Origin of the sequence: Oceanobacillus sp. FSL K6-2867 (genome assembly GCF_037963145.1) — a bacterium.
GTDB lineage: Bacteria > Bacillota > Bacilli > Bacillales > Amphibacillaceae > Oceanobacillus.
In genome coordinates this window covers 3,747,491-3,805,161 of record NZ_CP150144.1, presented here as the reverse complement: position 1 = coordinate 3,805,161, position 57,671 = coordinate 3,747,491, and the positions used below count along the sequence as shown (strand labels likewise).

Sequence of the window (57,671 nt, the reverse complement as noted above, 5' to 3'; positions counted from 1 at the left end):
TTATTTGTTCTTACCCAGTACATGCTATGTATTTAAAATAAGTTATATTCATATCAAAATAATGCTGCACACAAAAAAAGAAAAGACCCTAATTGTCTTTTCTTTTAAATATCAATAAAGCTTGCCCTGCCTATACAGTATCGTCGATAATTTCATCACAGCATGACGATAGCAATGTTGCCTTAAAGTAAACTGATCCGAAAAATAGTTCGGATAAACGACTTGAAAGGTCACTGTCATTTTTTCATATAACTTAGTGTAAACCTCTTTCTCCGAATAAAATTGGGTTTCTCGGCCTTGCAGCCATTCAAAATAGGATACAATGGCCCCGCCTGCATTTGCTAAAATATCTGGTATAATAATAACTCCCTTGTTGTTCAGATAGCCGTCTGCTGCATTGTTGATTGGTGCATTTGCGGCCTCAACGATTATTTTAGCTTGTATCTGCTCCATATTTCCTTCGTGAATCTGGTCTGCTAAAGCCGCCAGAAAAAGCACATCTACGTCTAGTGTTAATAATTCATCACGGGAAAGAATATTAGCATTTATGCCTGCTGATTCTAATTCAGCAGTTGTTTTCGGCAAGTCTCCTTGGTTCTTCGTCGTGTATTTAATAAGTGTTGGAATATCAAGACCATCATTATTGAAGAGTGCCACATTGTGATCGCTTACAGATATGACTTTATTATTCAATAATTTGCATTGATGGGCTTCCAGTGCTGCAACAGATCCTACATTACCAAAACCTTGGATTGCTGCTCGCAATCGTTTATCTTTATGAAGCAGTAGATTCTTAGCAGCTGTGTTTTCCCGTTCTGTCAGCCATGCCTCCTTTTCTTCTAAGAAATCATGCAATAAATAACGGAATGAGTAGTAGACACCTTTTCCTGTTGCCTCTTTGCGTCCTAACGATCCACCATTGACAACACTTTTCCCCGTAAAACTGCCACGATAGCTTCCTCCAGGATGGATACTTTTGTATTCTCCCATCATCCAATCCATTTCACGTTCACTTGTCCCTACGTCCGGTGCCGGTATGTCTTTGTCTGGTCCTATAATATCGCTGAAATACTGAACGTATTTTCGTGATATTAGATTTAGCTCTCTTGGATGGTATTTTCTAGGATCAATTACGACACCACCTTTTCCTCCACCAAAAGGCACTTCATGCAGCGCATTCTTGAGTGTCATTAAAGTAGCAAGATTAACCACTTCATCCTCATGAACCGATTCATGAAATCGAATTCCGCCTTTATATGGTCCGAGAATATTATTATGCTGTACCCGAAAAGCAGGGATTCGAACTACCTCTTCATTTTCAAGTGTAACCCGAAGAAAGGATTTTGCAATATGGTTCGGAGTCGATAAAATTGATTTTAGCGCTCGGAAAACCTTTTCCCTGTCCTGATCTTGAATATCATTTAGAAACTCGGTTTCATCAGACAAGATATCCAAAGAGTTCCCAATCATTTCAACTGTATTAATTGGCATGACGATACCTCCTTCCTTTTTGTTTAATTTCCCCAATTTTTCTCTAGTGTAACAAATGATTGCTTCCTCCTCTACCAATAATATCCTTTTAAATTAAAATCACCTACAGCAAAAAAATTGCAAAAACGGTAGCGATCATTAAACCGCAGATTACGGGAATAAAGTTTTTCCTTACAAGTTCCATCACAGATACGCCGCAAAATCCCGCAATTGCAATTAAAGAAGACCATGCAACAATTGTTCCGCCCCCAGTCCAAATAGCCCCCATTTGACCGATTGCTGCAAGAGTCGATGCATCGATTGCATTGTTTTGTAAAGAAGCTGCCAATGCCCCAGTTAGTGGTAAACCAGAGAACCCTGAACCATCAAGACCTGTAATAATACCAATTATTAAAAGACTGAAAGCTGCAAGAAACGCACTTTGCGGGAGGTAATCTTGTACAGACTGGACAAGGTCAAATAATAGTGCTGGCGCATTCTCTTCAACTCCCAGGATACTTCCTGAGAATTCTGGGCTTCCCAGAAAGAAAAAGCCTGCAATTGGAATGACTGGACCCATTGCTTTAAACGCAAATACAAATCCATCTGTAATATGGTTACTGATGTAATCCAGTGCATGTTGTCTCCCATACGCAAATGTAATAGCCAACAATAAAACTGCAGCTACTCCCCCTATAAATGCAGCACCATCGCCACCTTCTAAACCACTCATTCTTCCAGAAAGAAGCTTTTCGTAAATCATGAAGCCTACAACACCTAATAATGTCAGCGGGACAATTACAGCAAAAGTTTTACTCCAAAATGTAACGTGTTTTGTTTTTGCCTTGTGATTAGACGTGGCAGTAGACTGTAATCCTTTTAAGTCTTTTTCAATTCGCGCATCGCCTTTTTTTCGGATACCTCTTCTTAACAATATATATGCAAGCAGAATGGCTACACTACCAGAAACAAGCGATAGAATCATCGCTTTATCAGCAACTTCATTAATATCGACACCAGCGGATGCTGCAGATAATCCCGGTGCTACTTGCACAATATAATCCGAGGAGAGTGCCATTCCTTGACCTGCAAGAGCTATCGCAACGGCGGATGTCATCGCCGGCAAGCCAGAACGAACAGCTGCTGGAACTAGCAATGCACAGATCAATGGAACTGCAGGGGTCGGCCAAAAGAACAACGAAATAACATAAGTGACACCTACGAGAACAAAAAAAGAAACATGACCATTTACCATCATTTTCTCAAACGGTTCAACCATCCTTCTGTCAGCTTCTAAATCTCGAAGTGCATGCAATAACGCAAGCATAAAGGTAATAATCAGAAAGATATTGAATAGTTCTTGTGCGGCTACTAAATTAGCTCTGAAAATTGTCGTCAGCCCATCCACAACACTGCCCGTGTAAAAACAGCCAATAATAAAGGTTCCTAATAGCGTAGGAAATACAACACCTTTTCTAAAAACCATTGTTAAAATAACAATGAGTGTAAATAAGCCATAAAGCAAATGGGAAAATGTTAAAACCATACGTATTCCTCCCTTTTGGATGTGCTATAGCCTATGCGTAAAAATTTCTGTATGCGACAATTTCGAGCACTGGATGTTTTATTATTTAAAGAACGGGAACATAAATAATAACTTTTTAAGGAGGTATGCAAACATGAAACCATATGTAAGAGAATATGTAGATGAAACCCAAATTAAACTTGATATTAACAAATTAAAGGCAAGAGGTATAACGAAAGAGGATATTTATATCCTTACACACGACGATGAAAGAACTGGTCGAATAGCTGACGGAGCTGACGCAAATACCATTGGAATGAAAGAAATGGATTTTTCAAGTGCTGTTGGAAATATGTTTAACAGTCAAGGTGATGAATTACGAAACAAGCTAAAAGAAATTGGTGTTTCTTCTGTAGAGGCAGAAAATTATGAAGAGGACTTAGATGACGGCAAAATTCTTCTTATCGTTACTAACCATGATTTGGTTGATCAAATGCTCGCTTAAAAAAGCCGAAACCTAATCTCCCTTAAAGACTTAGGCAAGAACTCCGGGCGGGATTATACCGCCCTTTCTTCTTTAGCCTGAAAGGGAGGTCTTTTAATGAAAAGGATGCTTATTATTTACAACTCCTTCTTATCTAATTTAGCAGCACAAGGATTACAAAATAGTTTTCCCCCTTTGTGTACACCATCAAAGAATCCATCTTTACAATAGACTTCCTCTTTGCATTTCACACATGTACCGATTAATTCACGCATTTCATCACCTCCTATATAAAAAATAACCCCTTCTAGAGGTTATTCTTCTGTGAGCGAATGTATAATATTTTATGCAGCGTTCATTAATGTTCGTGGCTGCTTATGGAACAAGAAAAATACAATTACAGAACTGAGAATAAATGAAGGAACCATGTATGATGCATTATAAATTAATGAATACAGCCAAGCTGGCTGGCCTTCAACTGCTGAGCCGAAGAAAACAATTCCCGCCACATAATGAGCTATGAAACGCAAGCCAGAGCCAACGAAAACACCAAAGGTGATATAGCTCAAATATGTTTTCGTTTCACCAGATTTAACCGCTCCCTGAATTTTCTTAGCAAAAACACCAGCAAAGCCGAGTACTGTAAATGCAATTGCATAATCAATAAATCCTTGCAGCGGTACTAAAACATAAGCCGTTCCAGTTGCCACTTGCAAAACTCCCCAAAGAAACCCAGAAAGCAGACCACCTTTAATCCCCCAGCGGAAGGCAACAATAAAAATGGGAATCATTGCAAATGAAACCGATCCGCCTTGCGCCCAAATTTTAAAAGATATTGGAAGAATGTCTAAAAGAAGTGCTAATGCAGTAAAAATCGCTACCTCTACTAAAAATAACGTACGTTTTGTATTCAATGTTAAAAACTCTCCCTTACTTTTTTAGACGCAAAAAAGTAATGCCAAGGGAAGCTTTCTGATGGTGACTGCAATAAGCAGTCTGCTTCGCTCACATTACTTTCTTTATTCCATCAAAAAGACTACCATCCCTACGTTAGAATTAACTAACAGGTTCAAAGGGTCTGAACTTAATTGTTCACTCTCAGCCAAAACGACTCCCCCTGTAGGCTTTTTCTATTTACTTTTTTGTCATCTGTATTGTACCTTATTTATTAGAATTTAACAAATAAATTATAGTATATTATAAGCTGAGAAATTCTTCTACATCTTCTACACATAATCCAATTGCATTCTCCCAAAAATCCGGCTTAGTCAAGTCAACATTCAGGTGTTTCTGTGCAAGCTCTTCTACTGTCATTCTGCCGGTATCTCTTAATAATGCAATATAATCTTCCTCAAAGCTGCCGCCCTTTTCCTTTGCATATGCATAAATACCCAGGCTGAATAAATAGCCGAATGTATATGGAAAATTATAGAACGGAACACCAGTTATATGAAAATGCAGCTTAGAGGACCAAAAGCTTGGATCATATTCTTCTAAACTATTACAATAAGCTTCCTTCTGTGCTTCAATCATTAATTCATTTAAGTGATGTGCGGACACCATTCCTTGTTTACGCGCTTCATAAAATCGTGTTTCAAATAAAAACCGAGCGTGTATATTCATAAAAAAGGCAACGCTACGCTGAATTTTATCCTCCAGCAGAGAGCGCTTTTCCTCCTTGCTTTGTGCACTTTTTACAGATGCATCTGCTACAATCATCTCCGCAAAGGTCGAAGCGGTCTCTGCCACGTTCATTGCGTAGCGTTGGTTTAAGCCGTTGACATCGTTCATCACATGCTGATGATAGGCGTGACCTAATTCATGGGCTAGTGTAGAAATATTTGAAGATGTACCAGAATATGTCATAAAAATACGTGTCTGCTCACTATCTGGGAAGCTCGTGCAAAATCCTCCAGGACGCTTACCCTGCCGATCTTCAGCTTCTATCCATCGTTTTTCAAATGCCATTTTTGCAAAATCTGCCATCTTTGGGCTGAACTTTTGAAATTGATCGACAATATAATTTGCACCTTCTGTATAGCTTGATGTTTTTACAGTTTTACTTAGCGGAGCACTAATATCGTAAATGCTTAATTTCTCTAAGCCAAGCAAATCTGCTTTTTTATTTAAATACGTTACAAAATGCTTTTTATTATTAATAATAGCAGTCCACATTGCATCCAGTGTTTCTTTTTTCATCCGGTTTATTGCTAATGGTTCCTTTAAAACATGTCTCCATCCACGGTGTTTATAAGTTTCCAAGCGGAAGCCGGCTAAATGATTTAAAGTTTGGCTAAATAAAGCTGCTTGTTCTTCCCAGGCATCACCCAGCCGCTTAAAAACATGTTTTCGCATTTCGCGGTCAGGATTCGTAAGTAAATTGGAAGCTTGACCCACAGAGTAATGTTTGTGTTCCCCATTCTCTTCAATCTTCACTGTCATATTACCTACGACCGCTCCGTACATTTGATTCCAGGCATGATAGCCATCTACTGCTAAATCGTTAATCAGTACCTCTTGCTCCTCAGACAGGTTTTCTTTTGCTGCTGCTCTATTTTCATTTAAGACGAAAGCAATATCCACCAATTCAGGCAACTGCAATAATGTTTTCCAATCTGAATCTGGAATAGCAATTAATTTTTGATCAAATTTCGTTGTAATAATTCCCATTTTTGCAGAAAGAGCACTTCGCTGGCCGACTAATATGTCCGCTTTTTCATCTTTTACGTTTTGTGCACTGAGACAGCTTACAAAAGCAGAAGCCTCACGCAGTTTTTTGCTTGTCTTTTCTAATTTATGTACGATTTGCAGGAATTCGGATATATATCCTGATTCTTGTGGAATAAATTGTTCCACTCTTTCTGAAAGATCTGCCAATGCTTCCTTTATATGATTAACATAAGCTTGAAATTGCTCTGATTCGCTTCCTCCCGGAAATAGCGTATCCAAATCCCATCTTGGATTTAAAGTCAATTGCATAATATCTCCCCTTGTTTGATAAATTATCTTTTACCTATCTTCCTATTATAACGAAATTTCTGATGATAATCACGAAATTGGGTAATTTTAGATGCACGTATTGAAACAAAGATATGAAACGATCCTTTAAATGCGTTTCAGCAGCTTCACATCCGGGAAGATTATTTATAGGAAATGTAAATTTAGTTTTAATTAATTTATTTTTAATTAAATGCAGTTGACAATAGCTTATTATGATTATATACTAAGTAACAGAAAGTAATTATAATAAATGGAGGTAATCAGACATGACAAAAACAGTTTGGACGGTTGACCAAGTCCACAGTGAAATTGGTTTTTCTGTAAAGCATATGATGATTTCTAAAGCGAAAGGAACATTTGATAAATTTGATGCAGTAATTGAAGCTGATGTTGAGGACTTGACAGATGCAAAGATTGAAATGACAATTGATGTAAATAGTATCAATACACGAAATGAAGACCGTGATAATCATTTACGTTCAGCAGACTTCTTTGATGCTGAGAATCATCCCAATATGACTTTTGTTGCGACAGATATTAAGAAGACTTCCTCTAATCAATATGATGTAGTTGGTGATCTAACAATTCGCGGAACGACAAAACCTGCTACACTTGACGTAACATTTGAAGGACAAAGTAAAGACCCAATGGGTGGAGCAACTGTAGCTGGATTCAGTGGCACAACAACAATTAACCGAAAAGAATTCGGTCTTACTTGGAATGCAGCAGTTGAAACTGGTGGCGTACTAGTTGGGGAAGATGTTAAAATTAACTTCGAGCTTGAACTTCACAAACAAGGTTAATTTAAAAGCACAAGTAACGTATTCGTTATTTGTGCTTTTTTCAATTTATTGCTTAATAATACCCTCTAACGGTAAAATGTATTATTCTGCATCTCCATTAAAATATTCCACCGTATCCGAAGAATAAATAGAGACAATCATTTTTCCATTACGTGAACTGGCCCGTATTAAAATTGGTTCATTGTATAGATTTTTAAACACGAAATCCGGACCCCACCAGCTAACAGTTGCATCTCTTCCCAGTGGTACATATGGAACCCGCCGGCTATGTGCATACCTTTCCATGATTTGAATTCCTTTAAGATCAACCGCATTAAAGAGCGTTGACGATACTTGACAAATTCCGCCGCCAATATCCTCTGCTAGCTCCCCTTTTACAATCACCGGTGCCTTTTTATAGCCCCTTTCAACTGTTCTTTCTCCAACTACTTGATTAAACGAGAAAGTTTCTCTTGGAAAGACGACTGTATTATTAATTGCTTCAGCCGCAAGAGCAATATTATCGGAACGCTCGGCATTGCGCTGATTATAATACGTCGAATAACTTCCAAGTGCTTTTGTGCTAATTTCTTTGAGTAAACCTGTATCTACCTTAGGATAAGTTCGATATACGGGTACAAGAAGTTTTCCATCTTTCTCACTATAATATAATTCCCTAAATAAATATTCGAATTTATTCCTGTCTAAAGTGGCTCCAGGATTTTCTGCAATGATTCTTCCGTCCTTTCCAAAAAAGGCATTCTGGGGCTCTTGATATACTTCCACTTCCAAACTGTCCATAAGCTTGTTCAATTTAGTATCGTCGATAAAAGAAGCATCAATAATATCTAAACCATACTGTTCGATTTCAACTTTTTTCAAGGTGATCTCCTTGTTCTTAATCTGAATTGGGCTGGCTTGGACATGAAGTGGAGCTCCAATCAGTAGCAAAACAAATAAGAAAACGCGCAATACAACACCTCCCACTATTAGTATGAATCAAACAAATGAATTCATTCTTGCGGGGATATTGAATTTTCGCGATGAAAAATTCATAAATCATCATAATTGAAAGAAACTCCGAACCAGTGTCAATTATGGATTAAGCGTATACCCGCTCCGGAAATACACTTCGCGTACCTTAGGAGGGCTGGTGAACCTCCTTGTGCTAGCGCACTGCGTAGTCTCACCGATGCCCTTCCTCCCGCAGGAGTCTACGTATATTTCCTGCGCTAGTATTGGTTCACTATAAATAACATGGTTTAAAAAATAGAAACAGTACTGTATTCTAACCAGTCCGGGTGAGCGTAGGGCGGTAACTCCTCGAAAATAAAAGCCAATTTTCTTCGTGCGATGTAAATGCTGACGAAGCATTCCTTGTCCTGTGGGAACAGCACGTGTCTGAAGACTCACAGGAAGTGGTTTTCTTCCGGAGAGGCTGAAGCCAGCATCCGCCCGAAGCGATCCCGGACGGCGGGGCTTACTCAAACCTTGGCAGTTAGTTTGAAGTTTATATATATTGTATAGTTTCAAAACATATAAAAAAGACCATCCAAAAAATGTTTGAATGGTCTTTTTAGCTTATCTAAAGTCTCGATTATCTTCTAAATAATCACTCGCAATTCGATATCCGACAATGGATAGCAATACAAGCAATAACCCGCATAATGGCTTTTTCATTGAAACTACCTCCCAGATATAGTGCTTATTTTGATAAAATTGCTTAGAATAGACGGAATTTACCTTTTTTAAGTACTGTCTTAGCTCCACCCACCATGAATAGTGAACGATCATCAACAACCTTTTTCATTGCTGCTGCTGCTTTACCTCTTAACTTCGTACCATCAAGAACATTTCCTATTCCATCACTTAGACCTAATGATGCAACCGTACCTTTATTAGAGAATACGAAATCTTTTAAAGGCTCATTGCGTAATAATGCAATAATATTATCAGCAGCTGCTGCCCCTTCTTGTGTAGCTAATTGACCTGTTGGCGGGTATGGTCTGCCAGATTCCTTATCCATTGTCCATGAGCAGTCACCAAGAATAAAGATATCCTCAACACCCGGAACTCTTAAATCAGCATCTACGTTTACTTTACCTTTAAACACTTCAAAGCCTGATTTTGCGAGTACAGGGTTTCCAGTAACTCCTCCTGTCCACACAACAGTACCAGCTTTAATTAATTCTTTATCATCACCAACGATGAATCCTTCTTCTGTACATTCTTTAATTGGAGCACCAATTCTAAATTCTACGCCACGATCTTCAAGCGACTTTTTCGCATATGTAACAAGATCTTCGTCAAATACAGGAAGAATAGATGGAGCAGCCTCCACATTGATAATGCGAGCTTTACTGCGATCAATATCGTATTTTTTGCATAGCTGTGGTACTTTTTCAGCTAATTCACCAACGAATTCAATTCCAGTGAAGCCACCACCGCCAACTAGGATTGTCAGGCTATCCTCGCTAGCATTTTCTTCTGTTGCATATTTAGCAAATTGATATTCAATATGCTCTGCAATTAAACGACTTGAATCAATATCTTCAATTGCAAATGCATGTTCTTCCATTCCTGGAATACCAAATGTATTTGAAACAAATCCTAATGCTACAATCAGGTAGTCATAGGATACTTCACTGTTTTCCAATACTACACGCTTTTCGTCTTTCTTTACTTCCTGTACAGTATCGTAAATTAAACGAACCTTTTTCGGGTTTACAACATCAGTCAGCATAAAGCGTGCTTGGTTTGGATTGATTGTTCCAGCAGCAACTTCATGAAGCCATGTACTTTCATAATGGTAATTATGTTTGTTAATTAATACAATCTCCGCTTCTTCTGCGGCTAGTTTTTGGGATAGACGTCTTGTTGCAACGAGGCCTGCGTATCCAGCTCCAAGTACAACTATTTTTGGTTTACTCATTCATCTTTTCCACCCTTCTACTTTCCTTAAAATTATTCATAAAACACAAGCGGCACAAGCGCTTCCAATCATTTAACATTAATAAATTTCCCGACGCTTAAAGCCATGCATAACTTGTCTCATACATTGCTATAATACCAAATTTCTTTTAAATAGGCTAATATTCCTTAACTTTTTCTTAAAAATTCTCTTTTTATCCTTAATTACACCGGCCTAACCGTTATTTCATTTACATTTACATAATCTGGTTGTGTTAAGGCATAGCTAACTGCCCTTGCTATATCTTCTGTCTGGAGTGGCTTTCGATCATTTGGCAGGCGTTCATGATTTCTTTCCGTAACAACCATACCCGGTGAAATATTTGTTACTCGAACTCCTGTCCTTGCTAATTCTTTTTCTAATCCCACTGAAATTGCACGAACAGCAAATTTAGTAGCACTATAAACTGTAGTTGATTTTGTTACCTCTTGACCAGAAACAGAAGAAATATTAATGATATGGCCCGAAGACCTTTCAAGCATCCCTGGCAAAACAGCATGAATCCCATATAGCACACCTTTAATGTTAGCATCAATCATCTGATCCCATGCTTGAACATTTTCATTTCTTACTATCCCGTCTCCAACCAAGCCGGCATTATTTACATATACATCAATATTCCCGAAAGCCTCCGTTGCTTGATTTACCATAGAGTTGACACTTTCCTGCTGTGAAACATCTGTGGGGATAGCTAATGCTTGGCCATTCCCCAAACTGTTTATCTCTTTTACGACTTCCTCGAGCTTGTCCTTTCTCCTTGCTGCTAGAACAACATTTACACCATCCTTAGCTAACTGCTTTGCAATGGCAACTCCAATTCCACTGCTCGCACCTGTTACAACCGCTGTTTTCCCTTCTAAATTCCGCATTTAATATTCCTCCTTGTAAAAGGTTATTTTATTCTTTTAATACCTCTTTAATTTCTTTTGTTGAATCTGGCGTTGGTTCCGGTTCCTTAACTGGCTGATTTGCATCTTCTTCTGGGACTATCGGTTCTTTTTCCTTTGAAGTATCTACTTCCTTTTCATCGTCGGATTCTGCCCGGGGACTTTCCGGCTGTTCCTCTTTTTCAGGTGGATTGACTGGCTGTTCTGCTCCATCTTTTATTTCTTTGTCATCATCCTCTTCTTTCTTATTTTCATGATTCCCCTTAGCATTATTAACTGTTTTCCCGTTATCTGACTTTTGAATCGGTTCTTCATTTGTTTTCTTTTCTACTTTATATTTTTTTTCAGCTGTTTGATCTGTCGTGCCATTATTTGTATAAGAAGCTGATGGGCTTGACCGATCTATTATTATCGACGTTTCTTCTTCCTCTTCCTCTAGCAGATCTTCTTCAATTTTTTCTGTATCAGCTGCTTCAGCCATTTGCTGCTTATTTTTCATCGTTAATGCAATTTTTTCAAGGGATTGTGAACCAGCATTATTTTTTATAAATACTGCGGCTGTGTGGACACTAACTTTTGCGTCTGGCTCAACAAGCTTTATCGTTTCCTTTTCCGCAATCACGTCTGTTTGTTCGACACCTTTCTCCTCTGCTTTCCCATATTCATCCTTTGTAGCTTCGATTCGGTTAATTCCGATTATAACTACAAAAATAAACGCAATTAACGTAAGAACGTTAATAACGATAAGTTTTTTACTTCGCAAATTCACTCCACTCCTATAATATTTGCCTATATTTATCAAAATCTATCTCTTTTCTTCCATTGTAAGCTTTATCTCGGTTAATTTCCAAACTTTTTAACTACGAATTATTATAGCTGGACATATCGAATTTAAAATGGCAAACAATCCTTTTTTCCCCAAACAAAAAAGCTGTTCTTATCAGGCAGTACACCTGATAAGAACAGCTAAACTAATAGACTAATTTCTATTGTGATTGTTTTTTCGTATCGGAGAATAACTTCCCTCTTTCCAACCATTTTTGTTTGGCTGCTTTCCTTCTCTTCACTTCTGCTTTCACAAGTTTTGGGAAGCCATTTTCAGCAAAGTCCTGAACACTGTCCCAGTCTCGGAAAAATAGAACCTTCATGTCCTTTGAACCATCCGTATTTCGTCGTTTGTTTAGACATACACCAAAAATCCGGTTCGATTTTTCAAGCATCTGATTAAATAAAAGGGGATGTTTTTCCTGATTTTTGTACAGCTTATCAACCATTCCCATAAAATGTGAATCATAACTATGGAAAGAAGTGTCAGCAGAAATGCTTTTACTGCTGCGATATACTTTACGGTTGCTCGCATTCACCCATATTAATGTACCATAACCCAGGTTCTCCTTTGTACTTACGATAACTTTTTTCATGTTCGTCATCCTGTCTCGAGGAAAATTAGCATCGCAAATATAATTCTCAAGATCTCCGTTTATTGAATTATGCTACCTCTACCCTTAAGTATACACCATTTTCAACTTAAAAGCTTGAAAACTTATAAATACACATTTTCCCTTAATCCCATTTTCGATTAATTTACTTCGAAAATTCCATTTTCCAGCTAAAATAGTCATTGACGCTATTTTTTTCATAGCTTAAATAGGCATTGAATTTCTTTCCGCCTTTACTTGTCAAACCTTTAACAAAGACTTTCTTCTCTTTCAATAACATTTTCACCATTGTTTTCGTCGGCTTTTTACGCATTGAAGCCAAATATTTATCATTTTTCCAAATCGCAAACGTACAGCCTTTCTTCCAATTGCTGCAGCCAAAAGCTTTAAAGCCGTCTGTCACCTTGCCCCCACATTGTGGACAAGCTCCTAAAACTTCATTGGTTGCATGAGAGGAGGTTACCCTGTTAATAATAACATCCTCTGAACATTTAATTGTTTCAACCGACTCCGTTGTAAAATGAAAAACAAGTCGAAGGAATTCTTGCTTGCTCGCTTTTCCTTTTTGTATATCAGACAACGCTTTTTCAAGACGCCCAGTGAATTCCAAATCAAAAAGGTTTTTAACTGGAAAAGTTTCTACAAGCCGTTTGCCGAGCTCTGTACATAGCAAGTTTTTATTTTCCGTTGTTATATAGCCTACATCTTTCAGCTTTTTAATCGTTTCTGCCCTTGTTGCAGCTGTACCAATACTAAAGCCAGTTAAAATACTGCCCATCAGTTCTTCGCTTTCATCCTCTTTATAACTTTTGCCGCAAGTCTCCATTACTCGAAGCAACGTTCTTTCAGTATGATGCTTTGGCGGCTTCGTTACATGAGAAGTGACCTCAGATCTGATTAATTGAACGTAATCATTTAAGCTCACAAACGGAAGAATCGTATCTTTTGATTGCATTTTCTCTACCTTTTTCCAGCCATCAATGAGCTGTACCTTACCCTTTGAATGGAACACACCCGATAGGTCGTTTTCTAAAATTTTCGTGACTAGCTTTGTTTCCTCATATTCAGCTATTGGCATAAACTGCATTATAAAACGGTTTTTAATTGCTGTATAAACAATTCCTTCATCCGCTGAAAGTCGTTTCGGTTTTACATATGTCGGAATGATCGCACTATGGCTCTCCACTTTCGCGTTATTAAAGACCCGTTTTGTTTTCATAAATTTTATTTCCTCTTTATAAGGGAGCTCCTCAGAATGCACCTTTAATACATGGGCTGTTTTTGCAACCAGACTTTCTTCCAAGGCAATACTGGAGGTTCGCGGATATGTAATCAGTTTTTTCTCATAAAGTGATTGAGCCACCTTTAACACTTTGTCGGACGTCCATCCCTTATATTTACTCGTTATAAATCCCTGCAGATTTGATAAATTAAATAAAAACGGCGGGAACTCTTTTTTCTTCTCCACTTGTTTATCGGTAATTATTGCTTGCTTGTTTTGAATCAAATTGTGGACTTCTTCCAATACTTCTTTTTTCTTAAATTTTTCTTCTTTGTTAACTATATAGATTCCTTCATATTCATAGTTATCTGCTGTCTGAAACGTTGCAGTCAGTTTAAAATAATCCTCTGGCTTGAAATTAGCTATTTCTTGATCGCGATCATAGATTATTTTTAATGTTGGCAAGAGAACCCTGCCTATATTCAACGCCTTGCTTTTTCCTTGTTGGTATTTTAACGTTGCAACAGATGTCAGATTAATACCTATGACCCAATCGGCCCATTGTCTGCTAATTCCTGCATCTCGCAATGGCTGCATTGCGCTGTTCGGTTTAAGATTTTCTAACCCTTGCAGAACTTCATTCTGTGTCCATTCATTTAAAAGCAGACGATGCACAATGGCTTTCGGCTTCGTACCACCACGATAGATAATACTATCTCCAATCAATTGCCCTTCTCGATCATAATCACATGCTGAAATAATTGCCTCCACATCGTTTCTTCTCATTAGAGAGTGGATTATCTTTAACTGCTTTGCAGCTCCGCCATCTGTTCGTGCTCGATTTCGCGGATTGCTTTTCACTTTATATTTAAATTCAGAAGGGATAAAAGGAAAATTATCCATTTTCCAGCTTCGCATTTTACCATCATAGTCCTTCGCATCGTATAACTCTACAAGATGACCAAACGCCCAAGTGATCAAATAGTTATCTCCCTCAAAATAGCCATCTTTTTTTGTTTTAATTTTCAATGCGTCTGCAATATTTTTTGCGACGGATGGTTTTTCTGCAAGTATTAATCGGACTCCCATTTCGAATTCATCCCCTTTCCTTTTATGCCAAAGCCGTTCGTTTTTCTCTATTAACTCCTCTACTAGAAACATTCGTTCGATATCTCATTATGCCATAGATTGCCCTTTTTTTCTAATTGATTCCTATCCCGTATATGGCTTAGATTGGTTGGATGACCACTTTCTATTACGTTTTTATTTTAATTCAACCAATTTTAATTTTCTCTCTTATATGATATAAATGCTCTCAGCATTATTATGGTTAAAAAATACTTCTTTTCTATCTCCATCAAAATCATTTGCATAGACTGGGTCGGATTTTTTGCATACTTACATATTTTCAAAGCCAATTAGAATAACTTCCAATCCATAAATAAACTGCTGATCATAATCCGCATCTACAGTTAAAACCATCTGCAAATGGCAGCTCGATTGGCATGTCCTGATGTACTTCCTTTTTTAGGTTAACGAGTATTAATAATCCACCACCTGTATTTTATATAATACTTATAAATTACTCATGAATGGTTAAACTAGCTTCATTGGTGATATTAAATCACCGTGAATATTTACAGGAGGTGCGATGATGTCTGAGCAAAATAAAAATCGCAACAAGGATAAAGGAAAACAAAACAATCGCAATAAACATAATAAACAAGGTAATGATACGGAATTCGCTAGTGAAAACAGTGAATTTCTCAACTTAGACAATAAGAAAAACAAACGAAAAAGGTAGCAACAATACTAAAAGCTAAGTCATTGACTTCATCTTGACTTAGCTTTTTTGCTGTACAAAGATAAAAAGTGAAATCCCCCTTGCTTTTTTTATTTTTCTAATGTAAGGTATTACTAATATAATTTTGAAAAATTACATAAATCTATTTATATTCTTATCCAGAGAGACGGAGGGACTGGCCCTTTGATGTCTCAGCAACCAGCCGATAACGGTCCGGTGCTAATTCCAGTAAGCAACTATTCAAGTTGTTTAGAAGATAAGAAGAATGCTGTGCTATTAAGAGCAATCTTCTTATCGGAGGGTTGCTCTTTTTTAATTTTCTATTGGAGGCTAAAACATGACAAATAGCAGGTTACAAACGAAATTCGTACAGCTAGGGAATAAGAGTGATGAAAAAACAGGGGCAATTAATCCGCCCATTTATTTATCTACGGCCTATCAGCACAAAGGGCTTGGACAATCAACAGGATATGATTATACAAGAACGAAAAATCCTACTCGAACTATTTTAGAGGAAGGTATTGCTGACTTAGAATCTGGTGATGCAGGGTTTGCCTGTAGCTCGGGAATGGCAGCTATTCAATTAGTCCTATCTCTGTTCCGTACAGGTGATCATATCATTGCACCAGAAGACTTATACGGTGGAACCTATCGGATTTTCGAACAATATGCGGACACCTACCAGATTGAGACTACCTATGATACGTTTGAAACAATTGAAAAAACAGAGCAGTTAATCAATAAGCGTACGAAGGCTCTTTTTATTGAAACACCTACCAATCCTTTAATGCAGGAAATTGATATTCCTAGCTATGCAAAATTGGCACAGAAGCACAACCTTCTACTCATCGTTGACAATACCTTTTTAACACCATACTTACAACAGCCACTACAGCTAGGGGCGGACATTGTTGTCCACAGTGCGACCAAGTATATTGGCGGACATAATGATGTGTTAGCTGGATTAGTCGTTGCAAAAGGTGCTGAGACCTGTGAAAAGTTATCCCAAAATCATAATGCTACTGGTGCAGTCCTCTCCCCTGTTGATTCCTGGCTACTTATTAGAGGATTAAAAACATTAGCGCTCCGTGTAGAAAGACATGAGGGAAATGCACAAAGCATAGCAAGATTTTTAAAAGAACATCCAGCAGTTACGGATGTGTTCTATCCGAATAAGGGTGGCATGCTTTCCTTCTCTCTTAAAGAGGAACAGTGGGTGAATCCATTTCTATCAGCTCTAAATTTAATTGTTTTTGCCGAGAGTCTTGGTGGTGTAGAGAGCTTTATTACATATCCAACAACACAAACTCATGCGGACATACCAGAGTCGGAAAGAATTCGTCGGGGAATAAGCAATCATTTGCTCCGTTTCTCTGTAGGTCTGGAGCATATCGAGGATTTAAAAGCAGATTTACAGCAAGCTTTATCCAAATTCAACGAGGAGGGTGAAAAATGAATCAAGTGAAGCGGCATGTGGAAACGAAATTCATTCATGGATCACAGCGAGTTGCAGCAGGCTCTGGTGCAGTAAATACGCCGATTTACCTTTCATCTACTTTTCACCAAAACAGCTTTGATTCATTTGGTCCATTTGATTACAGCCGGTCAGGAAATCCGACACGTCAAGCATTGGAGGATAAAATTGCAGAACTTGAAAATGGGACACGTGGATTTGCATTTGCCTCTGGTATGGCAGCCATTTCTTCTGCGCTTTTATTGCTCTCTGCTGGTGATCATGTTTTAGTAACAGGGGACGTGTACGGCGGGACCTATCGTTTTGTATCAGAGGTTTTGAAACGATATCAAATTAATCATACCTTCGTCGATATGACTGATTTGGATGAAACAGCACGTGCTATTCAATCGAATACCAAAGCGATTTATATTGAAACGCCTTCCAATCCATGTATGAATATTACTGACCTTGCTGGGCTTGTAAAAATCGCGAAGGCAAACAATTGTCTTACGTTTGTTGATAATACATTTATGACACCCCTGTACCAAAACCCATTAGAGCACGGAGCTGATATCGTACTTCATAGTGCAACTAAATTTCTATCCGGGCATAGTGATGTGATTGCGGGATTAGCTGTTACTCGTGATGAATCCCTTGGGGAAAAGCTTGCTTTTATCCAAAATTCCTTTGGAGCGATTCTTGGGGCTCAAGATTCCTACCTATTACTACAGGGAATAAAAACGTTAGGAGCTCGATTAAATCAATCTAGTCAATCTGCACAAGTATTGGTTGACTATTTAAATGCACATCCACTCATTGAAAAAGTGTACTATCCCGGATTAACCTCTCACCCAGGACATACGATTCATCAAAGACAGGCAAAAGGAGCAGGTGCTGTCTTTTCATTTCAGTTGCCAAATCGGGAAATTGCCAAGGCATTTGTAGAGCATGTCCAGATTCCGGTTTTTGCTGTTAGTCTTGGAGCAGTGGAATCCATCCTGTCTTATCCGACAACAATGTCACACGCTGCAATGCCACAGGAAGAACGTGAAAAAAGAGGCATTACTGATGGATTATTACGTTTTTCAGTTGGGCTGGAATATACAAATGATCTAATTGCTGATTTTCATCAAGCCCTTCAAGCTGCTAAAAAGCACGTGGGTATAAGTATATCTGTGTAATGGTCTAGAATGGATTATTTCAATAATAGAATGGGCTCTGTCAATGTAAAATCGTTTAATAAAATATAGACAGAGCTCTTATTTATACAAAAAAGTTAAATAGGCTGTTTATCGAAAAGATAGTAGCATTATTATTGCTCGTTCCCCACGATTAATTTTACAATCTCATCTTCAATCCTCTTCCCAATCTCTTCATCAAGTAGATTATTGACCATAATGGAAAAAATCAGTTTCTCGCCGCTTGGTATATCAAGATAGCCTGATAATGTACTAACCCCTTCAATAGTTCCTGTTTTTGCTTGTACAGAAAGTGCCGGCATTCGATCTTGAAGTGTTCCGCCAATTATTCGGTCTTCATTCCCTGCAATTGGCAGGGAATGCAAGAAAACTGGAAACCAGTTCATTTTCTGCACCTCATACAATAATTGTGTTATTGCATTTGCCGGAATAAGGTTACTATGAGATATACCAGAGCCATCTTTTATTGAAAGCTGTGTCATATCAAGTCCAAACTTCGTCATCTCCTCTTTCAGAACTGGAATTCCCGCGTCCCAGCTCCCCTCCCCGCAGCATTTTCTTCCCATTTCTTTAATCAGCATCTCTGCTATTCCATTATTACTTAATTTCATAAAAGGAATAAGTATATCGGATAGCGGAACAGACTTCTTTGAGAAAAGTACAGCTGCATCGCTGGGGGTCTGTCCTAATTTTATTTCCCCATTCCACACTACTCCTTGACTAGCTAGCACTTGACTAAAAAGACTTAGGGTAAATTCACTTGCTCCCCACACAGACATCCATTGCTCAGTCGTTTCAGAATCATACGCAATCTTCCCTTTAATTGTGATTTGATTAACACCATGCTCACGCTCTATAACTAATTCTTCCTCTAAAGCTTTCTTTACTGTTATTGCTTCATTTGTAATAGCTACATAATCTGTGTTTGGTAATATGGAAATTGATGGTTTCTCCCCAATTTGTGCAGGTAATACTCTGATTAACACGGATCCTGTATTGTAATCGTTATTCGGTGAAACCGTGAGCGCCGAAACCTCTGAACCATAATAATATTGTTCATCTTTCCAAACTAAATCACGGGAAAGCCGTTCATGGTCATACCACGTATCATCCCCAATAATATCTCCTGTAATTTTCTGGATACCTTGCTGCTTTAGTTTTTCTGCAAACATCTCAAAATCTTTTAACAGTAAAGTAGGGTCACCTTGTCCAACTAGAAAAAGGCTGCCCTCAAGCTTATCGTCCTTTACCTTTCCATCCAATTGCAATTGTGTGGAAAACGTATAGTCCTCACCAAGTACATTTAAAGCTGCTGCTGCAGTTAAAAGTTTCATATTGGATGCTGGATGAAGTCGAAGATTATGATTATATTTATATAAAATCTCACCCGAAATAGCGGAACGAATACAAATACCAATTATCGCTCCCTTGAGATTTTCATTTGCTTCCATATAACGGTTTAATATCTTCACCATTATCTCCTCCTATTCTGACACATACTATTTCTACATGTATTCCATAAATCCCTTTCATTAATCACTTGCATTTTTTGTTTTATCTATTTATAAAATTTTAGTAATAGCGCCCTGCCAAAGTTTCATCCTCTTCATATACTAGGTGTACACGTGAAGAGGGAGGTGTAAAATATGAGTGAATATGGCGGCCGCGGCAATAGCAGCTTTGCTTTAATTGTTGTTCTTTTCATTTTATTAATTATCGTTGGAACATCTTATGGTAATTTCTACTAAAGATAGTCACGTAATATCAGTTGTATTCTCCCCTTTTTTTTCAACTTATTTTCTTTCCTCCTCTCATAAGATAACGGAACCTTGGAAAAAGGCTGGGACAAAAGTGGTTTAACATTGAAAGTATTTGAACGAACTACCACGGAAATATACATCCCGCATCCAGATGCGGCCGGTGATCACCTTGTGCTATCGCACTACGGAGATTCTCTAATTATTCTCCTCCCGCAGGAGTCTTGTATATTTCTTTCGCATTGTTCGTCCTGTACGTTAAACACTTTAGTGATGTCTCAGTCTCTTTTTTTGGGCGGTTGTCCTAATGAAGTACATACAAATCACCTCTCATATCCAAATCATCTCTTTACAATTTAAAAAATTATAAACTTCAGTGCGTTTCCAACAATGCAATTATTAAAATTCAAAAATATAGGACTTATTGTATTTTTAATGCAATTTAATCGCGTGCTATACTATATTCATCTATTTTTAAGTAAGGGGGATTAAAATGTGTAGGCCAAAAACAAAATTGAAGTTATTTTTCTTTATTAGCATCACGATGGTTTTTACTCTAATACTTACAGCATGCGGAAATGAAACAGAAAAGGAGCAAGAAAATACAGCTAACGGACAAGCAAACAACTCTACAATAAAAGAAAATCCCATTGTTACAATTACAATGGAAAATGACGAGCAAATCATTGCTGAGCTATATCCAGAAATCGCGCCAAATACAGTTGCAAACTTTATTGCATTAATTGAAGATGGTTTTTATAATGAATTAATTTTCCACCGGGTTTTACCAGGTTTTATGATTCAGGGGGGAGACCCTGATGGAATTGGCACTGGTGGTCCGGATTATTCAATTCCAGGTGAGTTTCTTTCAAATGGATTTGAAAATGAATTAGAGCATAATCGCGGCGTGCTTTCGATGGCAAGATCGAGTAATCCTGATTCAGCTGGGTCCCAGTTTTTTATTATGGTAGACAAAGCACCACACCTTGATGGGGACTATGCCGCATTTGGTAAAGTAATAGAAGGTATAGAAGTGGTAGATAAAATTGTGGCCGCTGAGAGAGATGAATTGGATAAGCCATTGGAAGATCAACGAATAAAAACAATTATGGTTGATACAAAAGGTCATAACTATCCGGCCCCACAAAAAATAAATGATTAAATGTTGAGACAGTAACACAAGTCTGTTTAGCAATTGGAATCCAAACATAATTGGTGCAATGGCCGTGTTTCGGCAAAATACTTTGCGCATTAAGTGACCGGCTGGTGAGCTCCTTGTACGATCACACTTCGGGGCTCATCTATGCCTCCTTTCTGCCAAGTCTATTTCTATTGTCTCCTTATTCTTTGGCATCGTTTTATTTTAAAATTAAACATTCTGCTTCCCCCCAGTTTATAGTCTGTCTAAATCATCCAATAGCACTTTATCAGCAAGTCTTTATACTTATATTTACCTTTTATTCATAGCTATAAAGATACAAACCTAGTATAATAATAGTATAAATTATAGAATCAGTTTCAAGAGAGGTAGTAAAATGAACCATAACATGGAGCTAGATAAATTATATCAAAAGCTTAAAGATATTAAATTTGCCCTCGATGCATCATCAATTGTTGCCATAACTGATAATAAAGGAATCATTACATATGTAAATGATAAGTTTTGCGATATATCAAAATACAATGAAGCAGAATTAATTGGCAGAAATCATAATATCATTAATTCAGGTTTTCATCCGAGCTCTTTTTTTAAAGATTTATGGGAAACGATTTGTGAGGGAAATGTGTGGAGAGGTGAAATTAAGAATAAAGCTAGGGATGGAACTTATTATTGGGTAGACACCACCATCGTTCCATTTTTAACGCCTGAAGGTACACCATATCAATATATTTCAGTTCGCCATGACATTACAAAACGAAAAGAATATGAAGCGTATATGGAGGATACCGGCTATACAGACCCTGTTACAAAGCTTCCAAACCGAAATCATTTCCGGAAATGGGTTGAAAATCAATTAATACAGCCGCAAGAAGTTGTGACTGTACTGTATCTTGACTTAGATCGTTTTAAGGCCATTAATGATCATTTCGGTCATGATACTGGTGACATTATACTTAAAATGGTCGCCAATCGTCTAAAAAGTTTTTTAACAAATTCAGACTTTATCGCACGGCAGGGCGGGGATGAATTTATCATTATTTTAAATAATCTTCCAGATCATGCTGTACAAACATTAGCAGCAAATATTCTGAAACAAACCCACCTACCCTATCAAATCGGCGATCATCAGATATCTGCGTCTGCAAGTATCGGAATTAGCAGACAAGTCTACATTTCAAAAGATTGTTCTGGCTATACTTTTATAGAATCTTTAATGAAACAAGCTGATACAGCGATGTACCACGCTAAAAGAAATGGTGGTAACCAATACTGCTTTAATACAGAAGAGCAAAATATTTTGCATGAGCGGATCTACCAATTAGACTTAGAATCAAAAGTGGCACTTGAACGAAATGAATTTAAAGTTCTCTACCAACCGATTGTCAATCTCAAAAACAATAAAATTGTTGGTGTGGAAGCATTGCTGCGCTGGCATAATAGAAAACTGGGATTTGTCCCGCCAAACGAGTTCATCCCTGTTCTGGAGGAAAACGGTCTGATTGTCCCGGTTGGTAAATGGATACTGGCCACAGTCTGCAGTCAAATGAAAGTGTGGCAGGAACAAGGTATCCTGCTGCAGCGTGTTTGTGTCAATGTTTCACCAATGCAATTTAAGGATAAACAATTCATTTATGATCTCCAGGTAATTTTAAACGAGTCACTATTAGACGCATCTTACTTGGAAATCGAGATAACGGAAAGAACTATTCTTGATATTGAGACATCTTCAAGAACGATTAATAAATTAAAGGAACTAGGTGTTAACGTCTCCATCGACGACTTTGGTACTGGTTACTCCTCCTTGAGCTATTTAAAGCGCCTGCCAATCGATACACTCAAAATTGACAAATCCTTTATTGATGATTTGGACAGAGACGGCGAAATCATTGCCAATACAATCATTAGCATGGGTAAGAATTTAAACTTCCGAGTGATTGCTGAAGGTATTGAAAGTGAAGACCAGCTTAATTATCTAAAAAAGCAAAAATGCCATGAAGGACAAGGCTATTATTTCAGTAAACCTATAGGTGATCGTCAAATCACGGAATTATTTAGCCATTTAGGCTAATTGCTCATGTCCAGCCTAAATAAAAAAGTGCCAGAATTAATATGTTGATTCTGGCACTTTACTTTTTATGCTTTGTTTGAATCCTCTTTTTTTAGTTCATTATCTTTATCTTCATCACTATCTTTATCATTATTTTTCTTTTTATCCTCATCCGAATCTTCATCATCAATCAAATTATTAGCAGAACTTTTAAATTCGCGCAACGTTTGTCCAGCGGCCTTACCGATTTCCGGTAATTTTTTCGGTCCGAAAATAATTAAGGCAAGAATTACAATTAGGATTAAACCTGGAATTCCGATATTTGCAATACCCATCTATGTCACCCCCATACTATTCGATTATACTCCTTTCTATTTAAAAATTAAATCCTATTATGCTGCTTTTCATTTAATCCCTGAAAAATACAGCAGAAAACCATCCAGTCGTAACTTGTAAATAAAATGAAAAACGGCAATATATCATTTAAATTGAATGAAAATACGCAACCTTCATAGACTTTAAATAATAGATCAGATATACTTCATATAAAAACATTTTTTAAGAGGAGGGTATTTTCTTGAATCAAAGATTAACAGCCATCATTTCTGAATTACATAAAACCCTGCGAAAAAATCAGATCACCACTAACGAAACTGTTCTTGAATTACACAGTAAGGATGAGTCCTACCACACACCCAGTAAGCCAAATGTGGTAATTTTCCCCGAAACAACCGAGCAAGTTCGTACAATCATTATGCTAGCGAACGAGAATCGAATACCTGTATACCCATTTGGGATGGGTTCCAGTCTGGAAGGTCATGTCATCCCATATGAACAAGGAATAACCATTGACTTCTCATTAATGAACAATATTATAGAAGTACAGGAAAATGACTTTCTTGTAAAAGTTGGACCCGGCGTAACACGTACCCAACTGAACAACGAATTGAAGAAATACGGTCTATTTTTCCCTGTAGATCCTGGCGCAGATGCGACAATTGGCGGGATGGCAGCAACAAATGCAAGTGGTACACTATCGGTTCGATATGGTACAATGCGGGACAATGTTCGTGATATGGAAATTGTACTTGCAGATGGCACAATCATCCATAGTGGCACGCTTGCTGCTAAGTCCTCGTCCGGCTACCATTTAAATGGTATTTTTGTTGGTTCTGAAGGAACTCTTGGCTGTATTACAGAATTAACATTAAAAGTGTTTGGCATCCCAGAATTTATCACTGCAGCACGTGCAACCTTCCAAACTATTGATGATGCAATCCAAGCAGTAGTTGCTGTTTTGCAAGCAGGTATCCCGATGGGAAGAATAGAAATCGTTGATGAAACTTCAATAAAACAGGTAAATCAATTTAGTGATACGAACTATGAAGAAGTGCCAACCTTATTTCTTGAATTCCATGGTAATGAAGCGGGTTTAAAACAGGATGTTGCCTTTACCGAAGAAATATTTCAAGACTACTATTGTCTAGGGATGCAATTTGAAAACGACACAGCTGCACGCAATAAGCTTTGGGAAGCAAGACATAATCTTGCATATTCTTTTGTACACGGATATCCAGGAAGAAAAATGATGGTAACTGATGTCTGTCTGCCAATTTCAGAGCTGGCTGGGGCAATCCATCATGCAAGAAAAGTTGTTGACCAGCTTGGACTTCCAGGTGGAATTACTGGCCATGTTGGCGATGGAAACTATCATATTATTCTAATGATCGATATGAATAATCCCCTGGAAGTCCAAAAAACAGAAGAGCTCAATGAACAAATCGTAGAATATGCTTTAGTTCGTGGAGGAACATGTACAGGCGAACACGGTGTCGGAGCTGGGAAAGTCAAGTATCAAGAAAAAGAGCATGGAGAGGCACTAAAAGTTATGGAAACAATTAAGCTTGCGCTCGATCCAAACGGTATACTTAATCCGAATAAAGTGTTAAAGGTAAAAACTAATAAGCTATAATAATAATTATAAACACAACAACAGAATAACTTTTTTTATTCAAAAATAAGAGGTGCGTACCAAATAAATTGGGTACATCCCTCTTATTCTTATTACAAAGCAACCAAGCACGTCTAAAAAAATAACGTATGCAGCCTAAAAAGGAATATGCTGAGGAGCAAAACTACATTGTGCTGATCTCATGTATTAATGCTTCCATAATAACAGGAAATTCTTCAAAAGCATTTTTTATATTCAGACGTTCTGTACGTTTATGGGCATCATAGCCAAATGGGCCAACATTTAATACAGGTGCATTTAGCTGGCGCATTTCTTCAAATGGAATCATATAGCTATCTCCCCATACCGGTGTATTTTCCTCAAATGCACGCCATCCCTTTTCGTTACCAGTATAGCTGACATAACTTAAATCACAAAGCCCATTAAAATAATGAATCCGTTTAATCTGTAAATTAAATTTCTCCTTTGCCAGCTTTCTTACAAATGCCGTTGAAGCTTCAATAAGTTCATTGCCTGTTGAATTAACTGCAGGATAATATGGTGGTGCTAAAAGAATCACAATTGCTGGAGCAATTTCCTGACATTGGAGCATTAATTTATCAGTTATACGAAGTGATTTTTCCCGCTCATCCCAGCCTTCCATATACTGAATATCCGCCTTAACCTCATTAACAAATGCTTCCCCTAACTTTTTCGTCGCATAGTTTAATAAATCCTTATAACGAATGACCTTTACCTTCCCTATTGGTTCCACATTCTGTTTCTTACAAATTCCCTTATAAACTTCGTTACATTTATTTGCAGCTGTTTGAGCCACTGTTTCAAAAAGATCAAATACATCTTTTGCACCGCGTTTCATCATAAAAATATTATAAAGCGCTGAAGACCTGTAAGGTGTTTGGGTGGAATAAAGCAGCCTTAAATCTGTTTGCTGTAGCGTAACTGGAAGTGGCGTCGTTTCACCTAATGCGGTCTCTTGAAATAGGTCATTCCATTCCATTTCCTGTGTTAAAAAAGATGCAATAAAAGGGGACGTCATTCCGCTCAACGGCTCACCAGCATGTGTTTCCTTACCATAAAACAAAGCGGCAGCAAGTATTTTGCCCATTGATCCCGTATATAAGTAATGCGCTCGATCCATTGGCTCTTGAGTGAAAACTGGTTCACTATTTAAAAATAATTTATAGCTGAGCTGATGCTGCTTTTGCAATTCCAAAAGAATTGGAACTGCATGCCTCATACCAGAAGAATTTACTTCCTCATCAGGAACAGTTAACAGCAGCAAATTAATTGGCCATTTTTCAATCGTTGCTTTCTCTATTAAACTCATATGCATGACTAGCCCCATTTTCATATCCATCGTCCCTCGGCCAAATAAATAATTACCAGACTGCAAATCCCTTTTTACATCTTTTGGCAATCCTTCTTGACTTTCCAAAAATACTTTTGTAAGTTCCTCAGGTTGTGTTGCTAACGGTTCTAGAGATCCATACTCTTCTGTGTTAACTGTATCGAAATGACTCAAAAGGCAAATTGTTTCTTCTGCCTCAGGGTGTTTGTATAAAGCTGTTAAAAATTTCCTTCTTAAGTCGGCCTCATGCAGTGCTAATTGATCTGGGTGTTTTTGAAAATACGTCAGGTCCTGAAGTTTCGCCTGCAGCTTTGCAGGAAATTGCCGCTCCCCTTCCGAAAGAGTCATGCTTTTCCAGCTTACCACTTCACCTAATAATGCACGCAGCTTTTCTGGACCATCCCATTTAAATTCATGCATTTTTATATCCCCCAATCCCACAATATCAAGCCAAAAATGATAACGCTTTCTTTTATAATTCTAACATGCCGATGCTTTATCTAGTACACTGGTCTTTTAATCTTAATTCTTTGAAATAATATAACTGCCTATTAATTTTACTTTTCACACCCCCAGACAGATATTTCATTTCGATGAAGTTGTTACAAGACGATATGTTGAGTTTTATATAGAATGGAGATGATTTCTGAAAAATAGCGAAAAAAAATCACTTCAAGGAAATTTTTAGCCATAATAAAAAGCAAATACATTATTAACTTAATCGGTTAAAAATTCGAAATCACAAAATGAAGACTTTTAATCTCAAGGGTTTTTCGCCTTATAGAAAGCATATGAGACATTTGAGCCGTATAAAGGTCCCATGGCTACCTATTTTAACTATATGCTTAATTGACCAAATTCGAAAAGAAATAAATGCACAGGAAAAGGTAAGATACTATATCCTTTGCAATATGTCAATTAAGGAAATTGCAGATCAAGAAAATGTAATATTTAAGCGGTAAATATCTGGGGAAAGAAACAAGAAAAAAGTTGAAAAATCAAGCATTCCGTAAAAAATCGGGTGGATATTGATCAGGATACGAAGTGATAATATGAATCTAATAAAACAAATCAAAATCGTTTTTAATAGAACTTTATCCTAAAATAACAAACCAATGGAGCCCCATTGGTTTGTTATTTATTCAAATAGTAACACCTGAAGCTACCTTAAATTTCTAGCTTTAATTGGCCGATTTAGTACCCTTTTAGTATTCGATGTACTATTTAGGTTCCGTGATTTTACTGCTCGACTTGATCCACATCCACAGCCCTTTGTCCGAACCTTTTGAGCCCTTGCAGTAATTTTACTCATCTTAACACCTCTTTTCTTATTCGCTAAATAGTATATGTCGACAATGAGTAAAGGTACAGGCGGTGGTATGTGCCTAAGTTACAGTAAGGACAAGTATAGAAAAAAACATCAAAATTCTCATCAATATTATTTTGCAAGCAAAAGCAGCGTCGTCTAAACTAAGGGTTTATTTTTTGGATATTTCATATAAATTTTTTCCTAACTTTTTAATAATAAAAAGACAATTAAATTTTTCTACTCCATTTAAGACAGTAAAAAAATGCATAATTTCTGATATGGTTAGTGAGGGGAAAAAATGTTTTACTTTCTTGTTTTCCTTTAAATAAAATGTTTTTTGCAGTGAAGATACGTTTCCACTAAATGGGGGAAGTTTTATAGTGTCTAATAATCGTATTATTTCAACGTATGAAAACTCCTGATTCGGAGCTTTATAATACTTATGTAAATACTTTTCACTCTCTTTTCTTTGTTGTTCATAATTATGCTCAGTCCATGGTTTATTCATTATATTCTCTAATAGGCTATTAACTTCTTTTGTATTCCTTGCTTTAATCCCTAACTCATTTGGAAATTCAACATCATATTTTTCTGAGATTATTGGTATATATGAAATAATTGGTCTTCCAATTAGAAATGCTTCGATGCTGGAAGTACAGCCATTTTGAACAATAACTTTTGCTGCCATTAGCCATTTAACTATATTACCTTCATGAATTACATGGACATTATGATACTTGGAAAATGCCTCTCGATAAGCATTTGCACTTTCTCCTGGGTGCGGTCTTACAATAAAATTTGTATCCGGAAATCGCTCACACATTGCTTTAACCAAATCCAGGAAATAATAATATAAACGCTTAATGTACAAGGTGAGCCCATCTGTATTTTGATTTTTCTTCTCTGATACTGAATTATAAAGTGAAAATCTTGTATTAATCAAAATAAATTCCTGATACTTATTCTTTATCTGTTCAACCTCTTTTTTAAATAAAGCTTTAAACTTAGGTGTTAATAGATCAAACCTCGGATGACCTACAATATGACAATTGCTTGCAAATGACGGAGCAGCATTTGAAATTGTTTCTTTTTGAAATTTCCCCCAGCAATATTCTTGGGTTACAAGATGAAGCATGTCTAATCTCATTCTGTCATCTATATATTGAGTTGTATTATTTAAAATCAGTCCTTCCTCGTCCAATTCAACTAAAATATGTCCATTGCTTTTTGCTTCCGTAATAATCCTTTTTCTAAATCCTTCTGGATAACCTTTTGAAAAGAAAATTCCTTTAGGATACGTTCTGGAGGCTAGCTCAACCATTCTATGTTCACCTATAATGACACGATAACCTTCTCTTGCAGCATAATATGCCAAAAGTAACTTAGCATCCAGTTCTCTAACCTTTATTTCGACTGGAAGATATAACCATCCTTTAAAGTTGCTCATTTTTTATTCACCTCGTAACCTTCAAGCATAATTTCTGCAACTATATATATTTGCAGGAATTAAATTTCTTTTAATAAATGAATAAGCTCTTCAAAAGCCCTTTGATTGTCTTCCATTATTAAATCAAGATAAGCTATAAGTTCGGATAGGTCCGGAGATTCAACTTCCTCACTTGTTATATCTGAACTATTCTCTTTATCCAAAATCATCATCATAAATGTGATAAACCTCTGCAGTGTATGTTTTTCTAAAAATACGAAACTATTATCCTTATTGCCTTTGTCATCCTGCAGTTGCTTTCCATAGCGTTCGATTAGCTGATTAATTATCTTTTGTTGATCTGGATTGATGTGATCACTACTCATGTGAATCCTCCTCGATAATCGTACCACTAATATTAATTTGATTTAGGGAATTAATTCCTTCTGCAGCCTCGTCTCCATAAGTGAACCCCATTATACTGCCTGCATAGGAAGGTTCGGGAAGCCATTTCATTTGAAAATTTGGGAAAGAGAGTGTTTCAGAAGGGTTAAGAACATTTTTCTCAACAGGTTTCAGCCAATACTCCTGTTTTTCCATTGGATCGTTTATTCGTTCCCAAGCGTTTGCTAATCTCATTTTCTGCTTAGAATCCTTGTATAGATATTTTCCAGAAAACTCAAAAGGGGAATCTTGCGACACTTTTATACAAATGTATGGATTATTAAGTGGTCTTCCTCCAACATTCAGAATATGAAAAGAACCTAGACAGTAGTTCTCGAGACCAGGTTTATGAAATATATTTACAGAGTATGTAAAATAGCTAATAATTTGAAAATCCTTTAACGCTTTTGTTTCAGTTACCAATGATTTTATTTCCTTTAGATAAGATGTATTCATTTCTTGCCACTTATCGATTTTTTCACGAACATCATTCGGTCTATTCATGAAAACATTCACCTCCAAATAAAAAAATAAAGAGAGAAATAATTCCTCTCTTTATTTCTATGCTTGAACTTAACAATTATCACCATTTACAGTAGGCTGAGGCTGACTAGGGAAAACAACCGGGCATTGTGGTGGAATTGTTGGTGCAGGACATGGAGGGATTGGAAGTATATCCCTTGGTTGACAGAAGTCAGCAACAATCTCCAGTGTAACATCAAAAACAGATTGAATGCTTTGGCATAGACGAACAGTAACTGTCACATCGAGTTCATCAGGAGTGGCGGTAGTTGTAGTATCACAAATAGCTGTACATACAAAGCAATCTAAATCTGTGTAAGTTACATTCACATCTGTACCTTCAGGCGCACAAAGAATCACTTGTTCACAACGCGTGAATTCGGCAGAACCCACTTCAACTGTTGCACCTCCAAGTTCTGGAATTAAATTTACAAAGATGGTTACTTCAAAGTTTTTACGAATGTTTACCAGTTGAAGTGTCACCTGAGCTCCATCGATAACGAATTGCTGATCCACCCGATCCAAAATGACAATAGGATCTACGGCAGCAGGAGCAACCGTACAAGTCACCGTGTCAATATCAATATCGTCACACTCTAACTGCGCACCAGTAGCAGGGTTAACTGGTAATTCTAAATCAGCCAAACTTAAATCAAACGTTGCCTCATTAAGAATCCAGTCATATACTTTTTCTGTATTGATACATAGGAGTTCCTGACCCCCTGTTAAGTTATCTGCTTGCATAGCTGCAAACACCTCCGAATAAGTTTATTTTCTTTCATACGTAGCATATGAACAAATGCACCAAGCCGTATAATGATTTAGCGGAATTTCATGATATTAAGTAAGGAAAATATCATAATCAATTCGGTCTCCGTGCAAACACAACACCAAACATGATTTTTTTTGCTTAAAAGAATAAACGGCGCATACGATTAGAATAATAAATACTTTTTTAATAAAGCGTATAAATTTTGCACATTTGTCACGTATTGGTGTTTCATCAATAGTATATTAATGTGCTGTAAAAGGGTGATTAATGGTGGAGCAATACGAATTGTATAATACGCAGGAGATTGAGAAGTTGAATCAGGAACTCGAATATTACAAATATACGCTCAAATCATTAAAAATTGGAGATATGATAGATGATTACGTTAAGACTAAAAATGATTTTCATCAATTAAAGTTGAAATTTTCTCAACTTGAAGGAGATGTGAAGATAATGGAAAATAATTTTCAAAGTAAGATAGAAGATTATGAGCATCAGGAAAAAGAACTTACAGAAAAGATTAATTCCATAAATGACTCAGTAATGGAATTAAGGCAAGATTTCAATAAAGTTATTGTAAAGGTTGAGCAAATGCGTTTTACCGATCTGCTTGAACATATAAATCATGTCATTTTAAAGCAAGACAATATGATAGCTGAAGGAAAAAGTGAAATTAATCGATTAAGAGGAGAAATTTTACAATTAAAAGAACACTTTGAATCAAACAATCAAAAACAGAATACAACTATTCAACATTCCCCCAAACAATCGGAATACAGAAAACTACAAAACATGCTTGATTCTTCCAGATATATCGAGCAAGCACCACAAAAAAAAAATGATGTAACAAATTTTCGGGGTTTTACCCAATCTCAAACCATGCACAGAGACCAAACCGTTCATTCATTTGACTCTGCTAAAAATGGCCAAAATCATAGTCAAAAGAGTAAAGGGAAAAAGACTTATCGCCATAATCAATATGAATTAAATAAAAATATCATTACTCGTACGACGAAATCCAATAATCAAGATAAAAAAAAAGACAATAACAATATGAATGAAAATGATTCTTTCAGTACGGATAGTGAGAATCCAATTCTTTCTGGGAACTATGTATATTTGGAGAAAAATGAAGCCAATCTCATGGATGTAGAGAATCATTTAGAAACCACTACCAATAACACGATTAAACAACAGAATGAGCCTTTCAACGATTCTGAATTGCAGTCATCACAAGAAACCACCGCTGAAGAAATTTCATCAAACGAAGAAGATGGAGAGAAAGAAACAACGTCCCAAGAAAAGCAATCCAATTCTAAAAAAGAATTTGCTTCGTTTTTTTCTCTCTTTCAAAAAAAATGACAGACGAAAAGTTAACGATTCCTCAAACTGGTTATATTAAAATGGTGGAACATGGAAAAATATGTTTACCCTTCGAAGCATGTGGTTTATTATCTGGTACTGAAGGTCATATAAAGTCAATTTGGCCATTGAAAAATCAACTAAAGTCTGACAGACGTTTTTTTGTAGAAAAGAAAATAATCGAAAAAACTATGCAGGAAATAAATAAACTGAATGAGCAAGTACTAGCTGTCTATCACTCCCACCCTACTACAGTACCTGTTCCTTCAGTTTATGATATTGTTAACCATCCGGATAGCAAAGTAAAAATGGTAATTATCTCCTATAAATTAAATCCTCCAAATACAAAATGTTATCACATAGAAAAACCCAGCTATGAAGAATGCCTTTTTTGTATAAATCCATCGCTATAGCCCGACCTTTTTTACATCATATATACTATAATGCAGTATAACAAAAAAGGAGTTGATAAATTTGGGATCCAAAAAAATGATTAATCAAAAAAGCAACCATAAAATGATAAAACCTTCTAATACGCCAATTGTGATTGATTCCTCATCCATTAAAAGAAGACCGATTGAAGTAAGTGGAAGAAGTGGGTGCTGCATGAAAATAAGGTAATTAAGAAGACCATTATTTTTCCCTCCGAATAGGATTAATTGTACGGTCTTGTATATGATTATTAGTGGTTAATATATAGATCTGAGGCTATTAAACGAAGGGCTGATTATCAATGTCTGGATAATAAATAAGATCGATTATCTACTGCTTAGGATTTCAGACCCTTCCAAGAAAGCCTCATCTTTAGTCTAACTATCATAAACCAAAAAACCTCCTGTACTTCCTAATATATTTAAGTGAGGCACTTTTGGTAGTTACCAATAGACATACTAAAAGCCGAAATAAATGAGATAGATAGGATATAATACAGTAAAATGTATAATAGAATAATAAAAAGAATCATAATCTATAAATCAGAGAATATTTTAATAGTATCTTTCTATCAGAGGAAGGTAGCAACCAGGCTATTTTCTAGATATTTTCGATACTATTTTTTTGTCATTAGTAAAGATAAAAAGCAGTTTTTGATAAAATGGTATCAAAAACTGCTGATTGTTATTTTAAAATCAAATATAATACAAGCTAATTCCTTCCTCCTATTAAGCCAGTGTTTTCTTAACGCGATATTTGTATCTAAATTATATCCCAGCCGACTGGTGTTCCTTTTTCTACATCTCGAACAACTGCTTTCCCTAACAATAGATCATAGTATTTTGGGGCAAGCCCATAACCAGGCCGGATTACTCTAAGGTTATCCTTCGTTAATATTTCACCCGCCTTCATATCTTGCGTTACATATAAAGATCGCCGATATTTTTCTGAGGGTTTTTCAGCTTTTGATGAACCATAATGTACAGTTCCAAGTGCTTGCCAAGCTCTTTTAGTTTCTGTAACCAATGCTTGCAGCTCAAGCGGTTCAAGGGAAAAGCTTGCATCTACTCCACCGTCTTTTCTGGAAAGGGTAAAATGCTTCTCAATAATAGTTGCACCCAATACAACACTTGCAACGGCTACCCCATTACCCATGGTATGATCGGATAAACCTACTTGACATTGAAATAATTCTTTCATATGAGGTATTGTACGTATATTGGTGTTTTCCGGTGATGCGGGGTATGTGCTTGTGCATTTGAGTAATATAATATCCTTGCACCCTGCTTCCTTAGCAGTATTTACTGACTCTTCAATTTCGGCAGCAGAGCACATTCCCGTTGATATTATCATTGGCTTTTTGGTTTTAGCTACCTTTCGTATTAAAGGCAAATCGGTACATTCAAATGAAGCAATTTTATAGCATGGGACATTCAGCGTTTCCAAAAAATCAACAGCTGTTTCATCGAACGGTGAGCTAAAACCTACCATTCCCAATTGTTCACAGCGTTCAAAAATAGGCTGATGCCATTCCCATGGGGTATGTGCTTCCTGATATAGTTTATATAGCGATTTGTTTTTCCAAATACTGTCTGGATCATTAATCATGAAGTCATCCTTGGACTCATCAAGTGTCATAGTGTCTGCTTTATATGTTTGAATTTTTAACGCGTTTGCTCCAGCCTTCGCTGCTGCTTCTACTATTTCCAACGCGCGTTTTAAAGACTGATTATGATTCCCGGACATTTCTGCAATAATAAATGGCGGGTTGCTGCTGCCAACTTCAATTCCACCTAATTTGATTACTTTCACGATGTCCCTCCTTTCAGATCATTTAAAAGCCCCACTCTCACTTTTTCCCATTTATCATGAAATAAAGCCATTGGAATTACGTCTAAATATTGATTATTCTTCCAAATATGGTCGACAAACCTGCCTTCTGTTTCAAAACCTAATTTTTTGTGATAATGAAAACTCCCGCTATTTGTATGAATTACTTCTGAACAAACCTTGTGTATCTCTTCTTCTTTAAAAACTTTATCCAATGCTAAAATCCCCATAATGGTCCCAGCCCCTTTGGGTGCACTTTCTTCCCCTATATAAAAGCCCCAGTAGCATCGACCATTTTTCTTATCAAGTTCCGTAAAATTGACCAATCCGAGTGGTTGCTTTTTATGATGCAGCAACAGTACTTTCTTCTGGGAATCTTTCCTTAAGTTTTCGAACCATCGCCTATGTTCCTCCCAAGTAATGTGATGATCCGTGTACATAAACGATTTAATTTTTTTTGAGTTACGCCATTTACGAACAATTTTTAGATCTTGCTCACTTATAGGCTTCAATTCATAATCTTTCTGATTAAGCATTATGATTCTCCTCCAATAATCGATCAACAATAAGGCGTTCATTAAAATCCTGCATTACTGATTCCGATGCAGTCATCATTTCTTTTCGTATTTCTGGATTATTGATTATATTCATTATGCTGTTAGCTATATCTTGTTCTGTTACTTCTTCGCTACGTCCTAAATGACATACCACGCCAAGTTCAGATAAATAGGAGAGAATTTCAGACTGATTTGCTGCTGTTTCTATCGTAATAGCAGGTAACCTTGCATAACACCTTTCCCACGTCGTACTTCCTCCTGCCCCGATCGCTAAATCTGCTTTTGCCATCAGCTCTGCTAAATAGTCAATTTGATAATGGATGCTTATATTCGAAATGTCTTTACAGTACTTCTTAATAGCTGAATAATTTTGATTTGAAAAACCAATTACAATATCAACTGTAATATCTGGCCTGTTCATTAACTTAATTGCTGAGATTGCTTTCATTGTTTCATTTGTAGGATCACTCCCACCAAAAGATACTAATATTCGTTTTACAATATCCTTCTTCTTCGTTGCGTATTGGATATTCCTAAATTCATGTCTTAATAAGAGGTATGTGGGTCCTAATAACCTTGTCGTATAACTTGGAATTAGTTTTTCATATCGTTTTTCCAGATTTTTATACAGATTTTGATCTAGCAATAAATCGCAAACATGTGGACGGTTTGCAAGATCATCAATTACCATTATTTTTTTTACCATCGGTCTTAACGTGAGCTCCCAGTGCTTATCAAAAGCATAATGATCAATAATTAACCAGTCTGAAACAGGTTGATTGCTTATTGCTTCGATTGTTTCTAATGCATCAGCTTCCCAATTTAATTGCAGCCACTTCAAATCGTTATATTCTGGATTAGAGTGCACAGGAGAAGACAATGATACAACCTTAAATGACTTACTTTTTATATATTCGATTAAGTTTCCGGATAACTCCCGACAAATAAATCTAACATTTACGTTTTTCTTACGTAATTCCTCTGCTAGGACCAGACACCTCATTACGTGACCAGTCCCGATATCTGCTGATGCATCCGTCCTTATAGAGACATTCATGAAATCACACTTTCAATCTTCTTTTTGTTGAATATGCGTATTAATCGCCTGCCATTCTGGAAATTTTTCAAGTAATTGCAGTGTATCTTCCATTGTAAAATCTGGTTTATAGGGGTATAGTGCTTCAATAATCTTTTTTATAAAAATGAAGTCCTCTAACGTATCAACTGTCCACCGGTGATGACTGTAATTTTCGCTATTGGAGACATTGGATAAGTTAAAAATTTGAGGATTATTTATCATATATCTTGTTACATGCTCCCTATCCAATTTAGAGTCCGCTTTTTCATAAGCTTTCTTTAAAGCGTTGAATGAAAATACTTCTGTGTCCATACCTCTTGGCAATGTTCGGTTTAATGTGTTGGAGACAAATTGTAAAGGGTGTTGGTGGGATAAATAGCTTTTTATAACTTTATCTATTTGGGCTGGATCGATAATCGGACAATCAGAGGTTAAGCGGACAATTATATCTGCCTTTACATGACAAGCTGCTTTATAATACCTTTTTAGTACATCTGTCTCTGATCCTGTATAATATGGTATCTTCGTCATCTGACAGAAAGACACAATCGCATCGTCTGGCTGTTGGTCAGTTGTAGCGACTAGAATTTCATCTATATTATTTGATCTTTTTACCCTTTCCAATTGATACGATAACAAGGGCCTTCCAAGTACTTTTTTAAGAACTTTCCCTGGTAATCGAGTCGATCCCATACGAGCCTGAATTATTGCTACTACCTTCATTTCTTCACCTCTGGTCGATCGAATAATAGGAAATTACTTTCTTTACCCCAGCTATTACGTCATTAAGGTCTTGTTCAGACATCGCTGGAAACAGTGGTAGTGTAATGATTTCTTCATATAATTTTTCAGCATTAGGGCATAAGCCTTTTTTGTAACCTATCTGCTGATAAAATGGGTGTAAATATACTGGAATGTAATGAACATTCACCCCAATATTTTCCGTTTGTAAAGCTTTAAATATTTCAGACCGATTTGTTTTCAATCTCGCAGTATCTAATTGGATGATATATAAATGCCAGCTGGAATTACATTCATCTTGCTGATATGGTGTTATAAGTGTTTCTATTTCTGAAAAAGCTTCGGTATATTTTTTCGCATACTCTCTTCTTTTTTCTAGAAAATTGCTTAGCTTTTTAAGCTGACTAGATCCTAATGCTGCTTGAATATCCGTCATTCGATAATTATATCCCAGTTCTTGCATTTCATAATACCAAGGACCGTGATATTTTTTTAGCTTTGAAGAATCTCGAGTTATACCATGGCTTCTGAATAGCTGTAGCTTTTCAAAGTAGTCTTCATTGTTCGTCGTTATGACCCCACCTTCTCCTGTAGTAATATGTTTTACAGGGTGAAAGCTGAACATTGTCATATCACCAATAGAACCGATAGGCTTATCTTTATAGATAGCACCTAATGCATGCGCAGCATCATCAATGATAATGAGTCCGTGTTTTGTTGCCAGCGAGATAATCTCATCATATTCTGCTGGTTGACCAGTAAAATCAACTGTAATAATCGCTTTGGTTTTTTCCGTGATAAGGGATTTAATAGATTCAGGGGATATATTATAGGTTTTGGGATCAATATCTGCAAAGACTGGCTGACCTCCAACATATAAAATACAATTAGAGCTTGCTGCAAAGGTCATAGGGGTAGTTATCACTTCATTATTTTCTTTAATACCAGCTGCAAAGCATGCAGCATGTAATGCTGCAGTACCGCTGGAGAATGCAACAGCGTATTTTGCTCCTACAAATTCCGCAATCTCTTTTTCAAATTGAGAGATGGCTGGCCCAGTTGTAATAAAATCACTTTTTAATATATTAGTGACAGCTTTGATATCTTCATCATCAATACTCTGCTTGCCATACGACAAATAGGAATCTCTTATCGGGAAGCCGCCATTAAGTGCTAGTTTTTCTTTTTTATTCATCATTTACTCCTTTCCTTAGATTAGATTCGTTGTTTTAATCCATTCTTCTGTCTTTTTAATTCCTTCTTCCAAACTATATTTTGGTTCCCAGTTCAATAGTTTCTCAGCTTTACTGTAATTACACAACAGCTTGGGTATTTCGCTCTGTGGATGGATATGCGTAATATGATCAATTTGATCTTCATTCTCAACGATTAACTTTGCTAAAGCATTTATACTGACATCTTTACCAAGCCCTGCATTAACAATTTCGCCATCTACTTTGTTAGAATAACCAGCTTCAACAACAAAGCGTGCACAGTCTTCTACATACAGCAAGTCGCGGGTTTGTTTTCCATCACCATATATCTGTAATGGCTTACCAGCTAACTTGTTTTTTAAAAATATAGCGACCACTCCGCCTTCTCCTCCCGTTTTTTGATATGGTCCATACGTATTGAATGGACGAATAATTGTTACAGGAAGATCGTAGGCATAATAATAAGACAACACCATGTTTTCTGCAGCTAGTTTCGATCCAGCATATGGTGAAGCGGGTTTAACCGCATTCGTTTCATTAATTCCCTCTTCACTCCAAGCACGTTCATACACCATACAAGTACTCATAAATACAACCTTTATATTATTTTTTTTACATTGCTCCAAAATATTGAACGTACCAATTACATCATTATTGAAAGTAGTTCGTGGATTATCAATACTATCCTGCACATTTATGCTCGCAGCTAAGTGATAACATATATCAAACTTATTGATAAACAAATGATTGAGAACACGGATATCTTTTATATCACCATTAACAAACTCCATAAAATTCTTATGGTCTCTTATATCCTTTATATTTTCTAATCTTCCATTTGAAAGGTCATCCAAGACCCATACTTGGTGACCATCTTTTAATAGTCGGTCGACTACCCATCTTCCGATAAATCCTGCACCGCCAGTTACGAGGATTTTCAAAAGTATCATCCTTTCCAAAATTTACTAAAATCTGATATTTTATAATATTTAAAGGGAATAAAATACATATAATAATAATGAAATATAAAACTAGCCTTAAACCCATTTTCTAGATCTAGTCATTGGTAAAAGCGCGTCAAGATATTCTTATGTTATCGAATTTCTTAAGATAAATAGTCGCTCAACAAAATCAATTCCCACCTACCGCGATTTTTAATGTTTGATAAGCATGCTGAATATTATTGCCTTGTTTATAGTTATGCATTACATTTCTCAAAAAGTATTCCATTTCCTCTAGATACATATCTGAATCCAATTCGTCAAATTCTAAATCGTTCCTTTCATCAGAAAATCGAATGGAGTCTCTAACAAAATCACCAATTATTTTACTCTCTTTTGTAAAAATCTCAATTTCACGCTTATTTTCCTTACCAAAATAATCCAAGTGTAATTCCAATAACTTATCTTTATATTGAGCAATATATATGGATAAATCATCACTGTCTATCTCTAGGTGGGAGTACTTTCCATTTAAATTGTATACTTTCTCAGGAAAACCAAACAAGTGAGTAATGTAATCCCATTCATGAATTAAATCTGCAGAAACTCCACCACCTTCCGATTTCTTGGCACTATAAACATGCCTATAGTCAACCCCTGGACGCCAATATGGTAAAAAACTAGAGCTAATAACTCTTACACTATAGATATCTTCATGAACCAGAATTTTTTTTAGGTTCTTTATAATATTGGTAAAGCGTAGCGGAGTAGCTACATGATATATATTATTTTCATTCAATTCCAATTCACTTAAATCATAATTGCGACTTTCGAAAATTGGTTTTTCTATAAACATGTGTTTTGATTTGTTTACCATAAATTTAATCGTATTAAAATGAAGGTGTGTTGGATTTGTAACAAAAGTTATATCATAATCATCCTGTAATTCTTTTACTGAATAAAATTCTTTGGTTAGGAGTGAATTTATACTACTATCTAAATTCCTATTCGTGCTTCTAAAAGCGTGTATCTCCAGTTCCAAACCCATTTTATTAGCAACTTTTGATACGTTAATGAGATGTCTTTTTCCAATTGATCCTAAACCAAAGAAGCATATTTTCATGTTCCTCCCCCAATCCGTTAAATTTTCGATAATTGATTTTATTACACAGCTCAAACACAAAATAGATTCTTCTAATTATCTCTCTTCATTAAAACCCAATATGACTTTAACCATGTTTAAATCATCATTATCATCTACATCTACTGCATTCATCCAATTTAATTCATATAACCTATAATCTTTACCATAGAAGGTTTTTTCTTTCTCAAAGGCTTCTGCATTAGCTATCCAAACTGCTCCTGTTGGAGAATATAAGTCAGGAAGGTCCTGTGATCTGGACTTTAATTCTTTTACAAACAATTGTTCTGGCTCGCCATTTTCATTAATCTTTATTGCCCACCAAGGATTCATCCAACCTAACTTAAAAGCACTTATTTGAAATGTATTGCCTTTATCTTTAAAATTTTTATAAGCGCTTATTATATGATCACTGTTCCTTAGAGGACAAGTTGCAAATAACTGAATTACATTGTCATATTTTTCGTTATAGTATTTCTTTGCTTGCTTTAATGTATTTAAGGTTGCCATACTTACTGGAGAATAATCATCACTATATGCTTCGCGTAAAAAAGGTACTTCTGCACCATACTGCTTTGAGATTTTTGCTATTCTCTTGTTGTCTGTACTTACAATAATTCGTTCAAACAATTTAGAAGCTATTGCTGCTTCAATGGTATATGCAATCATTGGTTTTCCATTTAAATTGATAATATTTTTGTTTGGAATTCTCTTCGATCCGCCCCTAGCAGGAATAATGCAAATATTTTTAATCACCATATCCCCCTTTTTTTCATAATACATCTACATTTCTTAACAACTATTTCAATTTCATTCTCTTTTTTGTTTTGGTATTAGTTTTTATCATATTCCCATCTCAATAAATTCTACGGTTTTTAATATTTCTTTGTGTGTAATTGGAGGCTCCCTTTTTTTTATAATATTAATAAACTTTTGCAATGATGATTTAAAAGCATCAAATGTATCTTTCATTTCTAATTCTAATAAATTATTTGTACCTAAAATGGTTATCTTAAAAGGTAAATAGGTTGCTGCTTCTATAACGGTAATGTTTATTAAAATATTTTTATTTGTTAGATAGACTACATTTACCGTACCATTTGCTTTCGTTGTCCTTACCGATTTTATTGTTTGATCAAAACCGATAATATTTAGTATCGGATCAAGTACATGTATGGAATATTTATCCCAAGATTTCATAACTATCGCATGAATACTTTTTATTTCACCCAGTGTTTCAATTTCTCTTTCTCCCACTGAAAATTCTTTAGCATATTTTAAAGGTGAGCATGTGAATATTTGACCTTGACTTAACTCACTATTTAATATCCTTACTGCCTTGCATCGATTAGCAGCAATGGGTTTATCAATATAAATGGGTACTCCACCTTTTATGAATGCTTCGCTATGTCTGAAATGATTCTCATGATCATCACGTGCTAATAACACTGCATCTACTTTACCAATCATTTCCTCAGGGCTTTTTACTATATTTTTGATATTGGAAGCCTTAGCGATATGGTTTGATATCTCCATTTCCTGTGTCCATATATGAGTAACAGCAGCCTCCTTAATTGCATCGTCTGGAAATTTTTTTTCACTCAAATAATCATGTATCCCAGGAAAGGGGCAATTTTTCATATAGTTGGGGTTATAACCATTAAAAATAGCTGACCAGGAATAAGGGTGACCATTCCCCTCACTCATACCTAGAAGACCAAACTTTAACATCAAATTACCACCTCCTTGGATCAATTAAGGTAACATTATTGATTTGAAAATCCTTGAAATCAATATAAGTTTCCTTTTTTAGTTTTTTGAGTGATTGAACAATTTCCATTATATGATGAAGGTTATTAATACCGACCAGCATGCAATCAATTTGTTTAATTTGCAATATAAATTGTAACGCTCCTTCAAGCTTTGTTAGTTCATGACGAAGAAAAAGAGATTCTAATTTGTAATGGATTGGAATCAAAGATTTAAATTTCTTAGGTAATTTCTTAGGATCTGTCAGTAATAAACCTTGTAAGAATATGGACCTTGCATGTATTTCTATATTTCTTTTTTTTATTTCATCCAGTATATCTGAATGTATTAATCTTTGATCATAAATATTTATTGGTATTTGAAAAATATCAATATCATAATGATCTAATATTGAATTCAATTGGATTTCATCATAAATAGAAACTCCTACTTTTTTTATTAAACCCGTATGTTTCCACTTCATTATTAAATGAAATAATTTATCACTGTTTTGAGCTAATAAATTATCAGCATTGTGAACAAAAATCCCTTCCATCTGATTTACTTTTAATTTATTTAATGATCTAAAAAACGTTTTTTCAACGGCATTTAATTCTTTATTATCAAATATGCTAACATTTAAGTGAGGTATCTTTGAATAAATATTGAATTGACGATTTGATATCAATTCCCCTAATATTTCTTCACTATTTCCATAATTAGCGGCTGTATCAATTGTGTGAATATAGTTTTTATAACAGTATCTTAATATTTCCCGTATTTCAGTTTTAGGAATACGCCCTCTCTGATTCGTTACACCGTAATCCATTCCGAATTGTGCCGTACCTATAATAATGTTTGAAATGCTATTTATTATTTTAAATCACCTCATCAAAACAACAAATGAACTAATAAGTGATTCCCTAGTCCAAAAATCATATAACAGCAAGGTATAAGCATCATCGACATATACTCATTTCACGCTGGAAATAGAAAAAATAAATATTTTTTTAACGATATTTCGGGTATTGGCTTGTCAGTCTATCTATTAATTTCTTTAATCGTTTCCCAGACAATGAAAAATTTGGATATACATAATTGAGGAACTCATCTTTTTTCTTTTTGGTTTCACATTCCCACTTAGTATCCTGAAAATATTTTACTATTAATTCTCCCAACTTTTCTGGATTATGATGAACCATTCCTTTTAGAGCGTTATAATAATCGGAATAACCTGGATTATTAATTAATGAACTGGTAGTTGATAATCTTTCATGCCTATTATTCAAATTGGCCGTATCTGCATTATCTAAGATAAATACTGGTTTATCTGCCAACATAGCTTCCAATCCAACTGTAGACGGGTAGGTAACAACAGCGTCAACATTAGGAAGTATGTCATAGAGTTGATAATTTTTCGTAGAATGTACGAATGGAAATTCCTTTAATAACGTATTCGTTTCTTTACCTGGATAGTCCTTAATAACAATATTCATTTCATATTTATTTATGATTGTTTTTATTAATACTCGCCATTTATCCATATCATAATTTTCTCTAACTGTTACCATTAATGTTTTTTTGTTAGTATCTAAGCTCAATTGTTGGTTAAATTTAATCCGAGATATTGTGCTTCTATTAAATAACTCATCAAATCTAGGATGACCAGTGACTTCAAGCGACTCCACAGGAACTCCCTTTTTTTTATACCAGTCTACTTCAAAATCTCCATAAACAGCATCAATTGTTGCAACCTTTGGCAAATAACCAAATTCATTTGCTATGATTCCATGCTGTATACAAACAGTTGGAATACCTTTTTTTGCAGCAACTAAAGCGAGAATACGATTTATATAACTATGAGTAGTCGAAACAACTATGCACGAAACCGATACTCTATCCAGGAAATTAGTTATCTCTTCAATACAATTTATTATGTGAGATATTTGTATTAAAAACATATTTTGAAATTGTTCATCGTTATATAGTAGATGTTTTTTATAGCCCTTGCAAAGACCACGCGCTTGGTTTTGCGCCTTTTTTACTGCTTTCCCATTATCCACTGCATAATGTTGAAGATATTCGATAGGAATATTATTTATCCCATAAATTGTAGTAGCTGAATTTTTTTTAAGTTTGTTTTTAGAATTCTTTCCAGAGTTTAGTATGATTGTATTTGAGGGGTTAAAGTAAGCTGTAAAGGTTTTATTAGGAAATCGGAGAAGTTTATCTACATGAATGACTACTTTTCCTTGTTTCTTTTCTTTAGACGGATTCTTGGTGTGTAATTGAATAAATGTATTGAATTTCACCTGTACTTCTTTTCGATCTTTAACTTGATTTTTTAGCAGCCTGCCAATATTTTCATCATATAGTTGATTCAATAGTATATTATTGTTTATAACGACACTGTAAAAGTGACAAAATAAATACGATAATGAAAAACCTTTATAATTCAGTTTCTCAAAATCCTCCAGAAAATCCACGTATAACGACCAGTAATTTTTCACAAAAGTATTCATAAGGATTCTTAACCTCCTTAATTTGTATTCTTCAAACATTTTTTCCCATAAAAGCTTATAGTCTACTACTAATTATCTTCTATAAGTGCTACCTAATATGCTTGAATCTGAGTCAGCAAAATTAGTATAGACTATAGCCGCTTCTGTTTTTCCGTGAGGTTCATAATTATTTTGCATATAATGAAGGAATACGTTTACTTATTTTTTATAATTTGAACTTCCCTTTAAGGCAGATCACTTTTTAAAGACTCTTAGAGTATACGCCCTCAAATCAGCTATTGAATCACAGCGAGTTTCTTCTAACTGTTTTAAACCAAACCTCTCAAAAATTTCTTTATATTCTCTTGGGAAAATCCGCCAGTTTTTTGCTTTTTCAGCTTCGATAGTAATTAAATAGCCCCCAGTAATCCTTGCGATGTCTTCAAATACCCATTCACTTTCCGGATGAATATGTTCCAGCACAGCCATAGTAAAGACAAGTTCAAAATGTTTAGTAGGCAGTTCTTTAATTATATCTTCAACAGGTGAATGGATAATGTTAGTGTTTTTGGCTAATAACGGGTATGTTTTTTTTAGTGAACGAATTGCTTCTTCACTTATCTCAATTCCTGTCAAGTTATTAAAGTTGTTTTTATAAAGATAATTTAAATTTCTTCCTACATTACATCCAATTTCAAGTATTTTTCCGTTCTGCTCGATATACTTATTTATATAATTGATTAAAAACTCGCTTCGGTCAATTTTATCCATGTAATAGTCTGGTGAACTATGGCTTTTCCAGTAATCATGGATTTCTTTAAGCGTTTTTTCACTATCATTACTCATATTTTTCTTCCTCCTATTATTGAGATTAAAAGATATTATCAGAAAAAATGTGTTGTTCACTTCGTCTGAAATAATGAAAAGCATAAACTCCATCCAGCCTTTTTTAGATAGGTACTATCTTGTAAGGCTATTAATTAACTTTTTCAATCGTTCTCCCGACATACTGGAATCGGGATAAGCATTCTGAAGGAATTTTTCCCTTTTCTCATGGACGTAAGCTCTCCAATTAGAATCATTAAAAAATCTTACTATCAATTCGCCTAATTGTTTTGGATCCTTTTGAACTATTTCATCTAAACTATCATAATAACCTGTATAACTCGGTAACTTCTTATTCAATACAAATAAAGGTTTGTTTACAAGCATGGCTTCTAAGCATACTGTAGATGGATAAGAAACGATAACGTCAACATTTGGGAGGATGTCATATAAATTATAATCTTGTGATGAATGGACAAATGGAAACTCTTTTGTCAGATCGTGAGGAGTTTTAATAGGATAGTCTTTAATAACTATATTTAAATTTATTCTCTTAGATATTGTATTAATTAAGATTCTCCATTTGGCAATATCTCGATTCCCCCTAACGACGATCATTATTGTTTTTTTGTTTTTATCAAGCCCTAATTGTTTATAAAGCCTAGACCTTTTTACTGTAGAAGGCTGAAATGCCTGATCAAATCTTGGATGACCAGTTATGGCAATAGACTTTTTCGAGACACCCAATCGCTTATACCAACCCATCTCATAATTGCCATATACAGCATCAACTGTAGCAATTTTAGGTATAAAACCGAATTCATTTGCAAGAATTCCATGCTGTATACAAATAGAAGGTATGCCCCTTTCCGCAGCAACTAACAATAAAATACGGCTTATATAACTATGAGTACTAGCTACAAGTAAACAAGAGACAAGAACTTCATCATAAAAATGAATGGATTGTTCGATACAATTTACTATTTCAGCTATTTTTTTTAAAAATAAAGTTTGGAAATTTCCATCCTTATAGAGATGGTGATTTTTATAGGATTTGAACATGGATTTTGCCTGATTTTGCAGCCTGACTATATCTTTTTTTGTATCTATTTTATAGTTGCTTAAATAGTTGACTGGAAGATTAAATAGCGTACTATTTACATAAACACTACCAGATCTTTTTTTATTGTTTTTACTACCCGCCATTACAATCATTGTTTTTGAGCGATCAAAATAATCATTGAACGTCTTTTCTGGAAACCGAAGTATTGTATCATAATTCACTACTACTTTTCCTTGTTTCACTTTAACTAATTGTTTTTTCTTATGAGACAGAATATAGTTATTAAATACCTCTTGAATTTCCTTTTGATCTCTCACCTCGTTTTTTAATTGGTCTGAGAATTTTTCATCATATAAACCCTTCCAAAGTTCTGTGTTTTTTCTAATTAAACTAGGAAAATGACATATAAATGATAAGGAAAATCCTTTATAGTTCAACTTTTGAAAGTCGTAAAGAAAATCAAGGTACAATGACCAGTAATTTTTTACGTACGTATTCATAGTATCCTCCTATATCAATAGATTCTTCAATGGCACCCCACAACTATAATCTAACAGCAATTATGTTGCTCATTAAGTACCCCCTATAGGGGGTTAAGAAAAGTTAATTTCCTACTTTTTTAAATACACGAAGCGTATATAGTCCTAAACCAGCTTCTTTGCAATTACTTTCCGTTACCTGCTTAAAACCAAAGTTTTCAAAAATGGTCTTGTAGTTTCTTGCGAAAATGTGCCAACGTGAAGTTTCTTCTGCTTCTACTGTTATTAAATAAGATCCTGTAATTCTTGCTATTTCTTCAAAAACCCACTCACTGTCTGGGTGGATATGTTCAAAAACTGCCATTGAAAAGACTAAGTTAAAAGAATTAGGAAGGAATTTTTTAATTACGTCCTCAACTGGAGAATTAATAATTACCGCATCTTCCGCAAGTTTTGGATACGTTTTCTGAAGACTAATAGCCGCTTCTTGACTAATTTCAATTCCAGTCATTCCTTTATAGCCATGCTCATAGAGATGATTCAGATTACGACCAACATTACAGCCAACCTCAAGAACCTTTCCTTTTTTCTCAACATACTTTTCTACATATTTCAATAAAAACTCGCTTCTCTCCAATTTATTTGCATATCTCATCGGAGTACTGTTTTTAACCCAATGATCATGAATTTCGTTAAGTTTTGATTCTGTCACGTTAATACCTCCACTTTTTTATACAGGATACAATATAATATGTAACAATAAAGAAAGCGTATTGGCATATGATAGAGGGTAACAACCTAAAAATGATCGCCTTATCTATCCACATTTTATTAGTTTTATGGAATAATTAAATGATCTTGTTAGTCATGTTTAAAGTTTTCTTATAAAAAGTTAGAGAAAGTCTTTTCTCTTCAAAAAAAGCCCTCTATCCCTAAAGATATGGAGAGCTGAATGATCATTTATATTGTAAGTCTGTGAATTAATGCCTTCAGTTTGCTAGTGGCTGTCCCTGATGGATTTTGCCAGCCGATTAACTAAGTCAACCAGCCTATCTCCAGAAGGTTTTGCTGCAGGATATGCTTGTGATAAAAATGCTTCCCGTTTCTCTTCAACTAGCTCTTTAAATTTTTCATCTATGAAATAATTGTTGATCATTTTTGAGATTATTAAAGGGTCTGATTGTACTAATTCACCTAAAGAGTCGAAATAACCGGTATACGTGGGAAAAGGAGTGGACAAAACAAAAACTGGCTTTTTAGCAATCATAGCCTCCAAACCTACAGTAGAAATATAAGAGACGACTAAATCACTATGATGAATTAAATCATATAATTGAAAGTGTTTAGATGGATACAAGTTAGGCGATATGGCAGTGAGTTGGTGTGTCAAGTACGGATAATCTTTAATGACAATATTGTAATCCCCGGTCTTATCAAGTATTTTAATAAGTTTTTCCCATTTTTCAATTTGAATTTTGCCCCTGACAATTATTAGTATCGTTTTCTTATTTTCCTTTAATGCTAATTGTTTCTCTAACTCATTCTTAGAAACAGAAGGATCCTGGTGGATAGTATCAAATCTCGGATGTCCAATTACTTCTAAAGCTTGATCTGATATATCTAATTGTTTAAACCAGTTGATTTCAAAATTTGAATAAACAGCATCAACATCTGCTATCTTAGGCATGTAACCTCGTTCATCTCCAATAATACCATGCTGCATACATATGGTAGGAATCCCTAATTCCGCCGCGACCATGGCAATTGTCCTGCATTGGTAATAATGTGTTGAAGAAAAAATAATGCAAGAGACTGGATTCTTTCTAAAATATCTATTGGCTTCCTCAATACGGTTGACTATTCCTTCTATTTGCATATAAAAATATTTTTTGAATGTTTCATTGTTAAACATTGGGTGACCGGTATAAGTTGATATAATTTTATCCGCTTTATCTTTTAATATTTGGATATTTGAACTTACATTAGCACTGTATTCCTCTAAATAATGAGAGGGAATCCCTTCTACAGGAATACCTTTAATTACTTTTGGTTTTTCGTTAAGCTTATAATCTTGAAGAAAAATAGTGGATGTAGGAGAGAAATGTTTAGTTATTATTTCTTTCGGAAAGCGTATCAAATTATAGGCATCATATAAAACTACTTTTCCATTTGTATGACTTGCCTTATTGAATAGTTTACTTGTTTTTCGGTTTATATGCGATTGTTTATACGTATTGAAAATTTGCTGCAATGTTTTTTGGTCTCTGACTTCATGCGATAAAGATTTTATAAATTCCTCTGATGATAAATGGTCCCAAATATATTTGTTTTCATGGTTCAGACTACGAAAATGACATAAGTAGGGAATAGAGAACCCTTTATAATTTAAATCTTTAAAGACCTCTAAAAACTCTACATACAATGACCAATAATTACGTGAAGTTGTATTCATTTGATTACTCCTTTATATTCCTAGACTGTTGGAAGTCACCAAGTTAGATATTGAAAGTATAGGTCTTTTTTTAACTTGTCAGCCTTTTAATCAAGTTTTTCAACCTTTCCCCTGACTTAGTGGAACTCGGGTATGCGTATCGCAAGAACCTTTTTCTTTTATTCTCTGCGTAGCTTCTTGACTGAGGATCTGTAAAATATTTCTTTATTTCTTCTCCCAATTTTCGTGCATCAGACTGAACCAGATTGCCAAGAGCTGTATAATATCCTGTATAACCCACGAAGGTCTCCTCCAAAATAAATACTGGTTTCTTTGCTAACATTGCTTCCAAACCTACCGTAGAAGAATAAGCAACTACAGCATCAACATTTGGAAATATGTCATAAATATTGTAACCTTGCGTTGAATAAACGAATGGGAATTCTTTTGTTAAAGCATGAGGTTTTTTACTTGGATAGTTCTTAATTACAATATTAAGATTAACTTTTTTGGAAATTGTTTTAATTAATGATCGCCAACTGTTATTATCTTTGTCTCCCCTGACTACAATCATTAATGTTTGTCTATTTGGATTTAATCCTAGTGTTCGATTGAACTTATCCCGAGTAATAACAGAACGTTTATATACCTGATCAAATCTGGGGTGACCAATAATTTCAATTGAGTTATCAGGAGCGCCTATTTTGTTAAACCAGTCTTTTTCAAAGTTACCATATACAGCATCGACTGTAGCAATTTTCGGTATATAACCAAGTCCACTTGAAATAATTCCATGCTGCATACAAATAGTAGGTATTCCTTTTCTTGCTGCAACTAGAGCTAATATCCGACTTTTATAACTATGCGTTGTTGATACTACTATACAAGAGACCGAAACAGCATCTAGAAAATTTATTGACATATCAATCTGATTAATAACTGAGGCTATATTATTTAGCAACCATTCTTGAAATTGATTATTCTTGTAGAGGTGGTGACCTTTATAAGCTTTAAACATAGCTTTTGCCTGATTTTGAACCCGTGAGACTTCTTTATCTGTATTCTTTGCGTAATTATTAAAGTAATAAATAGGTAACTTATTCATTATTTTGTTTGGTCTTCCAACATACTTCCTCTTTACATTTTCTTTTTTTATAATAATGGTGTTTGATAGAGATACGGCCTTTTTCTTCTTCTTAGTTTTAGTTGGTCCAGTTTTATTTCCTTCAGTCTTGCTAACGATTGGAGGCTTAGCCTTTTTCCCCTTACTTTTTCCTGCTGTAAATAATTGAATTGTATTCGAAGGATCAAAATAATCGGTAACTGTTTCTGGTGGAAAACGGAGCAATTTGTCAACATGTATTACTACTTTTCCTTGCTTATTTTTAACTGCAGCTTTTTTCTTATGTGAGAGAACAAACTTATTAAATGCCTCTTGGAATTCACTTTGATTTTTAATGTGATTTTTTAACTTTTTAGCAAACTTAACATCATGCAGTTCTCCCCAAATTGGCTCTCTGTTTATAATAAAGCTAGGCAAATGACATAAATACGGTAATGAAAATCCTTTATAATTCAGCTTTTCAAAATCTCTTAGATAATCAAGGTATAAAGACCAATAATTTCTTACAAAAGTATCCATAGAAACACCTAACCTCCTTTGCTGTTTTTTAAATTAGCTTTTCTTCCTTCAGCAACTCACGTAACGCATTAACATTTATAGGGGGTTGCTTCATAGAACTATATGTCCCATGATTACACTTTTTCGCATTATGGTATCTGACATCCTCTGTACCTGGAATAATATACATATCCTTTAATTCCCATGCTTCACTGGATTCATCATAGGTCATCAATTCTTCATACATTTTTTCTCCTGGTCTTAACCCTATCACTTCGACATGAATATCATCTGTTTTCATTCCATTCTTTTTGCATGTTTCTTCTATTAAGATATTTGCTAAATCCCCTAGTTTGATAACAGGCATTTTTAATACAAAAACCTCTCCACCTTTAGCTTCTTTCAATGCCTTTATTGTCAACTCTGTGGCTTGATTCAATGACATCATAAATCGCGTCATGTTTTTATCAGTAACTGTGATTTTTTTGTCTTTAAGGATTCGTTCTTTGAACAGAGGTATTACAGAACCTCTTGATCCCATTACATTGCCAAATCGGACACTTGCAAAAATGGTTTGTTTTTGGGTCTTATTATATTCAGTTGAAGAAATTAACCGTTCTGCAATAAGTTTCGTTGCACCATACGTATTAGTAGGAGATATTGCTTTATCTGAACTAGTAAATACTACTTTTTTTACATTTTGTAATATGGCAGCTTTTATTACATTATTCGTGCCGTGAACATTTGTTTTAATAGCTTCATATGGATTGAATTCACACAAATCAACGTGCTTCATCGCCGCTAAATGCAATACGTAATCAATATCATGCATAGCTGCAAATAAGCTATCGTAATCACGAATATCCCCGATTACATAACGTAATTTTTCATTATTATCTAGCTCATAACGAAGTTTGTGCTGCTTAAATTCATCTCTGCTAAATATTTTTATATATTTTGGATTCTCTTTCATAATCGATTGCACGATACTTTTGCCAATTGTACCAGTACCCCCGATAACTAATATTTTTTTGTCATTAAAATACACCTAAAACCTCTCCTTCAACTTGGAAGCCTATGATATTGTAAAATAATACTCGTACAGTGATAATATATATATTCAGATATGAACGAACAGTTAAAGACGCTAACCTATGAATGGCTATTTTCTAATAAATAGACAGATGCATCGCAGACATAAAAAAAGAAGCTAATCAACTTAGCTTCGCGGGGGAATTATCTTCAAGTTAGGAAGGAAGAAAGTTTCCTATAAAGTTTTATCTGGCTAAATGCAAGGACTGTTTTTTCAATACCGCTTACTTATCCCTGCACTTGCTCTAACACAATTTACGGGATGAAAACTTATTGTCCGTGCAAATGTCTGATTTATAAAATATTAGATGTTGTTGAAAGATTAGTTCCAATAAAAAACTGCCCCTTTAGGTCAATGACCTTTTGAGCAGTAGATGTCGATCTATTATGACGTTTTATCAGAAAAAAAATCACGTAATTCCTGATAAAAATGATTATTTTTTTCCTGCAAACTATTTATTGATTGCAATACTTCTTCTGTTTCTTCCTTATTAATATCTTTATTTTCTACATCTGATATGGTTTCGTCCATAGCCTTCGTTTCGTCATCCTTGTCATTTTCCTCTTTTGGAGAATTCGTATTATCCATACTGATTAAATGCAGATAAAGCAAAAGAGAAATCGTGCTGTTCTGTTTCATTGTAACAATTGTTTTGCCATCTACACTGGATATTACAGATGGGCTGTTTTCCAGATCTTCTTCAAGAATCTTAATGACCGAAAGCTCTAATAGTTCCTTTATTTTATTATTCATTGACAACGCCCCCCTTCTTTAACCTGCAATATTTATAGAATTAATCGCAGCCATACCATCTTGTTTCCCTTCAAAATAAACGAAACCATCAACACGGATCGTACTGCCAAACGGGATGATAATTTGAAATTCCTGGAATGTTAATTGCTCATTCGGGGGAATCTCATCTGCTTGAACAGGTTTTAAAAAGAAATTGGTATCCGGATCAAAATTCCCCATCTCAATGCGCTCCCATTCAAAATTATGCTGGCTTGACTGAGGTAATTTATAATTTCCTGTAAATTTGAATTCATCCTCTGTAGTAATTTTAAGAAGTATTATTGGAGATGCCAATGTGGTTGCTGACATATTTTTAACATGAAAATCGCCAGTTATTTGATGTGTGGAATACTGTTCATAATCCAATACGATAGTTTGATTAAAATAACAGAATGCCCCACCTTTGAAGCTTGATTTATTTAGATTTTTCAGCTTTTCTTTTATATAATTCTGAGTTTGTCCTAATTCTGCTTCCAGCTGTGAAAGCCTATTTTTTAAATCCATATTCGAAACCATAACAACAATCCTCCCTTTTGTTTGTACCGAACGTAGAAATATGACTTGTCTCTTAAACATATGCTGCAGACTAGGAAAATATTATGGTTCACTTACCGTTAGATATTGAGGTATTGATTAATTGACATCGTTTTTCATTCTATTTCCACCATTTACAAAACAGCAGAAACTAACCAAGAATCTAGTTCATTTTCCCATTTTGTTACAGGGGTTGGATTGTCTGGTTTATTAGTCATAGGGTATAAAAACAGTGAAGATTTTAACCGACTGAACTTATCTTCTTTTATATATCAGACACAGATTCTACTATCACATATAGCCCGATTTGAATGAGCTAAAATTTATAGATTAAGGGACAAATGCTGATTATCTGCATAAATAAGTATTAGGTAAGCAGTATTGCTTGAGGAGTGAATTTAAAATGAAATTTAAAAACAATTATAAGATTACATCCCCTTCTCCGCCAAACAATTCAAAACCAGTAGAGATATCTAATCATAAAAATCCCTACAAAAACACGATTTCAACAGTTCATAGTACATCTATAAGTAATCAAGTTAAACAAATTAAAATTCCGTTTTCAACATATATAGGGATTGATGATTTTCTTCAGCAGCCAATTTTCGTTCATACATCTGAGCGTTCACTTAATTTCAAAGATCATACAGGTATGAGCCCTGATTTTGAGACATATCAACTAAATACTTCCACTTATTATCATGAGCAACCATATGGCAGACTGGTTTTTTCCAACGTTCACGCATTGATGAATTTAAACAAAGAGACTTCTAAAGTATCTAAGGGAAAAAACAACTTCCAGCAAGAAATAAAGAAACCTTTTAAACAACAAGCAACCCCACTTGATGGAGACGATATTTTAAGTACTGCATTACCTTATGCAAGGTTTCTTATTCCTGTTGTAATCGGGGAGTATGATATTGAAATTGTATTAGAAGAACACACGCTAATGGATAAAGGGGTCATCAAGATTTTAGAAGCCTCTACAGATGTTATATTAACAAATTGTAAATTCTTACCTTCTAAATTTAATCCATCTTCAGATCAAGCGAAACGGACAGCTTCAAACGGTATATTATTTATTGAAGGATTTATTCAGGAATCATTGGAATATCTTCCTGCGATTAATTGGGAAAAGAAATCGCCGCGTGAATGGTTAAAGAATGTATATTATCAGGTTGATCAGAAAATAGTGGTAACTTTAACAATTCAATTGCTGCAGTTATTTCAGCTTAATAATTTCCATAGAGTCTAAAATAATAAAATTCCAGCTTGTTATAAAAATCCACGATTGACTCCTATTATAAGTCTAATCAGAACTTTATTAATCGAATATCTTATTAATGTAAAGCTAATAGATTATTAGATTAAAAAATAGGAGGAATTTTTATTATGGTAGGCTATGGTCAAAGACAAAACTATTTTACTAAAAATGCTGTACAGAAAGATCCAAGTCCAACTAAAGTAAATTGTGATGTAAAATCACGTACAGAGGTGCAGCTTCCAGATACTCCAGCTACCCCTGTCGTTAATCCAGATCTGACTGGTGCATTTATTAAAGTCCCGCTTGTTTTAGCTGAAACAACTCTTCAAGTCGTAGTGGAGGCTGACATTCCGCTTGATCCGCCAGCATGTGAGATTAAAAGAGTATTAAAAGATGTTTTCTTGACACAATGTAAACTCGTTCCTGTTGGACCATTTACAGAAATAGATGACTCTGGATTTTTCACTTCTGAAGGTGCTAAGTTATTCGTAGAAGGGTATATTCGTAAAAACATCGAGTATGCACCAAAAGGCTGTAATAGCGCACTACGCACTTTAACAGCAAAAGTTCCATTTTCTGGTTTTGCAGATTTAACTGGTGATCTTATGAATTTACCGATTTTCGGTTTTGGAGAGCAAAGAAGAGCTCAATTTCTTGATCCTAAACATGGAGAATCTCCTCGTTTGGATAAATACTACTTCCAAAATGCTGTTATTTATAATGAACAGCCATTCTGTGAACTTATTAGCGCGGAATTCTTTGAGCTTGACTTTTCTCCTCATTCTTTTGATTCGCATAAGAGCAAATGCTCTCATAGCGACAGCTTCAGCACATTACGTGAAAAAATCGTTACAGATCTTACTTTAAAAGTACTGCAAACTCAACAAATTCCACTTAATGGAAATGGCGGAGCTGCTAGACGACCTGAAGAAGAGTGCTAAACAGTATTTAAATCGATATGAATGATTTGTTAATCTCTTAAATTATGGATGAAAGCAAGTTGAGCTTATTAACAGCTCAACTTGTTTTATTTCTGTGCTTTTGAAGATGTGCATTTTTTTGAAGCTTCCATTTTCAATTATTAATAAAGTTCTCAAGTAATTTCATCATTTCATACGCTCCAGATGAGACATTTGAACACGCAGTAAATGTGATTTCCTGATTCGGATAATACGCCGAGTGAAAATTAACTCCTGGGTCGAAACCCATGAGGTGATATTTTATAACTCCTTTAGTATTTTTTTCAATCCATACACCATAACCATAATACGTACTTCCTTCTTCATGTACAAATGGCGTCAGCAGTTTTTTCGTAAACGTTTCATTCAGCAATTCATGATGAAGCAACGCATGCCAGCATTTACTCATATCCGGTGCTGTTACAAAAGCTCCTCCATCTGATCCTCCACGAATCGGTAGTGAATATAGATTGGTGCGCCACGAACCATGCCTGTCATCGATATAACCAAACGCAGTTCTTGATGGAAGTGCATCCAAGGGAAAATAACCGGAATCCGACATGCCAGCGCGTTGAAAAATATGTTTTTGTACATAGCTCGTAAATTCCCGTCCACTCACTTCTTCAACTATAAGACCAAGTAATATATAACCAGCATTATTGTAATGAAAGCTTTCCCCTGGTTTTCCTTTCATCGGCTTGTTTTGAATTAATGGCAAGAAATCTATTAGGCGACGCAACGTATACATGGGAATTTCCTTCCACAATTCCTCAAAATCATCCATAACTTCCTCATCAAAATAGTCTGGGATACCGGATGTATGTGTCAGTAGATGATGAACTGTTATGGAGTCATCCCAAAGAGGAAAATTCACATCGATTACGTTTTTCAATTTTGATTCAAAGCTTAATGCGCCAGATTGCACAAGTTGACAAATTGCAATTCCTGTAAAAAGCTTGCAGCCTGAGGCAATACCATATCTCGTATTTTGTTTATTTTCCAGTGCATCTGACCGATTGGCATATCCTGAACTAAGCGCTATATCCATTCCCTTTGTATCTTGAACAATGATGGTTCCAGAATAATTATTTTGACTTTGTAATTCCATAAGTTTATTTTTCATACAAATAGTCCTCTCTTTGTTTTAGGAGATGAGCTTAGCAATTACTGAGAGATTAAATAACATAAATTTTATAAATGTTCTTACAATCGTCTCCGTAAACAACATTACCACAATTAACTTGAATTTTTCTATAAATTTTTCCAAAATATGAAACTTCCATTCTTCCTTCAACGTACAAACTATCAAGAACTATGAAAAGAGGTATCAATCAATGTCAAAAGCAGCAATGGAATTAATTGATGTACGGAAAACGATTGGCAAGAAGGAGATCATTAAAGGTCTGTCCTTCACAATCCAAAAAGGGGAAGTATTTGGCTTTATCGGTCCTAATGGTGCAGGTAAAACGACGACCATTCGAATGATGGTTGGGTTGATGAAGCTGACAGATGGCGATGTCCGCATTTTAGGAAATAGTATTAAAACCAACTATAAGAAAGCCGTGCGTGAGGTTGGCGCTATTGTTGAAAACCCTGAAATGTATCCTTTTATGACAGGTGAGCAAAATCTTGCTCACTATGCTCGTATGATCCCCGGCATAACTAAGGAACGGATCAAAGAGGTCGTAGAAATTGTCGGGCTCGAAAAGGCAATGAAAGAAAAGGTCGGCAGATATTCCTTAGGGATGCGCCAACGTTTAGGTATTGCACAAGCTCTTTTACATAAACCGTCGATTTTAATATTAGACGAACCTACAAATGGACTGGATCCGGCAGGGATTCGTGAAATTCGCAGGTACATTCGAAAATTGGCAGAAGAGAATAACGTTGCAGTTATTATTTCCAGTCATTTGTTATCAGAAATTGAGTTGATGTGTGACAGAATTGGCATTATTAAAAACGGAGAACTTGTTGCCACTCAACAGGTACATGAAAATGTGGCAGCAGATAATTTAATGCAAGTTGAAATTGAAGTATCTCCAGGCGAAAAAGCAATGGAGCTG

The 57,671-nt window shown here is 35.4% G+C and carries 53 protein-coding genes and 2 riboswitches (1 of these 55 cut by a window edge); of the genes, 15 read left to right on the top strand and 38 right to left on the bottom strand.

Going from position 1 to position 57,671, the window contains the following annotated elements; all coding sequences use genetic code 11:
* Nucleotides 1–111 precede the first annotated feature (111 nt).
* Together NSQ77_RS18330 and NSQ77_RS18325 are read right to left on the bottom strand one after the other, a co-directional pair.
* Nucleotides 112–1,491, bottom strand: coding sequence for a Glu/Leu/Phe/Val dehydrogenase (locus NSQ77_RS18330; RefSeq protein ID WP_339227510.1), 1,380 nt, complete (start codon nucleotides 1,489–1,491; stop codon nucleotides 112–114).
* Nucleotides 1,492–1,594: 103 nt separating this feature from the next.
* Nucleotides 1,595–3,016, bottom strand: a complete 1,422-nt coding sequence (locus tag NSQ77_RS18325) for a hypothetical protein (RefSeq protein ID WP_339227509.1) — start codon at nucleotides 3,014–3,016, stop codon at nucleotides 1,595–1,597.
* A 133-nt stretch (nucleotides 3,017–3,149) separates the two neighbouring features.
* Between NSQ77_RS18325 and NSQ77_RS18320 the strand changes: the two genes are divergently transcribed.
* Nucleotides 3,150–3,500, top strand: coding sequence for a general stress protein (locus NSQ77_RS18320; RefSeq protein WP_339227508.1), 351 nt, complete (start codon nucleotides 3,150–3,152; stop codon nucleotides 3,498–3,500).
* A gap of 116 nt (nucleotides 3,501–3,616) precedes the next feature.
* Here NSQ77_RS18320 and NSQ77_RS18315 read toward each other — a convergent pair whose 3' ends face one another.
* From NSQ77_RS18315 to NSQ77_RS18305, 3 genes are all read right to left on the bottom strand, one after another.
* Entirely contained in the window at nucleotides 3,617–3,754 is a 138-nt protein-coding gene (locus tag NSQ77_RS18315) for a hypothetical protein (RefSeq protein WP_339227507.1), read from the bottom strand.
* 69 nt (nucleotides 3,755–3,823) lie between these two features.
* Entirely contained in the window at nucleotides 3,824–4,393 is a 570-nt protein-coding gene (thiT, locus tag NSQ77_RS18310; protein WP_339227506.1) for an energy-coupled thiamine transporter ThiT, read from the bottom strand.
* Nucleotides 4,394–4,503: 110 nt separating this feature from the next.
* A riboswitch (TPP riboswitch) is annotated at nucleotides 4,504–4,607 on the bottom strand.
* A 69-nt stretch (nucleotides 4,608–4,676) separates the two neighbouring features.
* Nucleotides 4,677–6,458, bottom strand: a complete 1,782-nt coding sequence (locus NSQ77_RS18305; RefSeq protein WP_339227505.1) for a M3 family oligoendopeptidase — start codon at nucleotides 6,456–6,458, stop codon at nucleotides 4,677–4,679.
* A gap of 287 nt (nucleotides 6,459–6,745) precedes the next feature.
* Here NSQ77_RS18305 and NSQ77_RS18300 point away from each other — a divergent pair, with 287 nt between their 5' ends.
* The gene (locus tag NSQ77_RS18300; RefSeq protein WP_339227504.1) at nucleotides 6,746–7,282 is read left to right on the top strand and encodes a YceI family protein; all 537 of its coding nucleotides are present in this window, start codon (nucleotides 6,746–6,748) and stop codon (nucleotides 7,280–7,282) included.
* An 81-nt stretch (nucleotides 7,283–7,363) separates the two neighbouring features.
* On the opposite strand, the gene NSQ77_RS18295 is transcribed toward NSQ77_RS18300, so the two are convergent.
* From NSQ77_RS18295 to NSQ77_RS18270, 6 genes are all read right to left on the bottom strand, one after another.
* On the bottom strand, nucleotides 7,364–8,233 hold the full coding sequence (locus NSQ77_RS18295; protein ID WP_339227503.1) for a VanW family protein: 870 nt from the start codon (nucleotides 8,231–8,233) through the stop codon (nucleotides 7,364–7,366).
* Between the two features lie 751 nt (nucleotides 8,234–8,984).
* The gene (locus tag NSQ77_RS18290) at nucleotides 8,985–10,193 is read right to left on the bottom strand and encodes an NAD(P)/FAD-dependent oxidoreductase (RefSeq protein WP_339227502.1); all 1,209 of its coding nucleotides are present in this window, start codon (nucleotides 10,191–10,193) and stop codon (nucleotides 8,985–8,987) included.
* Nucleotides 10,194–10,396: 203 nt separating this feature from the next.
* Nucleotides 10,397–11,101, bottom strand: coding sequence for an SDR family oxidoreductase (locus NSQ77_RS18285; RefSeq protein ID WP_339227501.1), 705 nt, complete (start codon nucleotides 11,099–11,101; stop codon nucleotides 10,397–10,399).
* Nucleotides 11,102–11,129: 28 nt separating this feature from the next.
* Entirely contained in the window at nucleotides 11,130–11,882 is a 753-nt protein-coding gene (locus tag NSQ77_RS18280) for a hypothetical protein (protein ID WP_339227500.1), read from the bottom strand.
* Between the two features lie 223 nt (nucleotides 11,883–12,105).
* Complete coding sequence (locus NSQ77_RS18275; RefSeq protein WP_339227499.1) at nucleotides 12,106–12,540, bottom strand: hypothetical protein; 435 nt, start codon at nucleotides 12,538–12,540, stop codon at nucleotides 12,106–12,108.
* Nucleotides 12,541–12,703: 163 nt separating this feature from the next.
* Entirely contained in the window at nucleotides 12,704–14,869 is a 2,166-nt protein-coding gene (locus NSQ77_RS18270; protein WP_339227498.1) for a DNA topoisomerase, read from the bottom strand.
* A 565-nt stretch (nucleotides 14,870–15,434) separates the two neighbouring features.
* Here NSQ77_RS18270 and NSQ77_RS18265 point away from each other — a divergent pair.
* From NSQ77_RS18265 to metC, 3 genes are all read left to right on the top strand, one after another.
* Complete coding sequence (locus NSQ77_RS18265) at nucleotides 15,435–15,584, top strand: hypothetical protein (protein WP_187378580.1); 150 nt, start codon at nucleotides 15,435–15,437, stop codon at nucleotides 15,582–15,584.
* 151 nt (nucleotides 15,585–15,735) lie between these two features.
* Nucleotides 15,736–15,847, top strand: a riboswitch (SAM riboswitch).
* Between the two features lie 74 nt (nucleotides 15,848–15,921).
* On the top strand, nucleotides 15,922–17,040 hold the full coding sequence (locus tag NSQ77_RS18260; RefSeq protein ID WP_339227497.1) for a methionine biosynthesis PLP-dependent protein: 1,119 nt from the start codon (nucleotides 15,922–15,924) through the stop codon (nucleotides 17,038–17,040).
* Nucleotides 17,037–18,221 (top strand): cystathionine beta-lyase, encoded by a 1,185-nt coding sequence (gene metC, locus NSQ77_RS18255; RefSeq protein WP_339227496.1) that lies wholly within the window; start codon nucleotides 17,037–17,039, stop codon nucleotides 18,219–18,221. Before NSQ77_RS18260 ends, metC begins: the two co-directional genes overlap by 4 nt.
* 131 nt (nucleotides 18,222–18,352) lie before the next feature.
* Here the strand turns inward: metC and dacB are convergent, their stop codons facing one another.
* Nucleotides 18,353–19,714 carry a D-alanyl-D-alanine carboxypeptidase/D-alanyl-D-alanine-endopeptidase gene (dacB, locus tag NSQ77_RS18250; protein ID WP_339227495.1) on the bottom strand — a complete coding sequence of 454 codons (1,362 nt, stop codon included), beginning with the start codon at nucleotides 19,712–19,714 and terminating at the stop codon, nucleotides 18,353–18,355.
* Nucleotides 19,715–19,885: 171 nt separating this feature from the next.
* Here dacB and NSQ77_RS18245 point away from each other — a divergent pair, with 171 nt between their 5' ends.
* From NSQ77_RS18245 to NSQ77_RS18235, 3 genes are all read left to right on the top strand, one after another.
* On the top strand, nucleotides 19,886–19,987 hold the full coding sequence (locus NSQ77_RS18245; protein ID WP_339227494.1) for a YjcZ family sporulation protein: 102 nt from the start codon (nucleotides 19,886–19,888) through the stop codon (nucleotides 19,985–19,987).
* Between the two features lie 502 nt (nucleotides 19,988–20,489).
* Nucleotides 20,490–21,158, top strand: coding sequence for a peptidylprolyl isomerase (locus NSQ77_RS18240; RefSeq protein WP_339227493.1), 669 nt, complete (start codon nucleotides 20,490–20,492; stop codon nucleotides 21,156–21,158).
* Between the two features lie 373 nt (nucleotides 21,159–21,531).
* On the top strand, nucleotides 21,532–23,226 hold the full coding sequence (locus NSQ77_RS18235) for an EAL domain-containing protein (RefSeq protein ID WP_339227492.1): 1,695 nt from the start codon (nucleotides 21,532–21,534) through the stop codon (nucleotides 23,224–23,226).
* A gap of 65 nt (nucleotides 23,227–23,291) precedes the next feature.
* Here NSQ77_RS18235 and tatA read toward each other — a convergent pair whose 3' ends face one another.
* Entirely contained in the window at nucleotides 23,292–23,540 is a 249-nt protein-coding gene (gene tatA / locus NSQ77_RS18230; protein WP_339227491.1) for a twin-arginine translocase TatA/TatE family subunit, read from the bottom strand.
* 242 nt (nucleotides 23,541–23,782) lie between these two features.
* Between tatA and NSQ77_RS18225 the strand changes: the two genes are divergently transcribed.
* Nucleotides 23,783–25,177 carry an FAD-linked oxidase C-terminal domain-containing protein gene (locus NSQ77_RS18225; protein ID WP_339227490.1) on the top strand — a complete coding sequence of 465 codons (1,395 nt, stop codon included), beginning with the start codon at nucleotides 23,783–23,785 and terminating at the stop codon, nucleotides 25,175–25,177.
* 163 nt (nucleotides 25,178–25,340) lie between these two features.
* On the opposite strand, the gene NSQ77_RS18220 is transcribed toward NSQ77_RS18225, so the two are convergent.
* The 5 genes from NSQ77_RS18220 to NSQ77_RS18200 all read right to left on the bottom strand — a co-directional run bounded on the left by NSQ77_RS18220 (nucleotide 25,341) and on the right by NSQ77_RS18200 (nucleotide 30,973).
* A complete protein-coding gene (locus NSQ77_RS18220) occupies nucleotides 25,341–26,948 on the bottom strand; it encodes a M20/M25/M40 family metallo-hydrolase (RefSeq protein ID WP_339227489.1) in 1,608 nt (535 codons plus the stop codon).
* Nucleotides 26,949–28,006: 1,058 nt separating this feature from the next.
* A complete protein-coding gene (locus NSQ77_RS18215) occupies nucleotides 28,007–29,284 on the bottom strand; it encodes a surface carbohydrate biosynthesis protein (protein ID WP_339227488.1) in 1,278 nt (425 codons plus the stop codon).
* 59 nt (nucleotides 29,285–29,343) lie between these two features.
* Nucleotides 29,344–29,649, bottom strand: a complete 306-nt coding sequence (locus NSQ77_RS18210; protein WP_339227487.1) for a hypothetical protein — start codon at nucleotides 29,647–29,649, stop codon at nucleotides 29,344–29,346.
* Nucleotides 29,642–30,211 carry a hypothetical protein gene (locus tag NSQ77_RS18205; RefSeq protein ID WP_339227486.1) on the bottom strand — a complete coding sequence of 190 codons (570 nt, stop codon included), beginning with the start codon at nucleotides 30,209–30,211 and terminating at the stop codon, nucleotides 29,642–29,644. The genes NSQ77_RS18210 and NSQ77_RS18205 overlap by 8 nt, the downstream gene beginning before the upstream one ends.
* Nucleotides 30,212–30,280: 69 nt before the next feature.
* Nucleotides 30,281–30,973: a hypothetical protein gene (locus NSQ77_RS18200; protein WP_339227485.1), complete on the bottom strand. Its 693-nt coding sequence runs from the start codon at nucleotides 30,971–30,973 to the stop codon at nucleotides 30,281–30,283.
* 298 nt (nucleotides 30,974–31,271) lie between these two features.
* On the opposite strand from NSQ77_RS18200, the gene NSQ77_RS18195 reads away from it, so the two are divergent.
* The 3 genes from NSQ77_RS18195 to NSQ77_RS18185 all read left to right on the top strand — a co-directional run bounded on the left by NSQ77_RS18195 (nucleotide 31,272) and on the right by NSQ77_RS18185 (nucleotide 32,984).
* Nucleotides 31,272–32,363 carry a hypothetical protein gene (locus NSQ77_RS18195; protein ID WP_339227484.1) on the top strand — a complete coding sequence of 364 codons (1,092 nt, stop codon included), beginning with the start codon at nucleotides 31,272–31,274 and terminating at the stop codon, nucleotides 32,361–32,363.
* Between the two features lie 41 nt (nucleotides 32,364–32,404).
* A complete protein-coding gene (locus NSQ77_RS18190) occupies nucleotides 32,405–32,776 on the top strand; it encodes a M67 family metallopeptidase (RefSeq protein ID WP_339227483.1) in 372 nt (123 codons plus the stop codon).
* 61 nt (nucleotides 32,777–32,837) lie between these two features.
* Complete coding sequence (locus tag NSQ77_RS18185) at nucleotides 32,838–32,984, top strand: hypothetical protein (protein WP_339227482.1); 147 nt, start codon at nucleotides 32,838–32,840, stop codon at nucleotides 32,982–32,984.
* Between the two features lie 573 nt (nucleotides 32,985–33,557).
* Here the strand turns inward: NSQ77_RS18185 and pseI are convergent.
* From pseI to NSQ77_RS18090, 19 genes are all read right to left on the bottom strand, one after another.
* Nucleotides 33,558–34,607 (bottom strand): pseudaminic acid synthase, encoded by a 1,050-nt coding sequence (gene pseI / locus NSQ77_RS18180; RefSeq protein ID WP_339227481.1) that lies wholly within the window; start codon nucleotides 34,605–34,607, stop codon nucleotides 33,558–33,560.
* Nucleotides 34,604–35,161 carry a UDP-4-amino-4,6-dideoxy-N-acetyl-beta-L-altrosamine N-acetyltransferase gene (pseH, locus tag NSQ77_RS18175; protein ID WP_339227480.1) on the bottom strand — a complete coding sequence of 186 codons (558 nt, stop codon included), beginning with the start codon at nucleotides 35,159–35,161 and terminating at the stop codon, nucleotides 34,604–34,606. Before pseH ends, pseI begins: the two co-directional genes overlap by 4 nt.
* Nucleotides 35,154–36,239: a UDP-2,4-diacetamido-2,4,6-trideoxy-beta-L-altropyranose hydrolase gene (gene pseG, locus NSQ77_RS18170; RefSeq protein WP_339227479.1), complete on the bottom strand. Its 1,086-nt coding sequence runs from the start codon at nucleotides 36,237–36,239 to the stop codon at nucleotides 35,154–35,156. The genes pseH and pseG overlap by 8 nt, the downstream gene beginning before the upstream one ends.
* A gap of 12 nt (nucleotides 36,240–36,251) precedes the next feature.
* Entirely contained in the window at nucleotides 36,252–36,983 is a 732-nt protein-coding gene (locus NSQ77_RS18165) for a glycosyltransferase family protein (protein WP_339227478.1), read from the bottom strand.
* A gap of 4 nt (nucleotides 36,984–36,987) precedes the next feature.
* Nucleotides 36,988–38,196: a UDP-4-amino-4,6-dideoxy-N-acetyl-beta-L-altrosamine transaminase gene (gene pseC / locus NSQ77_RS18160; RefSeq protein ID WP_339227477.1), complete on the bottom strand. Its 1,209-nt coding sequence runs from the start codon at nucleotides 38,194–38,196 to the stop codon at nucleotides 36,988–36,990.
* A 15-nt stretch (nucleotides 38,197–38,211) separates the two neighbouring features.
* Nucleotides 38,212–39,156 carry a GDP-mannose 4,6-dehydratase gene (locus tag NSQ77_RS18155; RefSeq protein ID WP_339227476.1) on the bottom strand — a complete coding sequence of 315 codons (945 nt, stop codon included), beginning with the start codon at nucleotides 39,154–39,156 and terminating at the stop codon, nucleotides 38,212–38,214.
* A gap of 190 nt (nucleotides 39,157–39,346) precedes the next feature.
* Nucleotides 39,347–40,279, bottom strand: coding sequence for a Gfo/Idh/MocA family oxidoreductase (locus NSQ77_RS18150; protein WP_339227475.1), 933 nt, complete (start codon nucleotides 40,277–40,279; stop codon nucleotides 39,347–39,349).
* A 75-nt stretch (nucleotides 40,280–40,354) separates the two neighbouring features.
* Nucleotides 40,355–41,053, bottom strand: a complete 699-nt coding sequence (locus tag NSQ77_RS18145) for an acylneuraminate cytidylyltransferase family protein (RefSeq protein WP_339227474.1) — start codon at nucleotides 41,051–41,053, stop codon at nucleotides 40,355–40,357.
* A gap of 87 nt (nucleotides 41,054–41,140) precedes the next feature.
* On the bottom strand, nucleotides 41,141–42,028 hold the full coding sequence (locus tag NSQ77_RS18140) for a Gfo/Idh/MocA family oxidoreductase (protein WP_339227473.1): 888 nt from the start codon (nucleotides 42,026–42,028) through the stop codon (nucleotides 41,141–41,143).
* A gap of 4 nt (nucleotides 42,029–42,032) precedes the next feature.
* Nucleotides 42,033–42,896 carry an aldo/keto reductase gene (locus tag NSQ77_RS18135; protein ID WP_339231083.1) on the bottom strand — a complete coding sequence of 288 codons (864 nt, stop codon included), beginning with the start codon at nucleotides 42,894–42,896 and terminating at the stop codon, nucleotides 42,033–42,035.
* Between the two features lie 160 nt (nucleotides 42,897–43,056).
* Complete coding sequence (locus tag NSQ77_RS18130; RefSeq protein WP_339227472.1) at nucleotides 43,057–44,568, bottom strand: hypothetical protein; 1,512 nt, start codon at nucleotides 44,566–44,568, stop codon at nucleotides 43,057–43,059.
* Between the two features lie 234 nt (nucleotides 44,569–44,802).
* Nucleotides 44,803–45,393, bottom strand: a complete 591-nt coding sequence (locus NSQ77_RS18125) for a class I SAM-dependent methyltransferase (RefSeq protein WP_339227471.1) — start codon at nucleotides 45,391–45,393, stop codon at nucleotides 44,803–44,805.
* A gap of 114 nt (nucleotides 45,394–45,507) precedes the next feature.
* Nucleotides 45,508–46,935: a CDP-glycerol glycerophosphotransferase family protein gene (locus tag NSQ77_RS18120; RefSeq protein WP_339227470.1), complete on the bottom strand. Its 1,428-nt coding sequence runs from the start codon at nucleotides 46,933–46,935 to the stop codon at nucleotides 45,508–45,510.
* 103 nt (nucleotides 46,936–47,038) lie between these two features.
* Nucleotides 47,039–47,626, bottom strand: a complete 588-nt coding sequence (locus NSQ77_RS18115) for a class I SAM-dependent methyltransferase (RefSeq protein WP_339227469.1) — start codon at nucleotides 47,624–47,626, stop codon at nucleotides 47,039–47,041.
* Nucleotides 47,627–47,911: 285 nt separating this feature from the next.
* The gene (locus NSQ77_RS18110) at nucleotides 47,912–49,366 is read right to left on the bottom strand and encodes a CDP-glycerol glycerophosphotransferase family protein (protein WP_339227468.1); all 1,455 of its coding nucleotides are present in this window, start codon (nucleotides 49,364–49,366) and stop codon (nucleotides 47,912–47,914) included.
* A 70-nt stretch (nucleotides 49,367–49,436) separates the two neighbouring features.
* Nucleotides 49,437–50,987, bottom strand: a complete 1,551-nt coding sequence (locus NSQ77_RS18105) for a hypothetical protein (protein ID WP_339227467.1) — start codon at nucleotides 50,985–50,987, stop codon at nucleotides 49,437–49,439.
* 28 nt (nucleotides 50,988–51,015) lie between these two features.
* Nucleotides 51,016–52,014 (bottom strand): SDR family NAD(P)-dependent oxidoreductase, encoded by a 999-nt coding sequence (locus NSQ77_RS18100; protein ID WP_339227466.1) that lies wholly within the window; start codon nucleotides 52,012–52,014, stop codon nucleotides 51,016–51,018.
* Nucleotides 52,015–52,443: 429 nt separating this feature from the next.
* Nucleotides 52,444–52,812 (bottom strand): hypothetical protein, encoded by a 369-nt coding sequence (locus NSQ77_RS18095; RefSeq protein ID WP_339227465.1) that lies wholly within the window; start codon nucleotides 52,810–52,812, stop codon nucleotides 52,444–52,446.
* Between the two features lie 18 nt (nucleotides 52,813–52,830).
* Nucleotides 52,831–53,367, bottom strand: coding sequence for a hypothetical protein (locus tag NSQ77_RS18090; RefSeq protein WP_339227464.1), 537 nt, complete (start codon nucleotides 53,365–53,367; stop codon nucleotides 52,831–52,833).
* A 421-nt stretch (nucleotides 53,368–53,788) separates the two neighbouring features.
* On the opposite strand from NSQ77_RS18090, the gene NSQ77_RS18085 reads away from it, so the two are divergent.
* Both NSQ77_RS18085 and NSQ77_RS18080 read left to right on the top strand, forming a co-directional pair.
* Nucleotides 53,789–54,640, top strand: a complete 852-nt coding sequence (locus NSQ77_RS18085; protein ID WP_339227463.1) for a BC_2427 family protein — start codon at nucleotides 53,789–53,791, stop codon at nucleotides 54,638–54,640.
* Nucleotides 54,641–54,777: 137 nt separating this feature from the next.
* On the top strand, nucleotides 54,778–55,590 hold the full coding sequence (locus NSQ77_RS18080) for a CsxC family protein (protein WP_339227462.1): 813 nt from the start codon (nucleotides 54,778–54,780) through the stop codon (nucleotides 55,588–55,590).
* 133 nt (nucleotides 55,591–55,723) lie between these two features.
* On the opposite strand, the gene NSQ77_RS18075 is transcribed toward NSQ77_RS18080, so the two are convergent.
* A complete protein-coding gene (locus NSQ77_RS18075) occupies nucleotides 55,724–56,731 on the bottom strand; it encodes a serine hydrolase (protein ID WP_339227461.1) in 1,008 nt (335 codons plus the stop codon).
* A 211-nt stretch (nucleotides 56,732–56,942) separates the two neighbouring features.
* On the opposite strand from NSQ77_RS18075, the gene NSQ77_RS18070 reads away from it, so the two are divergent.
* Nucleotides 56,943–57,671 carry the 5' portion of an ABC transporter ATP-binding protein gene (locus NSQ77_RS18070; protein WP_339227459.1) on the top strand. Its footprint extends 192 nt past the window's final position, so the window shows 729 of its 921 coding nt (coding positions 1–729); the start codon lies at nucleotides 56,943–56,945; its stop codon lies off the right edge, out of view.

Bases quoted from the DNA above. Each gene is read 5' to 3' on its own strand.
- NSQ77_RS18130 (WP_339227472.1), bottom strand. From the start codon at position 44,568: ATGAATACTTTTGTGAAAAATTACTGGTCGTTATACGTGGATTTTCTG.
- NSQ77_RS18110 (WP_339227468.1), bottom strand. From the start codon at position 49,366: ATGAATACAACTTCACGTAATTATTGGTCATTGTATGTAGAGTTTTTA.
- NSQ77_RS18090 (WP_339227464.1), bottom strand. From the start codon at position 53,367: ATGGTTTCGAATATGGATTTAAAAAATAGGCTTTCACAGCTGGAAGCA.
- NSQ77_RS18190 (WP_339227483.1), top strand. From the start codon at position 32,405: ATGGTGGAACATGGAAAAATATGTTTACCCTTCGAAGCATGTGGTTTA.
- tatA (WP_339227491.1), bottom strand. From the start codon at position 23,540: ATGGGTATTGCAAATATCGGAATTCCAGGTTTAATCCTAATTGTAATT.
- NSQ77_RS18150 (WP_339227475.1), bottom strand. From the start codon at position 40,279: ATGAAAATATGCTTCTTTGGTTTAGGATCAATTGGAAAAAGACATCTC.
- pseH (WP_339227480.1), bottom strand. From the start codon at position 35,161: ATGCTTAATCAGAAAGATTATGAATTGAAGCCTATAAGTGAGCAAGAT.
- NSQ77_RS18300 (WP_339227504.1), top strand. From the start codon at position 6,746: ATGACAAAAACAGTTTGGACGGTTGACCAAGTCCACAGTGAAATTGGT.
- NSQ77_RS18120 (WP_339227470.1), bottom strand. From the start codon at position 46,935: ATGAATACGTACGTAAAAAATTACTGGTCATTGTACCTTGATTTTCTT.
- NSQ77_RS18265 (WP_187378580.1), top strand. From the start codon at position 15,435: ATGTCTGAGCAAAATAAAAATCGCAACAAGGATAAAGGAAAACAAAAC.
- NSQ77_RS18125 (WP_339227471.1), bottom strand. From the start codon at position 45,393: ATGAGTAATGATAGTGAAAAAACGCTTAAAGAAATCCATGATTACTGG.
- NSQ77_RS18075 (WP_339227461.1), bottom strand. From the start codon at position 56,731: ATGAAAAATAAACTTATGGAATTACAAAGTCAAAATAATTATTCTGGA.
- NSQ77_RS18330 (WP_339227510.1), bottom strand. From the start codon at position 1,491: ATGCCAATTAATACAGTTGAAATGATTGGGAACTCTTTGGATATCTTG.
- NSQ77_RS18215 (WP_339227488.1), bottom strand. From the start codon at position 29,284: ATGAGCAACTTTAAAGGATGGTTATATCTTCCAGTCGAAATAAAGGTT.
- NSQ77_RS18235 (WP_339227492.1), top strand. From the start codon at position 21,532: ATGAACCATAACATGGAGCTAGATAAATTATATCAAAAGCTTAAAGAT.
- NSQ77_RS18290 (WP_339227502.1), bottom strand. From the start codon at position 10,193: ATGAGTAAACCAAAAATAGTTGTACTTGGAGCTGGATACGCAGGCCTC.
- NSQ77_RS18270 (WP_339227498.1), bottom strand. From the start codon at position 14,869: ATGGGAGTCCGATTAATACTTGCAGAAAAACCATCCGTCGCAAAAAAT.
- NSQ77_RS18240 (WP_339227493.1), top strand. From the start codon at position 20,490: ATGTGTAGGCCAAAAACAAAATTGAAGTTATTTTTCTTTATTAGCATC.
- NSQ77_RS18285 (WP_339227501.1), bottom strand. From the start codon at position 11,101: ATGCGGAATTTAGAAGGGAAAACAGCGGTTGTAACAGGTGCGAGCAGT.
- NSQ77_RS18220 (WP_339227489.1), bottom strand. From the start codon at position 26,948: ATGCATGAATTTAAATGGGATGGTCCAGAAAAGCTGCGTGCATTATTA.
- NSQ77_RS18245 (WP_339227494.1), top strand. From the start codon at position 19,886: ATGAGTGAATATGGCGGCCGCGGCAATAGCAGCTTTGCTTTAATTGTT.
- NSQ77_RS18320 (WP_339227508.1), top strand. From the start codon at position 3,150: ATGAAACCATATGTAAGAGAATATGTAGATGAAACCCAAATTAAACTT.
- metC (WP_339227496.1), top strand. From the start codon at position 17,037: ATGAATCAAGTGAAGCGGCATGTGGAAACGAAATTCATTCATGGATCA.
- NSQ77_RS18085 (WP_339227463.1), top strand. From the start codon at position 53,789: ATGAAATTTAAAAACAATTATAAGATTACATCCCCTTCTCCGCCAAAC.
- NSQ77_RS18325 (WP_339227509.1), bottom strand. From the start codon at position 3,016: ATGGTTTTAACATTTTCCCATTTGCTTTATGGCTTATTTACACTCATT.
- NSQ77_RS18205 (WP_339227486.1), bottom strand. From the start codon at position 30,211: ATGAATAGACCGAATGATGTTCGTGAAAAAATCGATAAGTGGCAAGAA.
- NSQ77_RS18260 (WP_339227497.1), top strand. From the start codon at position 15,922: ATGACAAATAGCAGGTTACAAACGAAATTCGTACAGCTAGGGAATAAG.
- pseG (WP_339227479.1), bottom strand. From the start codon at position 36,239: ATGAATGTCTCTATAAGGACGGATGCATCAGCAGATATCGGGACTGGT.
- NSQ77_RS18080 (WP_339227462.1), top strand. From the start codon at position 54,778: ATGGTAGGCTATGGTCAAAGACAAAACTATTTTACTAAAAATGCTGTA.
- NSQ77_RS18200 (WP_339227485.1), bottom strand. From the start codon at position 30,973: ATGCAAGCAGATAACTTAACAGGGGGTCAGGAACTCCTATGTATCAAT.
- NSQ77_RS18305 (WP_339227505.1), bottom strand. From the start codon at position 6,458: ATGCAATTGACTTTAAATCCAAGATGGGATTTGGATACGCTATTTCCG.
- NSQ77_RS18275 (WP_339227499.1), bottom strand. From the start codon at position 12,540: ATGAAAAAAGTTATCGTAAGTACAAAGGAGAACCTGGGTTATGGTACA.
- NSQ77_RS18140 (WP_339227473.1), bottom strand. From the start codon at position 42,028: ATGTTAAAGTTTGGTCTTCTAGGTATGAGTGAGGGGAATGGTCACCCT.
- dacB (WP_339227495.1), bottom strand. From the start codon at position 19,714: ATGGTGAAGATATTAAACCGTTATATGGAAGCAAATGAAAATCTCAAG.
- NSQ77_RS18095 (WP_339227465.1), bottom strand. From the start codon at position 52,812: ATGAATAATAAAATAAAGGAACTATTAGAGCTTTCGGTCATTAAGATT.
- NSQ77_RS18315 (WP_339227507.1), bottom strand. From the start codon at position 3,754: ATGCGTGAATTAATCGGTACATGTGTGAAATGCAAAGAGGAAGTCTAT.
- NSQ77_RS18165 (WP_339227478.1), bottom strand. From the start codon at position 36,983: ATGAAGGTAGTAGCAATAATTCAGGCTCGTATGGGATCGACTCGATTA.
- NSQ77_RS18105 (WP_339227467.1), bottom strand. From the start codon at position 50,987: ATGGATACTTTTGTAAGAAATTATTGGTCTTTATACCTTGATTATCTA.
- NSQ77_RS18210 (WP_339227487.1), bottom strand. From the start codon at position 29,649: ATGAGTAGTGATCACATCAATCCAGATCAACAAAAGATAATTAATCAG.
- pseC (WP_339227477.1), bottom strand. From the start codon at position 38,196: ATGAATAAAAAAGAAAAACTAGCACTTAATGGCGGCTTCCCGATAAGA.